Source organism: Mariniflexile sp. (assembly GCF_041583155.1).
GTDB lineage: Bacteria > Bacteroidota > Bacteroidia > Flavobacteriales > Flavobacteriaceae > Mariniflexile.
Genome location: NZ_JBFHGK010000021.1, coordinates 1 through 57,671 on the forward strand (window position 1 = coordinate 1; position 57,671 = coordinate 57,671).

51 protein-coding genes and 1 pseudogene (1 of these 52 running past the window's edge) are annotated in these 57,671 nt (G+C 32.6%); 16 read left to right on the forward strand and 36 right to left on the reverse strand.

The genetic code is table 11. From position 1 onward, the window contains the following. Positions 1 to 187: 50S ribosomal protein L35 (gene rpmI / locus ABYI63_RS09350; RefSeq protein WP_372755791.1), on the forward strand; the 187-nt coding region annotated here is incomplete at its 5' end. Positions 188 to 310: 123 nt separating this feature from the next. Further along, on the forward strand, positions 311 to 655 hold the full coding sequence (gene rplT / locus ABYI63_RS09355; RefSeq protein ID WP_372755793.1) for a 50S ribosomal protein L20: 345 nt from the start codon (positions 311 to 313) through the stop codon (positions 653 to 655). 54 nt (positions 656 to 709) lie between these two features. On the opposite strand, the gene ABYI63_RS09360 is transcribed toward rplT, so the two are convergent. After that, a complete protein-coding gene (locus ABYI63_RS09360; RefSeq protein ID WP_372755795.1) occupies positions 710 to 2,035 on the reverse strand; it encodes a CoF synthetase in 1,326 nt (441 codons plus the stop codon). A gap of 12 nt (positions 2,036 to 2,047) precedes the next feature. Continuing rightward, positions 2,048 to 3,124 carry a sugar-transfer associated ATP-grasp domain-containing protein gene (locus ABYI63_RS09365; protein WP_372755797.1) on the reverse strand — a complete coding sequence of 359 codons (1,077 nt, stop codon included), beginning with the start codon at positions 3,122 to 3,124 and terminating at the stop codon, positions 2,048 to 2,050. Between the two features lie 247 nt (positions 3,125 to 3,371). Here ABYI63_RS09365 and ABYI63_RS09370 point away from each other — a divergent pair, with 247 nt between their 5' ends. After that, positions 3,372 to 4,481 carry a hypothetical protein gene (locus ABYI63_RS09370; RefSeq protein ID WP_372755799.1) on the forward strand — a complete coding sequence of 370 codons (1,110 nt, stop codon included), beginning with the start codon at positions 3,372 to 3,374 and terminating at the stop codon, positions 4,479 to 4,481. Positions 4,482 to 4,532: 51 nt separating this feature from the next. On the opposite strand, the gene ABYI63_RS09375 is transcribed toward ABYI63_RS09370, so the two are convergent. From ABYI63_RS09375 to tgt, 7 genes and pseudogenes are all read right to left on the reverse strand, one after another. After that, positions 4,533 to 4,955 carry a secondary thiamine-phosphate synthase enzyme YjbQ gene (locus ABYI63_RS09375; protein WP_372755801.1) on the reverse strand — a complete coding sequence of 141 codons (423 nt, stop codon included), beginning with the start codon at positions 4,953 to 4,955 and terminating at the stop codon, positions 4,533 to 4,535. A gap of 566 nt (positions 4,956 to 5,521) precedes the next feature. Further along, complete coding sequence (locus ABYI63_RS09380; protein ID WP_372755904.1) at positions 5,522 to 6,706, reverse strand: asparagine synthetase B; 1,185 nt, start codon at positions 6,704 to 6,706, stop codon at positions 5,522 to 5,524. 160 nt (positions 6,707 to 6,866) lie between these two features. After that, positions 6,867 to 8,408 (reverse strand): replicative DNA helicase, encoded by a 1,542-nt coding sequence (gene dnaB, locus ABYI63_RS09385; protein ID WP_372755803.1) that lies wholly within the window; start codon positions 8,406 to 8,408, stop codon positions 6,867 to 6,869. A 256-nt stretch (positions 8,409 to 8,664) separates the two neighbouring features. Continuing rightward, positions 8,665 to 9,618 carry an acetyl-CoA carboxylase carboxyltransferase subunit alpha gene (locus ABYI63_RS09390; protein ID WP_372755805.1) on the reverse strand — a complete coding sequence of 318 codons (954 nt, stop codon included), beginning with the start codon at positions 9,616 to 9,618 and terminating at the stop codon, positions 8,665 to 8,667. 141 nt (positions 9,619 to 9,759) lie between these two features. Beyond that, complete coding sequence (locus ABYI63_RS09395; protein WP_372755807.1) at positions 9,760 to 10,674, reverse strand: DMT family transporter; 915 nt, start codon at positions 10,672 to 10,674, stop codon at positions 9,760 to 9,762. Beyond that, positions 10,661 to 11,743, reverse strand: coding sequence for an LptF/LptG family permease (locus tag ABYI63_RS09400; protein ID WP_372755809.1), 1,083 nt, complete (start codon positions 11,741 to 11,743; stop codon positions 10,661 to 10,663). Before ABYI63_RS09400 ends, ABYI63_RS09395 begins: the two co-directional genes overlap by 14 nt. A 128-nt stretch (positions 11,744 to 11,871) precedes the next feature. Then, positions 11,872 to 13,002 (reverse strand): annotated as a pseudogene (tgt, locus tag ABYI63_RS09405) (tRNA guanosine(34) transglycosylase Tgt). A gap of 178 nt (positions 13,003 to 13,180) precedes the next feature. On the opposite strand from tgt, the gene ABYI63_RS09410 reads away from it, so the two are divergent. Next, positions 13,181 to 13,765: an outer membrane beta-barrel protein gene (locus tag ABYI63_RS09410; protein ID WP_372755811.1), complete on the forward strand. Its 585-nt coding sequence runs from the start codon at positions 13,181 to 13,183 to the stop codon at positions 13,763 to 13,765. Between the two features lie 94 nt (positions 13,766 to 13,859). On the opposite strand, the gene ABYI63_RS09415 is transcribed toward ABYI63_RS09410, so the two are convergent. From ABYI63_RS09415 to ABYI63_RS09445, 7 genes are all read right to left on the reverse strand, one after another. Then, on the reverse strand, positions 13,860 to 16,130 hold the full coding sequence (locus ABYI63_RS09415; protein WP_372755813.1) for an aconitate hydratase: 2,271 nt from the start codon (positions 16,128 to 16,130) through the stop codon (positions 13,860 to 13,862). A 212-nt stretch (positions 16,131 to 16,342) separates the two neighbouring features. Further along, a complete protein-coding gene (locus tag ABYI63_RS09420) occupies positions 16,343 to 19,120 on the reverse strand; it encodes a bifunctional aconitate hydratase 2/2-methylisocitrate dehydratase (RefSeq protein ID WP_372755815.1) in 2,778 nt (925 codons plus the stop codon). A 276-nt stretch (positions 19,121 to 19,396) separates the two neighbouring features. Beyond that, positions 19,397 to 20,533, reverse strand: a complete 1,137-nt coding sequence (locus ABYI63_RS09425; RefSeq protein ID WP_372755817.1) for an acyltransferase family protein — start codon at positions 20,531 to 20,533, stop codon at positions 19,397 to 19,399. 21 nt (positions 20,534 to 20,554) lie between these two features. Then, a complete protein-coding gene (locus ABYI63_RS09430) occupies positions 20,555 to 21,508 on the reverse strand; it encodes an AAA family ATPase (RefSeq protein WP_372755819.1) in 954 nt (317 codons plus the stop codon). A gap of 4 nt (positions 21,509 to 21,512) precedes the next feature. Continuing rightward, the gene (locus tag ABYI63_RS09435; RefSeq protein ID WP_372755821.1) at positions 21,513 to 22,967 is read right to left on the reverse strand and encodes a peptidylprolyl isomerase; all 1,455 of its coding nucleotides are present in this window, start codon (positions 22,965 to 22,967) and stop codon (positions 21,513 to 21,515) included. Then, complete coding sequence (locus ABYI63_RS09440; protein ID WP_372755823.1) at positions 22,930 to 23,784, reverse strand: peptidyl-prolyl cis-trans isomerase; 855 nt, start codon at positions 23,782 to 23,784, stop codon at positions 22,930 to 22,932. The genes ABYI63_RS09435 and ABYI63_RS09440 overlap by 38 nt, the downstream gene beginning before the upstream one ends. After that, the gene (locus ABYI63_RS09445) at positions 23,785 to 25,740 is read right to left on the reverse strand and encodes a peptidylprolyl isomerase (RefSeq protein WP_372755825.1); all 1,956 of its coding nucleotides are present in this window, start codon (positions 25,738 to 25,740) and stop codon (positions 23,785 to 23,787) included. Positions 25,741 to 25,886: 146 nt separating this feature from the next. On the opposite strand from ABYI63_RS09445, the gene ABYI63_RS09450 reads away from it, so the two are divergent. Both ABYI63_RS09450 and ABYI63_RS09455 read left to right on the forward strand, forming a co-directional pair. After that, complete coding sequence (locus tag ABYI63_RS09450) at positions 25,887 to 26,123, forward strand: hypothetical protein (protein ID WP_372755827.1); 237 nt, start codon at positions 25,887 to 25,889, stop codon at positions 26,121 to 26,123. A gap of 25 nt (positions 26,124 to 26,148) precedes the next feature. Next, positions 26,149 to 27,126: a bile acid:sodium symporter family protein gene (locus ABYI63_RS09455; RefSeq protein WP_372755829.1), complete on the forward strand. Its 978-nt coding sequence runs from the start codon at positions 26,149 to 26,151 to the stop codon at positions 27,124 to 27,126. A gap of 86 nt (positions 27,127 to 27,212) precedes the next feature. Here ABYI63_RS09455 and guaB read toward each other — a convergent pair whose 3' ends face one another. The 6 genes from guaB to ABYI63_RS09485 all read right to left on the reverse strand — a co-directional run bounded on the left by guaB (position 27,213) and on the right by ABYI63_RS09485 (position 35,088). After that, complete coding sequence (gene guaB, locus ABYI63_RS09460) at positions 27,213 to 28,685, reverse strand: IMP dehydrogenase (protein WP_372755831.1); 1,473 nt, start codon at positions 28,683 to 28,685, stop codon at positions 27,213 to 27,215. 145 nt (positions 28,686 to 28,830) lie between these two features. Continuing rightward, entirely contained in the window at positions 28,831 to 31,596 is a 2,766-nt protein-coding gene (locus ABYI63_RS09465) for an outer membrane beta-barrel protein (RefSeq protein ID WP_372755833.1), read from the reverse strand. Positions 31,597 to 31,679: 83 nt separating this feature from the next. Continuing rightward, positions 31,680 to 32,171 (reverse strand): hypothetical protein, encoded by a 492-nt coding sequence (locus tag ABYI63_RS09470; protein ID WP_372755835.1) that lies wholly within the window; start codon positions 32,169 to 32,171, stop codon positions 31,680 to 31,682. Further along, positions 32,172 to 32,699 carry an FMN-binding protein gene (locus tag ABYI63_RS09475; RefSeq protein ID WP_372755837.1) on the reverse strand — a complete coding sequence of 176 codons (528 nt, stop codon included), beginning with the start codon at positions 32,697 to 32,699 and terminating at the stop codon, positions 32,172 to 32,174. A 196-nt stretch (positions 32,700 to 32,895) separates the two neighbouring features. Then, a complete protein-coding gene (locus tag ABYI63_RS09480; protein ID WP_372755839.1) occupies positions 32,896 to 34,056 on the reverse strand; it encodes a hypothetical protein in 1,161 nt (386 codons plus the stop codon). Positions 34,057 to 34,224: 168 nt separating this feature from the next. Then, positions 34,225 to 35,088: a hydroxymethylglutaryl-CoA lyase gene (locus ABYI63_RS09485; RefSeq protein ID WP_372755841.1), complete on the reverse strand. Its 864-nt coding sequence runs from the start codon at positions 35,086 to 35,088 to the stop codon at positions 34,225 to 34,227. Between the two features lie 445 nt (positions 35,089 to 35,533). On the opposite strand from ABYI63_RS09485, the gene ABYI63_RS09490 reads away from it, so the two are divergent. Beyond that, positions 35,534 to 37,408, forward strand: coding sequence for a T9SS type A sorting domain-containing protein (locus ABYI63_RS09490; protein WP_372755843.1), 1,875 nt, complete (start codon positions 35,534 to 35,536; stop codon positions 37,406 to 37,408). Between the two features lie 90 nt (positions 37,409 to 37,498). On the opposite strand, the gene ABYI63_RS09495 is transcribed toward ABYI63_RS09490, so the two are convergent. Beyond that, entirely contained in the window at positions 37,499 to 38,533 is a 1,035-nt protein-coding gene (locus ABYI63_RS09495) for a quinone-dependent dihydroorotate dehydrogenase (RefSeq protein WP_372755845.1), read from the reverse strand. Positions 38,534 to 38,695: 162 nt separating this feature from the next. Here ABYI63_RS09495 and pepT point away from each other — a divergent pair, with 162 nt between their 5' ends. Further along, positions 38,696 to 39,940 (forward strand): peptidase T, encoded by a 1,245-nt coding sequence (gene pepT, locus ABYI63_RS09500; RefSeq protein WP_372755847.1) that lies wholly within the window; start codon positions 38,696 to 38,698, stop codon positions 39,938 to 39,940. Between the two features lie 147 nt (positions 39,941 to 40,087). Continuing rightward, on the forward strand, positions 40,088 to 41,389 hold the full coding sequence (gene nhaD, locus ABYI63_RS09505; RefSeq protein ID WP_372755850.1) for a sodium:proton antiporter NhaD: 1,302 nt from the start codon (positions 40,088 to 40,090) through the stop codon (positions 41,387 to 41,389). A 216-nt stretch (positions 41,390 to 41,605) separates the two neighbouring features. On the opposite strand, the gene proB is transcribed toward nhaD, so the two are convergent. The 7 genes from proB to nusB form a co-directional block, all read right to left on the reverse strand. Continuing rightward, positions 41,606 to 42,376 carry a glutamate 5-kinase gene (proB, locus tag ABYI63_RS09510; protein ID WP_372755852.1) on the reverse strand — a complete coding sequence of 257 codons (771 nt, stop codon included), beginning with the start codon at positions 42,374 to 42,376 and terminating at the stop codon, positions 41,606 to 41,608. A gap of 3 nt (positions 42,377 to 42,379) precedes the next feature. After that, the gene (gene proC, locus ABYI63_RS09515; protein ID WP_372755854.1) at positions 42,380 to 43,186 is read right to left on the reverse strand and encodes a pyrroline-5-carboxylate reductase; all 807 of its coding nucleotides are present in this window, start codon (positions 43,184 to 43,186) and stop codon (positions 42,380 to 42,382) included. A 31-nt stretch (positions 43,187 to 43,217) separates the two neighbouring features. Continuing rightward, complete coding sequence (locus tag ABYI63_RS09520; RefSeq protein ID WP_372755856.1) at positions 43,218 to 43,409, reverse strand: hypothetical protein; 192 nt, start codon at positions 43,407 to 43,409, stop codon at positions 43,218 to 43,220. Positions 43,410 to 43,443: 34 nt separating this feature from the next. Further along, on the reverse strand, positions 43,444 to 43,884 hold the full coding sequence (locus ABYI63_RS09525; protein ID WP_372755858.1) for a GNAT family N-acetyltransferase: 441 nt from the start codon (positions 43,882 to 43,884) through the stop codon (positions 43,444 to 43,446). A gap of 379 nt (positions 43,885 to 44,263) precedes the next feature. Continuing rightward, positions 44,264 to 44,545 (reverse strand): preprotein translocase subunit YajC, encoded by a 282-nt coding sequence (gene yajC, locus ABYI63_RS09530; protein WP_372755860.1) that lies wholly within the window; start codon positions 44,543 to 44,545, stop codon positions 44,264 to 44,266. 23 nt (positions 44,546 to 44,568) lie between these two features. Next, a complete protein-coding gene (locus ABYI63_RS09535) occupies positions 44,569 to 45,057 on the reverse strand; it encodes a DUF1573 domain-containing protein (RefSeq protein WP_372755862.1) in 489 nt (162 codons plus the stop codon). Between the two features lie 122 nt (positions 45,058 to 45,179). Beyond that, positions 45,180 to 46,124 (reverse strand): transcription antitermination factor NusB, encoded by a 945-nt coding sequence (gene nusB, locus ABYI63_RS09540; RefSeq protein ID WP_372755864.1) that lies wholly within the window; start codon positions 46,122 to 46,124, stop codon positions 45,180 to 45,182. Between the two features lie 229 nt (positions 46,125 to 46,353). Between nusB and ABYI63_RS09545 the strand changes: the two genes are divergently transcribed. Both ABYI63_RS09545 and ABYI63_RS09550 read left to right on the forward strand, forming a co-directional pair. Continuing rightward, positions 46,354 to 48,117: an ABC transporter ATP-binding protein gene (locus ABYI63_RS09545; protein WP_372755866.1), complete on the forward strand. Its 1,764-nt coding sequence runs from the start codon at positions 46,354 to 46,356 to the stop codon at positions 48,115 to 48,117. A 154-nt stretch (positions 48,118 to 48,271) separates the two neighbouring features. After that, the gene (locus ABYI63_RS09550) at positions 48,272 to 48,658 is read left to right on the forward strand and encodes a PUR family DNA/RNA-binding protein (protein WP_372755868.1); all 387 of its coding nucleotides are present in this window, start codon (positions 48,272 to 48,274) and stop codon (positions 48,656 to 48,658) included. A gap of 54 nt (positions 48,659 to 48,712) precedes the next feature. Here the strand turns inward: ABYI63_RS09550 and ABYI63_RS09555 are convergent, their stop codons facing one another. Then, on the reverse strand, positions 48,713 to 49,048 hold the full coding sequence (locus ABYI63_RS09555) for a tRNA-binding protein (RefSeq protein ID WP_372755870.1): 336 nt from the start codon (positions 49,046 to 49,048) through the stop codon (positions 48,713 to 48,715). A gap of 137 nt (positions 49,049 to 49,185) precedes the next feature. Here ABYI63_RS09555 and ABYI63_RS09560 point away from each other — a divergent pair, with 137 nt between their 5' ends. Continuing rightward, entirely contained in the window at positions 49,186 to 49,743 is a 558-nt protein-coding gene (locus tag ABYI63_RS09560; RefSeq protein ID WP_372755872.1) for a thioredoxin family protein, read from the forward strand. A gap of 63 nt (positions 49,744 to 49,806) precedes the next feature. Here the strand turns inward: ABYI63_RS09560 and ABYI63_RS09565 are convergent, their stop codons facing one another. From ABYI63_RS09565 to ABYI63_RS09585, 5 genes are all read right to left on the reverse strand, one after another. Next, on the reverse strand, positions 49,807 to 50,295 hold the full coding sequence (locus tag ABYI63_RS09565; RefSeq protein ID WP_372755874.1) for an N-acetyltransferase family protein: 489 nt from the start codon (positions 50,293 to 50,295) through the stop codon (positions 49,807 to 49,809). A gap of 9 nt (positions 50,296 to 50,304) precedes the next feature. Beyond that, positions 50,305 to 50,847, reverse strand: a complete 543-nt coding sequence (locus ABYI63_RS09570; protein ID WP_372755876.1) for a YfiT family bacillithiol transferase — start codon at positions 50,845 to 50,847, stop codon at positions 50,305 to 50,307. 21 nt (positions 50,848 to 50,868) lie between these two features. Further along, a complete protein-coding gene (locus ABYI63_RS09575; RefSeq protein ID WP_372755878.1) occupies positions 50,869 to 51,291 on the reverse strand; it encodes a hypothetical protein in 423 nt (140 codons plus the stop codon). A 167-nt stretch (positions 51,292 to 51,458) separates the two neighbouring features. Beyond that, the gene (locus tag ABYI63_RS09580) at positions 51,459 to 52,391 is read right to left on the reverse strand and encodes a peptidylprolyl isomerase (protein WP_372755880.1); all 933 of its coding nucleotides are present in this window, start codon (positions 52,389 to 52,391) and stop codon (positions 51,459 to 51,461) included. 181 nt (positions 52,392 to 52,572) lie between these two features. Beyond that, positions 52,573 to 54,777, reverse strand: coding sequence for a RecQ family ATP-dependent DNA helicase (locus tag ABYI63_RS09585; RefSeq protein ID WP_372755882.1), 2,205 nt, complete (start codon positions 54,775 to 54,777; stop codon positions 52,573 to 52,575). A 208-nt stretch (positions 54,778 to 54,985) separates the two neighbouring features. Between ABYI63_RS09585 and ABYI63_RS09590 the strand changes: the two genes are divergently transcribed. The 4 genes from ABYI63_RS09590 to lptB all read left to right on the forward strand — a co-directional run. Further along, entirely contained in the window at positions 54,986 to 55,951 is a 966-nt protein-coding gene (locus ABYI63_RS09590; RefSeq protein ID WP_372755884.1) for an SIS domain-containing protein, read from the forward strand. After that, positions 55,951 to 56,775, forward strand: a complete 825-nt coding sequence (gene tatC, locus ABYI63_RS09595) for a twin-arginine translocase subunit TatC (RefSeq protein ID WP_372755886.1) — start codon at positions 55,951 to 55,953, stop codon at positions 56,773 to 56,775. Before ABYI63_RS09590 ends, tatC begins: the two co-directional genes overlap by 1 nt. Further along, positions 56,768 to 57,115 (forward strand): carboxymuconolactone decarboxylase family protein, encoded by a 348-nt coding sequence (locus ABYI63_RS09600; RefSeq protein WP_372755888.1) that lies wholly within the window; start codon positions 56,768 to 56,770, stop codon positions 57,113 to 57,115. Before tatC ends, ABYI63_RS09600 begins: the two co-directional genes overlap by 8 nt. A 71-nt stretch (positions 57,116 to 57,186) precedes the next feature. Next, positions 57,187 to 57,671: the 5' portion of an LPS export ABC transporter ATP-binding protein gene (gene lptB, locus ABYI63_RS09605; protein ID WP_372755890.1), read on the forward strand. Its footprint extends 256 nt past the window's final position; only the first 485 of its 741 coding nucleotides appear in the window; it begins with the start codon at positions 57,187 to 57,189; the stop codon falls past the right edge of the window.

Below are 57,671 nucleotides of genomic sequence, written 5' to 3' on the forward strand. Positions count from 1 at the left end.
GAAAACAAAATCTAGTGCCAAAAAACGCTTTAAGCTAACTGGTACTGGTAAGATAAAAAGAAAGCACGCTTTTAAAAGTCACATCTTAACAAAGAAGTCTAAAAAACGTAAGCTCGCTTTGACGCATGATACATTAGTAGACAAGGCGGATGAGAATAATGTTAAAATAATGTTACGTTTAAAGTAACAACTTTTTAACCGGTTAAAACAAATTATAAACCCTGGAGTTAGGCAATAAGAAGAGTTAGAAGTTAAAAGTTTTAAATAACTAAAAACAAAAAGCCGCCTACTACAAAAAACATTTAAAATTATGCCAAGATCAGTAAATTCTGTAGCAAAAAGAGCCAGAAGAAAAAAGGTTCTAAAACAAGCAAAAGGCTATTTCGGACGTCGTAAAAACGTTTGGACGGTAGCAAAAAATGCGGTTGAAATAGCAATGTCTTATTCATACAGAGACCGTAGAGCAAAAAAGAGAACATTTCGTGGATTATGGATTGCGCGTATTAACGCGGGAGCCAGAATACATGGATTGTCATATTCTCAATTCATGGGAAAATTAAAAGCTAATGATATTGAATTAAACCGTAAGGTTTTAGCAGATTTAGCGATGAACAATCCTGAGGCTTTTAAAGCCGTAATCGAGAAAGTAAAATAAGGCGTTTTCGCCTATTGTAAAACATAAATATTTCGCTTAATAAAAGCCTCTAAATTAATTTTTAGAGGCTTTTTCATATAAACTAACCACCTTTTTCCTTTTACCAGATGCCAAACAAGGTATTTCATCAACATATTCAATATTTACAATGGCATCCATTCCAAAGTCTTTTTTTACATCATTTACAAGCTCCTTTTCATAGTTAAATTCACCTTCAGCTATATTTACTTTAATTAGATATTCCTTTTCTGAAAGTTGAATAAATTGATACTGCTTAAGGAGATGGTAAAATTTATAAAACTTAGTGTAGACGACAAAAGAAGATATCATATTACCAGATGTATCAAAAATTATATCCATTTTTCTACCTTCAATATGTTTGAACTTGGGTAATTCTCCCTTTATTGGATTAGTAAAAATACCAACATCTCCAGTATCGAACCTAATAAGTGGCATATAGTAATTATAAAAATCAGTAACAACAATTCTACCAGGCTCTCCATAATTTACTGGTTCATCTGAGTTTAAGTCGAGTAATTCAATATAATAACTCGCCCAGTTAATAACAAAATCATCTCCAGATTCATTTATTTGCTGTGCAATTAGTCCTAATTCCTCATTAGAGTATCTAGAATAAATTGGTGCTTTAAAATGTTTTGCCATTGCTAATTTTGTATATTCATTTAGGTATTCTGAATTTGCTATTATAGACTTTACATTGAAATTCGAATTGGCTTCATCATTAGTCTTATCTAAAAATTGACAAATAGTTTCGTAAGCTGATGAAAAACCTAAAAAGGATTTTTCAGTTTTATCTGATTTAAACACCTTCAATAACTGAATAATATTATCATCTGTAAGTTTAGAAACATCAAATTGATACACATTTTGTAATAGACTTTTTAATTTCCCTTTTTTATTATGTGACCGCCAAACTTCAAACTCATATAGTCTGTCTCCCACCTCAAATCCCGATTTTTTAAAAAAATAAATGACATCGGCTGTGTTCCTTTTTCTCTTATTTTTATCCTGAAAAAGAAAAAAAGGAACTCCTGTAGATCCGCTTGTAGAAACTTTATAATACTTTTTATTTAAAAACTTTTTCGACTTGAAGTCCTCAAAATTATTTTGTACAATACTTTTCTCAATAATAGGGAAATCTTTTAAATCTATAGAACCTCCATACGAACTGTAAAAATTTGTTGTACTTGTTGCATGCCTAAATAAATCTTCTAGTTTCTTTTTAATTTGATTTTGGAAATCTTCAGCAGATGAAAAATTTAAAATTTCATTTATATCTTTAATATGCCTGTTAACCATTCCACCAGAGATAAAATCACTTAAATGAAAAGTCAGGTTTCTAATTCTATTGAATAACATATATTTATTCTTTTATTTATGTAATAAAATTTCTTCTGTGAATCTACCAAATAATGGACCGTTAGCCAACTGATGAATTGTGATATCCTGGTGATATGTATTATACTCAATCAACACTGGAGTTCCTGTTGTATCAATTCCAATATCCCATGAAACAATTCTGAAGTAGGGAATTAATAGATGCATTTCTTTTATTTGTTCCTTTACCAATTCAAAGGATGGCACTTGTGTGTTTTCTAGTTTACAACCGTTATCTGTTGCTGTTCTAACTGTACCATCATTCAAAAAACCATACTTTTTAAGTAAACCAATGTCGCTTAATCCACAAGCAATTCCGCCAGTTGAACAATTATCAGTAAAACTACCTTTTTTTCCAATTCTTAGAATAATAGATAGAATATTTACTCCATCTTGATTTAAATAAGACAGAACCCGCAAGGTATTTAAAGAACTTTCATTTAGTTTTTTTAAATTTTCATGTTGATGTACTAACTTCTGAATAATGAAATCTTTTTTGTAACTGTTCAAAAAATCTTTAATTGATAAACCGTTATAGCTTATGTTTCCAGCGTTGCTTGAAAACACAATAATACCACTACCATTACCAGATTCAATAGATGGTTTAATTATCATTTGGGATTGTTCACTAGCAATTCTCTTAATGGCATCTTCTTTAGATACAATTTTATTTCCAACGTAGAAAAAACTATTTATATTCCTTAGTACTACGTCAGGTTGCTTATAATCTCTAAATAATTCGTAGAGTAAATTTTTATCTAATAATGATGGCCATTGCCTCATTTCATTAAACCTATTACTTATTACGGCATGAAAAATATCTTCCGGTATATATTTAACCGAATAAATTTTATTGCTAGAATAATAAAACTCATGCCATAAAGTGTTAATCTTATTAAAACCAAATTTTGAATAAAATAATTGAATTTCCGATATCTGCCTATTATTCAAAATTTTATCGTTACCTCTAGTTTTTTTAATAATCTCTTTACGATACTGATTGGTTAGCTTATAATAATAAGCTAAATGTTTAAAATAAAGAAAAATTCTGTATAACTTAAATTTCAACATACCGATTCACTTTTAACAACTAATATATAAACTTTTTTATTTTTTGATAAAATAAGTGTATTAATATTTAAAATATAAAAATTAAAGTGGCTTTTTAACAAATAATCGATATTTAAGGTATCACAACAAAAAAATAGTGTTAAACAAAAACTAAAATATAAATTTATATAAGATTAACAACTTACCAGCAAAAGTGAATTGATTAATAGCCAACAAGAAATCAACACTTTAACTAAAATAGACAATTATGAAAACAAAACTATTTGCAACGTATGCCTATCTTTTTAGCATACTTTTATTTTTTGGTATGTATAGCTGCCAAACAGAAACATTAGAAATTGAACCTGATTTAAGCACCACTCTTAGCAAATCATCAAAAAAGAAATCCGCTGAACTCGACTGGTCTTGTGGGACTTCTGCAACCGAAGTAAACCTATTTGCAGGACAAACTATCTTAGTTGGTAAAGTAAAAGTAGAAGTTGTAGGTTCTGATTACAAAATAACTTACAAAATTACAGATAATAACTATTGTATAACATCAACACATTTATCTGTGGTAGAATCTCCAAATTTATTTCCTAATAATAACGGAAATCCTACGAACGGTCATTTTGAATATGGTGATGATGAACTAGAATGTGTTTCCTCTGTTACTTATACTGTACCAACATCTAAAGGTTCCTATGTGGCTGCACATGCTGTTGTAAACTGTAAAGAGAACCCAGGTGAAAGTTTACCTGAAACCATTAACTTTTGCTTAAGAACTGGCCGAGAAATTGAAGATGCCAAGGGCTATTTCAGAGCAGTTATTCCTGATGGACCTCTTGCGGGAACTTATTGGGCATGGTGTGCTGATGTGAACAAATCCATTAATTCGTCTGGACAAGACATTTGTTATGAAAACTTTAATGTTTATAGTCTTAGCGATAATTTATCTGGAATTATTTCTGTGCCAAGTAATATAGATAATGCGCTTTGGTTGTTAAATAATACAGACGCACTGATAGCTAATGGTTATCTATACGGATATATTCAATGGGCTTATTGGAAACTTTTAAATAACCAAGAATGTAATTCATGTAATTTTAATCTTAAACTACCATCTGGAGATATTAAAATTAAAGGAATGGAAATATACAACATGGCCTTAACCAATGGCGAAGGGTTTACTCCTTCTTGTGATGAAAAAACTATGGTAATTCTCGATAATGGCATTTTACAACCAATTATTATTCCTGTACCCGTAACTTGTAATGAGGTTGGAGATTGTGAAGAAACTGCTTGGGGAGCAGGATGTGCATTCCCTGGAAAAAATTGGGCTTCTTATTTTAATTACGGACTAGGCTCTGGTTCATAAATAAAAACTAACTATAAAAAATCCGATTCGATTGAATCGGATTTTTTAGTTTTATATACCAAAAGCAGTAATAACCAACTGCCTTGATCCACCATAGTCTCTGTGCTCACATAAATAAATACCTTGCCAAATTCCTAAATTTAATTTTCCATTCGTAATTGGAATTTGAATGGAGGCTCCTATTAATGATGCTTTAATGTGAGCAGGCATATCGTCAGAACCTTCAAAATTATGCTTATAATAAGGTGCATTCTCAGGTACAAATTTATTAAAATGACTTTCAAAATCCTCTCTTACGGTATAGTCAGCATTCTCATTAATCGTTAAACTAGCCGAGGTATGTTTGATAAAAACCTGTAATTGTCCTATATTTATTTGTTTTAACTCAGGAATTGCCTCTAAGACCTCATTTGTTATTAAATAAAATCCTCTGGAAAATGGTTTCAGTTTTATTTGATTTTGAAAAAACTTCATATTAATTTAAAGTATATATTTAACAATTGCTTTTTAAATTACCCTTATTAGCTTCAATTTCTTGTTGTAATAGCACTTATTTTTGGCTATTAATTCATCCTAAAAACAAAAGATAATACAATTTAAAGATTATGAAAGATTATGAAACACTATGTTTCAATAATATTTTCAACCTTTTTTTACAAACAGGTTTTGCAAAAGAAACCAACTCTATTAGCACGTAACAAGAACATAAAACCTATTGTTTTCACACAAGTATTTGCAATACTGCAAATTAAAAAATCATTTTAATGAGAAAAAATTGTTTAGTCGTTTATTCAAGAAAACAAAGTATTAACAAAAACAAACGCCAAAGAATTTAAGTTGAAAACGGTTTGAATTCTTATACTTACACCTACTCAAGAACATAAAAATAAAAACTTGCATTTTATCCTTTTTATTGATTCTAATAAGTTTTAAATATAACATGGAGAATAACCAGTTAGATACAGACAAAAAAACTACTAATGGTAGTGGTACTAGCAGTTTTAAAAATAGTTTTAAGTTATTTTACGTGATAACTATAATCAGGTTTTCTGTTTTTTCTTTTTTGCAGCTGGAAATAAAACATTATTCAAAATTAATCGATATCCCGGAGATGTTGGATGCAAATCGAGTTCTGTTTTTGAGTCTCCTACCCTATGCTGATAATCCTCAGGATCATGCCCACCATAAAAAGTGAAAAATCCTTTACCTTTAATACCATGAATGTATTTAGCTTCGCCATTGGATTTAGTTTCTCCCATTACTAATACATTTGATTTAATTTCATCTCTGGTAAAAGAGGTAGTTTGTCCCATAAACCCTTTTACCAATGCCGTATGATTCTGGCACAACATACTAGGAATTGGATCCCATTTTGCCGAAAACTCCATTAAAGAAAAATAATCAGAAGTTTGAGAAACCATCCGTTTTTGCGTCATATCAATAGAAGAGAACTCATAAAGCATCGGGTTCCTTTCTAATATAAAATCTGTAAAAGCGAACGTTTTATTGTAATCAATTTTATTTTGATAACCTGGATCACTACCATCTCCGTCAAACATTGGTTCACAAATATCAACACCCTCAGCTGAAAGTGCAATATCAAAACTATCAGTTGCACTACACATAGCAAACATAAATCCGCCACCAACAACATAATCTCTAATTTTTAAGGCTACATCTAATTTTTGCTCTGAAACTTTGCTGTACCCTAACCTCGTTGCCAAAGTTTCGGATTCTTTCTTTTCTTCAAGATACCAAGAGGCTGCTCTATAAGCGCCGTAAAATTTTCCGTATTGACCTGTAAAGTCTTCGTGATGTAGATGCAACCAATCAAACGCTAAAAGACCATCATTTAACACCTCTTCGTCGTAAATGGTTTCATAAGGAATCTCTGCATATTGCAAAACCATTGTTACAGCATCGTCCCAAGGTAATTTTCCTTTAGGTGTATAGACTGCTATTTTAGGTGCTTTTTCCAATACAACAGCTTCCATGTTCTGACTTGGACTAGCGATATCCTCTAAAATACTTTCGGTTTTAGCTTCAGAAAGAACTTCAAACGTAATCCCACGAATTTGACATTCTCGTTGAATCTCTTGTGTATCTGGTAATAAAAATGAACCACCTCTATAGTTAAGCAACCATTTTACTTTTAGTTCTTTTTTGAGTGTCCAATAAGTTATACCGTATGCTTTTAAATGGTTTTTCTGACTATCTGCATCCATAGGAATAAGAATATACGATGCAAATGCACTATAACTACAGATGAAAAATAAGAATATTAAAAAGTGTTTTCTAGAAATCAATGAAAATGTGGTTTTCAGTTATTGCAGAAAGATACTTAAATTTTCTATTTTAAAAATTAGTTTAACAGAAGATTACCTATTAAAATGGCACATCATTGTCATCGTCGTCATTAAATGAACTTCCAAATGCTTGATCCGGACTCGCTTTAAAGTTATCGGTTTTAAATGTATCATCATTTGAAGCAGCATTCATTTTAGAATGAAATTCAAAAGGCGAATCGAAATCATCTAAATTATCAAATTTACCTAGGTGTCCTATGAATTTTAAACGAATGTTTTCCAAACCTCCATTACGGTGTTTTGCAACAATAAACTCACCTTGTCCTTCCGTTGGCGATCGTTCTTCATCATCCCATTCATCAATTTTGTAATATTCCGGACGGTAAATAAAACTAACAATATCCGCATCCTGCTCAATCGCTCCAGATTCACGTAAATCGGAAAGCAAAGGACGTTTACTCCCTCCACGAGTTTCAACGGCACGAGATAATTGAGATAAGGCTATAACTGGAACCATTAATTCCTTTGCCAATGCTTTTAAATTTCGAGAAATCATCGAAATTTCTTGTTCTCGGTTTCCACCATGGTTACTACCACCAGTCATTAACTGTAAATAATCAATCATGATTAGTTTTATACCATGTTGTGATGATAGTCGGCGCGCTTTTGCACGCAAATCGAAAATTGATAATGATGGAGTATCATCAATAAAAAGTGGTGCTTTTTCTAGTCCTTTTACTTTTACGTTTAGTTGCTCCCACTCATGTTTTTCAAGTTTTCCAGTTCTTAATTTTTCAGAAGACAATCCTGTTTCACTCGAAATTAAACGTGTAATTAACTGAACTGATGCCATCTCTAAAGAGAAAAAGGCAACAGGAATATTTTGATCTACGGCAATATTTCGTGCCATAGACAGTGTTAATGCTGTTTTACCCATACCAGGACGTGCAGCGATAATAATTAAATCGGATGGTTGCCAACCAGATGTTAGCTTATCTAATTTATTGAATCCGGTTGGAATTCCACTTAAACCCTCTTTATTAGAAATTTCCTCAATTTTCTTTTTAGCTTGAATAACTAATTCTTGAGCTGTTTCACTAGATTTTTTAATATTTCCTTGAGTAACCTCGTATAATTTAGATTCGGCTTGGTCTAATAAATCAAAAACATCTTTCGTTTCATCATATGAATCTTCAATAATTTCATTTGAAATTTTGATTAAACTCCTTTGAATATATTTTTGCAAAATGATTCGCGCATGAAACTCAATATGTGCTGATGATGATACCTTCTGTGTTAATGAAATAAGGTAAAAACTACCACCGGCCAATTCTAATTTAGCATTCTTTTTTAACTGAGAAGAAACTGTTAATAAATCGACAGGTTCACTATTCTCAAACAACTGAAAAATAGCTTGAAATATATGTTGATGCGCTTCTTTATAGAATGCCTCCGGACTTAAAATATCAATAACTTCATCAACACCCTTTTTATCAATCATCATAGCACCCAATACAACCTCTTCTAAATCAATTGCTTGAGGTGGTATTTTCCCTTTCTCTAAACTAATTAGAGTGCTTTTATCAACTTTGTATCCTTTTACTTGATCTGGTTGTTTCATCTGTTTCTTTTATTTTTTATAAATGTCAGATGGTGTTCGCCATTCATTATTTTAGACATATATGTGGCTCCATTTTGGGCTCGATTCATAACTGCGAAAGTAACTAAAAAGTAGCTCTTATAAATGAAAAAACTACCTTGGATTGTTAACTAGTCGTTAACAATTTAACTGTTAATAACTTATAAATATTGTCAATAACACAAAAAAAATCTGAAACATAGGCTTCAGATTTTAATAAGCTATATGTATTAAACTTCTAATCCTTAAATACGCCCATGTTACAATATTTATCCATGCGTTTTGCTACTAATTCTTTTGGTGATAAGTTTTTTAAATCTCCATAAGATTTTTCAATTGCATTGCTAACTGCCAAAAATGTTTTTGCTCTATCGCGGTGGGCGCCGCCAAGAGGCTCTTTTATAATATCATCAACAAGCTTTTGCTTTTTCATATCAATAGCTGTTAACTTTAAAGCTTCAGCTGCTTGTTCTTTAAATTCCCAACTACGCCATAGAATAGACGAGCAAGACTCTGGTGAAATTACAGAATACCACGTGTTTTCTAGCATTAAAACAACATCTCCAACACCTATTCCTAATGCACCCCCTGAAGCACCTTCACCTACAATAACTGTGATAATAGGCACTTTTAATCTTGTCATTTCTAATATATTTCTAGCAATGGCTTCTCCTTGTCCGCGCTCTTCGGCTTCCAAACCTGGAAATGCACCCGGAGTATCTATAAGCGTTACAACAGGAATACCAAATTTTTCGGCAGATTTCATTAAACGTAACGCCTTTCTATAGCCTTCTGGATTAGCCATACCAAAATTTCTGTATTGGCGGGTTTTGGTATTGAACCCTTTTTGTTGACCAATAAACATAAAACTTTGGTCTCCAATTTTTCCTAAACCACCTATCATAGCTTTATCATCTTTAAAACTTCTGTCTCCATGAAGTTCTAAAAAAGATTCCCCACAAATAGCACGAATATAATCTAAAACATAAGGTCTATCCGGATGACGAGATAATTGTACTCGTTGCCAAGGCGTTAAGTTTTTATAAATTTCTTTTTGAGTAGCTACTAATTTTTTTTCAATATTAGTACATGTTTCGGTAACATCTACTTCACTTTCTTCACCAATTATTTTACATTTCTGTAATTGGTCTTCAAGTTCTTTTATTGGAAGTTCAAATTCTAAATATTCCATGAGAATTTAATTTTGGCTATTAATCATTAGTTAGTCTGCAAACCTACATATTTTTTCATTTTAAATATACAAAAATGTAAAAATGTTGATCTCTTTTGCTTTATTACAAAAATAAGCATTCTATAAGAGAATACGAAAACTTTAATTTTTTAATGAAAAAGATGAGCGCTTTCTTTTAATCAATCTTAAGTTTTTTAACACCGCATTTAGCAATACCGTAATTATAATTACTATAGCCCCATAATAAAAATTAGCACTCATATGTTCCTTATCCGGAAACAACAAAACTGCTAAAATAATACCATAAATAGGCTCCATATTATAACTTAAAACTACGGTATACGGACTAATTACCTTCATAACATGAACAGCGGCAATAAATGCATAGGCTGTACAAATGGAGGCAAGAATAAATAAATAACTAAAATCTGCAGTACTTAAGTTAAAAAATTCTTTTGAAAAACCAGTACCAAACAATGCAATGTAAATTGAAATAAATAACATACCGGCTAAAAACTCATAAAAAGAAATAACAGTTGCCGTGTGTTTCTTTAAAAAAACGCCGTTAAGTACCGCAAAGAGTGACGATAAAAATGCTGAAGTTATTCCTAAAATGATACCAGTTAAATATTTAAATTCACTTTTTGTTATGATAAAAACACCTAAAATGACAACTATTCCGAATAGAATTTCATACCAAATTATGCGGCGTTTATAAAAAATCGGTTCTATTAAGGATGCAAAAAAGGCTCCACAAGAAAATACAGCAAGTGTTATTGATACATTTGAAGCATCAATTGCTCCAAAAAATGTTAACCAATGCAAAGCTATAATAATACCTCCAATACCTAGTCTTAGTAACTCCTTTAAACTAATCTTAATATTAACTTTAGCTATTTTTATGTAAATAAACACTAAAAAAGACGCCATTAACATTCGAAACCACACTAAAGGTATTGCTGTAATACTAATTACTTCACCTAAAATGGCTGTAAAACCTGCAATAAATACTAAAAAATGAAGGTGTAGATGATTTTTTATTTTAACGTTTAGCATTGTGCAGAAGGAAAATGGCTAGAATACCAAAAATAACATTAGGGAACCAAACGGCTATAATAGGTGAAAAATCAGACTGCTCTGCCATAACACCGAAAATCTTATCGAAAAACACAAAAACCATGGCAATACATATACCAACTGCCAAATTAACGCCCATACCACCACGACGTTTTACGGATGAAACTGCAACTGCTATAATGGTTAATATAAATACTGATACAGGTAAGCTCCATTTTCTGTATAATACCAATTTAAAACGCCCGACATTTGAAGAGCCTCTAGCTTCTTCTTTTGCTATAAATCGTTTTAAGTCGCCGTACATTTTAGTTTCAGCTGCGTAAATTACAGGAATTAAATCATCTGCATCAAAAGAAAACAAGGTGTCCTTAGTAGCAAGAATTTCCAATTTATCTTCATTAGGCCCTATTTTTCGTTTCACATAATTCGTTAATCTATAGGTTGTATCTGCATCTATATACCGAATATTACTTGCCGTAATCTTGTGCTTTAATTTATTCTTTTCGAAATGTTCCAAAGTAAAATTACTTCCACTTTTATTGGCTACATCATAATTGCTAACGTAAATGATATCATTATCGTTAATTTGTCTAAATAAGTTCACGTCCGCTTCTTCAAAAGCGGTCCTCCCCTTTTTTAGGTATTTATAGGTAAAATCATTAAAACCTTCACTGGCTTTTGGTGCCAAAAACAAACCTAAAAGAATTGATAAAATGGCCACTATTGTTGCCCCTATCATATAAGGTCGTAAAAATCTATAAAACGATACTCCCGAACTTAAAAAGGCTATAATTTCTGTATTATTGGCTAATTTTGATGTAAACCAAATAACTGACAAAAACAAAAACAAGGGAAAAAGTAAATGAGCAAAATAAATAGTGAAGTCGTAAAAATAGACTAACACAATACCTATAGGAACTTCATTTTCTAATATTTTACCAATTTTTTCGGCAAGATGTACAGTAATTCCAATAGGAATGAACAGTAGTAACATCATAAAAAATGTAAACAAATAGCGTTTTAATATGTACCAGTCTAATATTTTCAAATGTTGTTTGTTTTTTAAGTTGTTTGTTGTTAAGCTGATTGAAACTAAAACTCAACCAACCATATAATGGGATATTGGTTCTTAAAAATTAACTTTTTATTTTTTAACTTTCTACTTTTAACTTAAACCTATAAACGGTTATCCATTTGTTTAACCATCTTGTCTTTCCATGTTCTAAAATCTCCAGCTAATATATGTTTTCTTGCTTCGCGAACCAACCATAAATAGAACCCGAGATTATGAATAGTTGCAATTTGTTTTCCTAACAATTCATTAACAGTGAACAAATGTCTTAAATAGGCTTTGGTATATTCCGTATCTACGAAGGTTATCCCCATCTCGTCCACAGGTGAAAAATCGGCTTCCCATTTTTTATTTTTAATGTTGATGGTACCATACGCAGTAAACAACATACCGTTTCTGGCATTTCGGGTAGGCATCACGCAATCAAACATATCAATACCTAACGCTATATTTTCTAAAATATTGATTGGCGTTCCAACACCCATTAAATATCGAGGCTTATCTTCTGGCAAAATTTCTGTAACAATATCGGTCATGGCATACATTTCCTCTGCTGGTTCACCCACTGAAAGTCCTCCAATGGCATTCCCAACGGCACCTGCATTTGCAATATATTCGGCAGATTGTTTGCGTAAATCCTTATAGGTACTACCCTGAACAATTGGAAAGAATGCCTGACTATAATCGTATTTATATGGTGTTTTTTCTAAATGATTTATACAACGATCTAACCAACGATGCGTCATGTGCATAGAGCGTCTGGCATAATTATAATCGCATGGATATGGTGTACACTCATCAAATGCCATAATAATATCGGCACCTATGGAGCGCTGAATTTCCATCACATTTTCTGGTGTAAAGGTGTGGTAGCTACCATCGATATGCGATTTAAACTTAACCCCTTCCTCTTTTATTTTTCTATTGGCAGATAGAGAATATACTTGATAACCACCTGAATCGGTTAAAATATTTCTGTCCCAATTCATAAATTTATGAAGGCCACCAGCTTTTTCAATAATATCAGTTTGCGGACGTAAATACAAATGATAGGTATTACCTAAAATAATATCTGGATTTATTTCATCCTTAAATTAACGTTGATGTACACCCTTTACCGTCCCCACTGTTCCAACAGGCATAAAAATGGGAGTTTCAATCACCCCATGATCGGTTGTTATTTTACCAGCCCTTGCTCTGCTTTGGGTGTCTTTTGCGTTTAATTCAAATTTCATTTTTCATTCTTTTGTCATCTTTAAATAGAAATTCCTAATGCTTTGTTCTATTTATGAATAACCTTTCAAGTTGGCAAAGATAAATAACTGAAAAATGATATTGATTGTAATGAAAAGAAAATAATTTTGGTTTGGCAGCGTTTTTGATATAATAATTCAAATCTAAAAAAAGTACATTATGAAAAACCTATTTTTAATTTTATTATTAGTTACTGTAATCCCTACCACTGCCTTTGCACAATCGGCTACTGGCTTTGGTTTAAAAGGTGGATTAAATTACAATGCGAATGGCGATTATTTTGAGTCTATTGGGGATAACGCTCAACACCCCGACAGGAATGTGGGCTACCATATTGGTTTGTTTGGAAAAATTGGAAATCAAATCTATTTTAAACCTGAGGTAGTTTACACGAGTACGAAAAGTGATTATAACGACGACAGTTTTGAAATGCAAAAATTAGATGCACCTTTATTGGTTGGTTTAAAAGTATTAGGGCCTATTAGTGTATTTGGAGGTCCTTCGCTTCAATATATTTTAGATACCGAATTTGATGGCATCTCCATTAGTGAGGTAAAGGACGAGTTTTCCGTTGGTCTTAATTTTGGAATAGGACTTAACTTCAACAAAGTTGGAATAGATGTAAGATACGAACGTGGTTTTAGTGATAATGAAGCCACATTTATTGGAAATAATGGTGTTGGCACGAGCAGATTAGATACAAGACCAGAACAGCTAATATTAAGTTTATCTTTGATTTTATAAACACAAATTATTAATATAATTAACTATAAAAGCCATTAAACTTTATGTTTAATGGCTTCTTTTTTTATATTCTTTTCTTAATTAAATATACTTCTTAAGATGCATTTTGCCTTTTAATTAAATTTAAAGCAGAACCAGCGTTATACCATTCTATTTGGGGTTGATTATAAGTATGATTTAATTTGATTAAATCCTTGCTTCCATCTACATGAACAACCTCTAATGTTAATTGTTTATTTGGAGCGAAATCTTTTAAATCAATAAAGTTAAAAGTATCATCTTCTTGTATTAAATCGTAATCTGATTCATTATCGAATGTTAAACCTAACATCCCTTGTTTTTTAAGATTTGTTTCATGAATACGTGCAAACGATTTTACAATAACTGCGGCAACACCTAAAAAACGTGGTTCCATCGCGGCATGTTCTCTAGAAGAACCTTCTCCATAATTATGATCACCCACCACAATTGTTTTTATTCCTTTTGCTTTATACTGACGTTGTACATCTGGCACACCACCGTACTCTCCCGTTAATTGATTTTTAACAAAGTTTGTTTGTTTATTAAAAGCATTTACAGCTCCTATTAAGCAATTGTTCGAAATATTATCTAAATGACCACGGAAACGTAACCAAGGTCCAGCCATACTTATATGATCTGTAGTACATTTACCAAAAGCCTTTATTAATAATTTAGCGCCATTAATGGTATTTCCTATTGGTTGAAAAGGTTCTAGCAATTGTAAACGTTCAGAATTTGGGTCTACTTTTACCTGAACATGACTACCGTCTTCCTCAGGTTCTAAATAACCATTATTTTCAACAGCAAAACCTTTTGGAGGTAATTCCCAGCCTGTTGGCTCTTCAAACATAACCTCTTCTCCTTTCTCATTAATTAATTTATCAGTCATTGGATTAAAATCCAAACGACCTGCAATGGCAATAGCCGCTGTTATTTCTGGAGATGCTACAAAGGCATGCGTATTTGGGTTACCATCAGCTCGCTTTGCAAAATTTCTATTAAAAGAATGTACAATACTATTTTTAGGTGCGTTTTTTGGGTCGCTATAACGTGCCCATTGCCCTATACAAGGCCCACAAGCATTGGTAAATATTTTAGCATCTAATTTTTCGAAAATTTGCAAAATACCATCACGTTCTGCTGTATATCGCACTTGTTCTGAACCTGGATTGATTCCCAATTCCGCTTTCATCTTTAGACCTTTATCAATAGCTTGTTGTGCTATAGATGATGCACGTGATAAATCTTCATATGACGAGTTAGTACAAGACCCAATTAAACCCCATTCTACAACAATAGGCCAATCGTTAGCTTTAGCTTTTTCCGTCATTTCTTTACCAACCGTAGTAGATAAATCTGGTGTAAAAGGACCGTTTAATAAAGGACCTAATTCCGACAAGTTAATTTCTATGACCTGATCAAAGTATTTTTCGGGAGAAGCATACACTTCAGCATCAGCTGTTAAATACGCTTTCACCTTATTGGCTGCATCAGCAACATCAGCTCTTTCTGTTGAGCGTAAATAACGTTCCATAGACTCGTCGTAACCAAACGTAGATGTTGTTGCTCCTATTTCAGCGCCCATATTACAGATCGTTCCTTTTCCTGTACATGACATAGCTGTAGCTCCCGGTCCAAAATATTCAACAATTGCACCAGTTCCACCTTTAACCGTTAAGATTTCAGCAACTTTCAAAATAACATCTTTAGGTGCGGTCCAACCTGATAATTTACCTGTTAACTTCACTCCTATCAATTTAGGGAATTTAAGTTCCCAGGCCATACCTGCCATAACATCCACTGCATCGGCTCCGCCTACACCAATAGCAACCATACCTAATCCTCCAGCATTAACAGTATGAGAATCGGTACCAATCATCATCCCTCCTGGGAATGCATAATTTTCTAAAACTACTTGATGAATAATTCCTGCACCCGGTTTCCAAAAACCAATACCATATTTATTAGAAACAGATTCCAAGAAGTTAAAAACTTCGCTACTTACACTATTTGCGTGTTTTAAATCGGCTGCTGCTCCATCCTTTGCTTGAATTAAATGATCGCAGTGTACCGTGGTTGGTACTGCTACTTTATTTTTACCTGCTTGCATAAATTGCAGCAAGGCCATTTGCGCGGTTGCGTCTTGACATGCGATTCTATCTGGGGCAAAATCCACATAATCTTTACCTCTTTCAAAGGCTGTTGTTGCGACTCCGTCCCAAAGGTGATTATATAATATTTTTTCGGATAATGTTAGTGGTTTACCAACAATTTCTCGGGCAGCATCTACGTGTTCCTGCATTCTTGCATACACCCCTTTTATCATATCAATATCAAATGCCATAAATTTTTATTTTTTAATTTTATTAATTTGAATAACACAATATACGAAATATCTCAAGGCTGTAAAAATTGATTGTCAGTTTTAATGTTTTTTAACAATGGTGGATTTTTGTTATTTACTTTTACTTAAATAGAAACTAACTCTTCATAAGGTATAAAAAAAGCCTAGGTTTAAACCTAGGCTTTTCAATTATGTTTATGTAAACTAGTCTATTACTTCACTAATAACTTACTTGAAGGTTTAAACTTAGTTAAATTAATACCTACTACAGCAGATTGATATTCAGCTAAATTTGGCGTTCTTCCTAATACTGTTGATAAAACTACCACTGGAGTTGAAGATAATAAAGATTCTCCTTTTTTCTCGTTTGAATCTTTAACAACACGCCCTTGGAACAAGCGCGTTGAAGTTGCCATTACCGTATCACCTGGTTCTGCTTTTTCTTGGTTACCCATACAAAGGTTACAACCTGGGCGTTCTAAATATAACATGTTTTCATATTTAGTTCGTGCCGCTGCTTTGGGATCGTTATCATCAAACTCAAAACCTGAGTATTTCTGTAACACTTCCCAATCGCCTTCTGCTTTTAACTCATCAACGATATTGTATGTAGGAGGTGCCACTACTAGAGGAGCTTTAAACTCAACTTTACCTTGTTGGGCTTCTATGTTTTTCAACATTTGAGCTAAAATTTTCATATCACCTTTGTGTACCATACACGATCCTACAAAGCCTAAATCTACTTTTTTAGTACCACCATAAAAAGATAACGGTCTGATAGTATCGTGAGTATATCGTTTTGAAACATCGGCATTATTTACATCCGGATCTGCTATCATCGGCTCTTCAATCTTATCAAGATCAATAACAACTTCTGCATAATATTTGGCATTTGCATCTGGCCTTAGCGCAGGTTTTTCTCCAGATTTAATTTCAGCTATACGTTTATCAGCTATAGCAATTAAACCTTTAAGAACTTCCAATTTATTATCCATGCCTTTATCTATCATGATTTGGATTCTTTCCTTTGCAATCTCTAAAGACTCAATTAAAGTAGCATCTTCCGAAATACAGATAGAGGCTTTAGCTTTCATTTCAGCAGTCCAATCCGTAAATGTAAAGGCTTGATCGGCAGTAAGTGTACCTAAATGAACTTCAATTATTCTTCCTTGGAACACATTATCTCCACCAAATTGAGAAAGCATTTGAGATTGTGTAGCATGAACCACATCGCGGAAATCCATATATTCCTTCATGGTGCCTTTAAAGGTCACTTTTACTGATTGTGGAATTGGCATTGTAGCCTCACCTGTAGCAAGAGCTAACGCAACAGTTCCTGAATCTGCACCAAATGCAACCCCCTTGGACATACGTGTATGTGAATCCCCTCCAATTATGATTGCCCAATCATCAACCGTAATATCATTTAACACTTTGTGAATTACATCGGTCATTGCGTGATATTCACCCTTAGGATCGCGGGCTGTAATTAATCCAAAATCATTCATAAACTTCATTAATTTTGGAATATTAGCCTTAGACTTGTTATCCCAAACTGAAGCTGTATGACAACCCGATTGGTATGCTCCATCAACAATAGGAGAAATAACTGTAGCAGCCATCATTTCCAATTCCTGAGCCGTCATTAATCCGGTAGTATCCTGAGAACCTACAATGTTAACTTCAACACGAACATCAGAACCGGCATGCAATATCTTGCCTGGTGTAGTTCCTACCGCATTTTTATTAAATATTTTTTCGACTGCAGTTAATCCTTGACCTTCAATAGAAATTTCTTTTGAAGTAGCGTATACTTGAGGAATTTCAATTCCTAAGACTTTGGCTGCAAAGGTTTGTAATTTTTTACCAAAAACAACCGCATAAGATCCTCCCGCTTTAATAAACTCCACTTTTTGCGGTGTTAATGACGCTGAAATATCTATTAACTCTTTACCGTCTTTGTATAATTTTTTAGTTTTTGTATTAATGGTTAAAACAGTTCCTGTTTCTACAGAATACACTTGTTCTAAAACTGGTTCACCATCTGCATTTACAATAACATTACCTTCAGCATCTTTTTGCTTAACCCAGTTTTTAAGATCTATTCCAATACCTCCTGTTACACCAACCGTGGTTAAGAATATTGGCGATATTCCATTCGTTCCGGCAATAATTGGTGCTATGTTAATGTAAGGAACATATGGACTAGCTTGAACCCCTGTCCATAACGCCACATTATTTACACCAGACATTCTTGAAGAACCTACCCCCATGGTACCTTTTTCTGCAATTAACATCACACGTTTATCTGGATGTTTTTCTTTAAGAGCTAAAAGTTCATTTTGCATGTCTTTATTATGCTCAAAAATACACTGACCGTGTAATTCACGATCTGATCTAGAATGCGCATCAGCACCTGGTGATAATAAATCTGTTGAAATATCACCTTCACCAGCGATAAACGTAACTATTTCAATTTCCTCTTCAATGTCAGGGAGTTTTGTGAAAAATTCTGCTTTAGCATAACTTTCAATAATTTCCTTAACAACTGGATTTCCCGCTTTGTAAGCTTCTTCTAAACGCTTTGTATCGGCATCGTATAAAAACACTTGGGTTTTTAATACTTTTGCGGCTTCTTCTGTAATGGCAGCATCATCTCCTAAAAGTAAATCTAAAAGCACTTCTATTGAAGGCCCTCCTTTCATATGAGATAATTGCTCGAATGCAAAAGCAGGTGTGATTTCTTCAACAACTGATTCACCAAGTATAATTTCTTTTAAAAATTTAGCTTTTACACCTGCAGCACTAGTTGTTCCAGGTAATGTGTTGTAAATAAAAAAGTTTAAAGAATCTTTTCTGTATGGATTTTCTAAATCTTTAATTTGTGCAATTATTGCACTTGTTAATTCAGCTCCATCAATAGGCTTAGGGTGTAACCCTTGAGCTTTTCTTTCTTCAATCTCCTTGATGTAATCATTGTAAATGTTCATATTAGAAAGTCTTTTTCGTTTTTTAGCTTGCTATAAACACCCTGTTCGTAGATTCAGTAAACTGATTACAAACTTTAATATTCATATCAAAAGCCCTTGTATAGTTATTATTTTTTTAAAAGTGTTGCAAAATACTAAATTAATCTAAGCTTCAAAAAATAAACTTTCAATACGATTCGATGCCATAGCGAATTTATTATTGTCACATTTTAAATTAATCTGGTTATGTTTTTTTCATTAATTTCAGATTATTAATGATTATTCAATAAAATTAAATCAATAAAATTGACTTCTAATGAAATTGGAATCCCTTAATTTGGTGAGTGGTGATTCAAAATAAATAAAAAGTAAGTAACTAAGTAGGTAGGTTGCTGCCCAATAAAAAAGCAATACTATTAGTTTAGATAACAAGTTAATCTCAGAAACATCTATGAAATAGGTAATACTTAATAAAACAATAGAATAATTAACCAAATACATAGCGTAAGACAATATACTGATTTCTGTAATTTGCCTCTTGAACAAAGGTTTAATTTCATTTGAAACTGCCAAGGGAAACAACAAAAGCAAACTAATTGAAACAATGGGTAGGTAAAATATATTATAAAATAGCGATGCATTTTCTGGAAGCCAATTAAAAACAAAAATACCAACATGTAAACCAAAAAATACAGTTAGTCCAAAGTAAAACAAGCTTGTTCTGTAACGCTCCCAACATGGTTTTAAATAAACGGCGATATAAGCTGCAATAAACCCATAATAAATACTGTCTATTCTATAAATAGTCACTTTACGCAATTGACGACTCCATTCTTGTCCGTTGCTTATAATATTATTGCTATGAAACTTCAACCTAAGCAAAGTAACACAAGCTATGAGCAAAAGAGTAGCTGCTAAGTATAAGTATTGTTTAGGAAACACTTTAAAAAAAGAAATTAGCAGATATAGAAATAAAGGTCCTAAAATATACGCAAACTCTTCGATAGTTAAACTCCAAGATTCTGTAAAGAAATCGGGTTGGCTAGAAGAAAAATTCTGTAAGAACACAAAATATTTACTAATGCCCTTTACTATTTCACCATAAAAAAAAAGACCTAAAATGATGTTTATGGTAAGAATTAGAAAATAGTTAGGTAAGGTTCGGAACCAACGGCGTATCCAGAAATATGTAAAATCTTTGAACGCTAACTTACCTTGCTTTAATTGTTTTAAAATAATACCTCCAATTAAAAAACCACTTAAAACAAAAAACAAATCCACACCAATAGTCCCAAAAAACTGAATGATTGTTAATAACGTGTGCTCCTCATCTGGGAACAATAATAAGGTAGAGTGTGAAAATAAAACTAGTAGAATTTCTATAGTACGGATGATATCCAATCCAAAAATCCTATGTTTATAATCTATATCCATAGTGATTTTAAATCAATACTTTTAAAACAAGCTATTGATTATTTGTGCTTCTGAAACACCTTCCGCCTCAGCTTTATAGTTTTTAATTATGCGATGTCTTAAAATACTATGCGCTACCGCTTGAACATTTTCCATATCTGGAGAAAACTTTCCATTAATAGCTGCATGCGTTTTAGCTGCTAGTATTAAATTTTGAGATGCTCTAGGTCCCGCACCCCAATCAATGTAATTTTTCACCAATTCATTAGCTGTATCACCATTCGGTCGTGTTTTACCAACCATGGCTACAGCATATTCTATAACATTATCAGCTACAGGAATACGACGAATTAAATGTTGAAATTCTAAAATATCTTTAGACGAAAACAAGGCGTTTATTTTCACTTTAACATCAGAAGTTGTTGCTTTAACAACTTCCACTTCTTCTTTAAAAGTTGGATATTCTAAGTTTATAGCAAACATAAAACGATCCAATTGTGCTTCTGGTAAGGGATAGGTACCTTCTTGCTCGATTGGATTTTGAGTAGCAAGAACGAAATAAGGCAATTCTAATTTATAATTATGACCAGCTACCGTTACAGAACGCTCCTGCATCGCTTCTAATAAAGCTGCTTGCGTTTTTGGAGGTGTTCTATTAATCTCATCAGCTAAAATGATATTTGAAAAAATAGGGCCTTTTATGAATTTAAAATGACGGTCTTCATCTAAAATTTCACTACCTAAGATATCACTTGGCATTAAATCTGGTGTGAACTGTATGCGTTTAAAATTAAGTCCTAAAGCTTGAGCTATGGTATTAACCATTAAGGTTTTTGCCAAACCAGGAACACCGATTAATAGCGAATGTCCACCCGAAAAAATAGAAATTAATATTTGATTTACTACCTCATCTTGCCCAACAATAACTTTGGCAATTTCAGTTCTTAAATCTTTATATCGTTTTACAAATTGTTCGATAGCAGCTACATCAGACATACGTTTACTTTTTTAACCAGTTGCTAGAAAATTCACAATTTTTAAAATCTCCACTAACTTTAATGTAAGTATCAAGAATTTTTCTTTCTTGCCATTTTGAAATCGCATTTATCTTTTTCTCGTCTTCTGCTAGTTTCTTAATTTTCAAATAATCTCTTGCATAATCAGCCTTATGTTCATCGATTCTATCGGTAACCATCAAAATTTTAAACTTAGTCTTTCCAGTTCTATCTTCCTCTTTTAAAACAAGGCTTACTTCATTATCCTTTAAATTTTGAATTTGTGAATACAATTCGGGCTCCATTCTAGTTAATTCAAAATTATAATCTTGTGTAGTAGGATTAATTAACTGTCCACCGTCACCTCTTGTTTCTTTTTCGTCACTCGCTTCTCTAGCAGCATCAGCAAAGGAAATTTTCCCTTCTACAATACGTTCTCTTATTTTTTCTAAGCGCTCTTTTGCTTCCTTTACAGCTTCCGATGAAACTTTAGGAGTTAATAAAATATGAGCAACGTCGTATTCTTGTCCTCTTATTTTATCGCATTGAATAATATGGTATCCAAAATCGGTTTCAAATGGTTCTGAAATTTCACCTTCTTGTAGTGAGAATGCTACTTGCCTAAACTCTTTAACCATTCGGGGTTGTTTTCTATTTAATGTATATTTCCCTCCTTTACTTGCAGAACCAGGGTCTTCAGAATATAAAACGGCTTTTGAGCGGAAACTGGCTCCGTTTTCAATAATGTCAGCTTTAAATTCTTTTAATCGGTTAATAATACGTTGCTTTTCCTCTTCTGCTATTTTAGGTTCTGTAACAATTTGTGCAACTTTAAGTTCTGTTCCAAAAGTTGGAAGCTCATCTTTAGGTATTCTATCAAAAAATGCACGAACCTCTTCTGGGGTTACTTCTACTTCTTCAACAATTTTAGCTTGCATTTTTTGAGCTAGCTGATTGCTTTTATTAATTTCGAACATCTCATCTCTGAAAGATTTTTCGTCGTCCTTATTATAAAACTTCAATAATTCAGCCATAGATTTTCCAGATTGTTCCAAAAATTGTTCAACTTGATAATCTACATTTCTTCTTATTTCAGCATCAGAAACTTGAATACTATCTTGTATGGCCCAATGTGCGTATAATTTATCTTCCAACAATTTTCCGAACAATTCGCAATCCGAAATGTCTTTAGAATCGTAACCACCCGCTTCTAATTGTAATCTGTTTTTTGGAATATCTGAATCTAGAATAATATAATCACCAATTACGGCAGCTACACCATCAACTTTTTTAGCATTTTTGCTTTTGGTAGAATCTACTTTTTTTGTTGTTTGTTTTACAACTTCGTCATTTATAATTTCTTGAGCAAATGTGTTATTAATAAATACAAAGGCAATTGATAATATAATGAGTTGTTTCAAGTTATTTATAGATTTCAAATTGTTTATTGTTAATGGCATCTTTAGTAATATCTTTTTCTAGTTCTCTAATCAGTTCAAGCTTTCTTTGATTAACGATTATTTGGTCTATCGTTGGCTTAACGTACTCCAATGGAGCCGTATCATTTCGTAACAAGACATCGTTAATTTGCATCAAATATACTCCTAATGAATCTTTGAGTTGTACAAAATTAGATTTTTTTAACAGTTGATTTTTATTTTCCACCGTTATAGCAGGGATTTTATTAATTACCTGAGTGACCTTTACCCAAATAGTGTCGTTTAGTGAATAAGATTTAAACTGAATGGATATATCGTTTAAATCATTTTTGTCTTTAGCATTAAAGCGTCTAAATTTATCTACTATTGTTTTGTAATTGCTAATATTTTCATCTAAATGAATATAACGAAGTTTTAGTAATTCCTCATTTAATCTAAAAATATCTTTGTTTTGATTATAAAAGGTTTCGGCTTCTGATTTTGTAACCGTTGTATTCATATCTCGGTTTACAATAGCCTCTATATAAGCTTTTGTGTATAAATCGGTCTTGTATTGCTCTACCAACCTATCAAATTCTTGTTGTTTGGTTTCACTTAAATTCACTTTTGCCCCATCCAAGAATAGCTGTTGGGTTGCCCAACGGTTAATAAAGTTTTGTACGAGAAGAATACTATCTTCTTTTGATGCGTCTTCAGAAACTAAATCCTTAACATCGTCATAATACAAATACGTGTCATTCACTCTGGCAACAGGTACCCTATCGTCCGTCTTTTTAAAAAAATTACAAGACGTAACAGCCATTAAAAGTAATACTCCGATTATAATTTTTTTACGCACCTACTGGTTTTTTATTTGATTTTTCACCTGCTTTAAAGCTTCCTCATTTACAACCACCTTGTATTTGTTAGCCAATTCTTGAAGCCAAAGTTCCTCTTTATGGGTTTGATAATCACTTATAACCAAACCTTTAGCTTCCTCTAAAGTTTTGATAGTTTCTGGTAATACTTCTTTAACTTGTACTATTACAAAAGCGCCATTATGACTTTGTATTTTGGAAACTCCAGTTTTAAAAATAAAGTTTTTTGGCAATGCCTGGTGTTCGCTATCCATGATGTCCTTTGTAAAGATAACATCTATTTTATCATTACTATTAATTAGTGCCTTAATTTGTTCCAAAGCCATGCCTTTTTCTAACAATTTTGCTACTTTTTTAAGTGTTTTTTGACTGTTAGAAGATGCAACAATAGCATCAACTCGCTGTGGTGTAATATACTTGCTTTTATGTAAATTATAGTAATTTTCAATTTGTAACGAATCAGATTTAGCCGAATTCCAAATGGTATTCTCCATTAAATCAAAAAGTAACAAGCCATCTCTATACTCAGAAACAATATTCGCATAATCCTCATTTTCATCTTCCAAATTATCTTCTTGATATTGCACAACACTTGTGTTTAAAAATGATGTGTAATTATTAGAAACTAGAATACTAAAATCTATTTTATTTAAAGTATTACGTTGGTTTCCTAATAAATAATTACCAAAATCCTGATACGTAAATTGCTGGTTTCCTATTTTAACCAAAGGCTTATTGCCTTTAAAATCTTTAGGAAGTTCCCATGTTCCTTTAAAGTAATTATCATTTACAATAGATGCAAAATAGCTCAAAGCCGGTTGCTCATCACTTACTTTATACTTAGCTTTAAGATTACTAAAAAGGGCATCATCTATTAGTTTTGAACGTTCATCTTTCTTCACCTTTTGCTCTAATTCCAGTTTCATAGTTTCAAAAGATTCCACTGGTTTTTTACCTAGCAATTTCATGATATGCCAGCCATAAGCCGTTTTGAAAGGTTCAGACACATCTCCAATTTCCTTTAAGCTAAAAGCCGTATCTTCAAATTCAACAGAGTTAATTTGACCAGCAGTAAAAGGTGCCAATTTACCGCCATTTTGGGCAGAATTACCATCATCGGAAAACTGCTTGGCTAATGCTTCAAAAGCTTCACCCTGATTTAGTTTTTTATAAATATCTTGAATTCTCACATCTGGTTTTTCTGCTAAAGAATCATTTTGTTTTTCAACCACCATAATATGTGCCACAGTACGTTCTCCCCTTGAAGCCCGCTTATCTTGAACATTTACAATATGATAACCAAATTGAGTTCTAAACGGTTGTGAAATATCTCCAACCTTCGTATTAAAAGCAGCGTTCTCAAACTTATAAACCATTTTAAAACCGCCAAAGTAACCAAGGTCTTCACCATAAACGGTTTGCCCGTTGTGCACTTCTTTTCTAACAGTTTCAAATCCTTCTTTTAATGCTCTATTTCTTAGTTTTATTATTTCGTTATATGCTTTTAAGGTGTCCTGAGGACTTGCATTACTGGGAATTTTCACTAAAATGTGAGCTGCTTTAACTTCGTTGGCAACTCTATCATAAGCTTCTCTTATTAATACATCAGTTACCTTAGCATCCGCCATATAACTTTTGGCTAACTGACTTTTATAACTTGCCAATTCTCTTTTATAAGATTCTTTCTCCTGAAGTTCTAAAGCTTTTGCTTCCTTTAATTTTAATTTGTAATTAGTAAAAAGTGTTAAATACTCATCTACACCTTTTTGAGATTCATCTTGAACTAAATCTAAATTTTTATTATAAACTCTTAAAAATTCCGATATATAAACAGGTTCATCATCTACTGAAAAAAGAATGTCTTTATTGTCAGATTGCCCATAACCACAGAAAATTGAAATTGAAAAAAATAAAATAAATAAATATTTGTAGTTCATTTTTTAATGATTTTATTGCTAGCACAAAAATAGCAATATAAACCTTTTATGCAAGTTGCTTTAACAAACGATTAAAAAGCTAAAATATTACTGTATTAGATGATATATTTTTACCTTTCGCACATTATTCACTTTTGAAAAAACACATGCGAAAACTAAAATTAATTTGGGATTTTTACGGTCCAGATGCCAGTAAAATTGCTAAACATCATGAAATTCATTTAAAGGAATACCTTGCATTAGAAAATTCGAATATTACAATTACTGGATTTGAAAATATAACCGATAGTCATGCTATTGCTTTTCTGGTTGTTGAAGAGGCAGCCATGAGACCTTTAAGAGATGCATTAAAACCACACAGAGGCCAAGTTTATTCAAATTAGGTTTTAAAAATTAAAGTATTAAAAAATGAAACCAAAAATTGATAAATTTGTTTTAGCTATAATCTGTATTGTAATTTTAGCTTACTTTTTTCCATTTTGGGGAAGCCAGAATAGTCCAGTCCCATTAAATCTTATTGGAAGTATAGGCGTGTCTTTAATCTTCTTTTTCTACGGATTGAAATTAAGTCCAGAAAAAATTAAATCCGGTTTAAAAAACTGGAAATTACATCTATTAGTTCAAGCCTCGAGTTTTGTTCTATTTCCTTTAATTGTTATCGCTATATATCCCTTTATAAGTTCTGAAAGTAATCTTACAATATGGTTAGGATTTATGTTTTTAGCTGCATTACCTTCAACAGTATCATCATCGGTGGTTATGGTTTCTATTGCAAAAGGTAATATTCCAGCTGCTATTTTTAATGCCAGTATTTCTGGACTAATTGGAATTGTTATTACTCCTTTATGGATGAGTTTATTTTTAAAACAAGCCTCAAATGATTTTGATTTGGGCAGCATTTACCTAAAACTAATTACCGAAATATTGTTACCAGTTATATTAGGTATTGCATTACAGCGCTATTTTGGAGATTTTGCAAGGAAACATCTTCGATTATTAACCTTATTTGACAAATCAATAATCCTCTTAATTATTTATAAAAGTTTCGCACAGTCCTTTGAAGAAAATGTTTTTAATTCGGTAAACATGGTTGATTTATTACTAATATTAACGGCCGTTATTATTCTTTTCAGCGTTGTGTATTTTATTATTGGCAAATTCGCGACCAAATTAGGATTTGATTTAGAAGACCGAATAACAGCACAATTTTGTGGCACAAAAAAATCGTTAGTACATGGTACCGTTTTTTCGAAAATTCTATTTAAAAACACTGCATCTGTTGGAGTAATTTTGTTACCCCTTATGCTTTTTCACTTCATTCAAATATTCATTATTAGTATTATTGCTTCAAAACTAGAAAGGCAAGCTGTTATTTCTGAAGTTTAATTGAGTTACTCTAGTATTTATTCATAAAAAAAAGGCTTTAATATTTCAATTAAAGCCTTTTCTATTTATATTATTTCAATTATTATCTATCTAGAATAATTAGGAGATTCCTTTGTAATTGTTACATCATGCGGATGACTTTCGTTAATACCACTTGCTGTAATTTTCACGAAGCGACCGTTTTCTTTTAATGCTTCTATATCTTTAGCACCACAATAGCCCATGCCTGCACGTAAACCGCCTATAAACTGATGAATACTTTCATATAAATCACCCTTATAAGGTACACGTCCTACAATACCTTCTGGAACTAACTTTTTAATATCGTCTTCTACATCTTGGAAATAGCGGTCTTTACTACCTTCTTTCATTGCTTCTACAGACCCCATACCACGGTAAGATTTAAACTTTCTACCTTCGTAAATAATGGTTTCTCCTGGAGATTCTTTTGTTCCTGCTAAAAGCGAACCTAGCATCACCGTATCAGCACCGGCTGCGATGGCTTTTGGAATATCCCCTGTATAACGAATACCACCATCTGCAATTACAGGAACACCACTGCCTTTAATAGCAGCCGCAACTTCTAGTACCGCAGAAAATTGTGGAAATCCAACTCCAGCAACAACACGTGTTGTACAGATAGAACCAGGTCCTATCCCCACTTTAACTGCATCTGCTCCGGCTTCAACCAAATATTTGGCAGCTTCACCAGTTGCAATGTTACCTACAATAACATCTAAGTTTGGGAATTTTGCTTTTATCTCTTTTAAAACACCCACTACACCTTTGGTATGTCCGTGTGCGGTATCAATTACTACAGCATCAACTCCTGCATTTACCAAAGCCTCTGCTCTATCAACGGCATCACCAGTAACACCAATAGCAGCTGCAACGCGTAATCGACCAAATTGGTCTTTATTAGCCATTGGCTTCTGACTTAATTTTGTAATATCTCGAAATGTAATTAAACCAGACAATTTATAATTATCATCAACAATAAGCAGTTTTTCAATTTTATGTTGTTGAAGAATAATTTCTGCATCTTTTAATGAAGTTCCAACGGCTGCAGTTACAAGGTTTTCACTAGTCATTACCTCAACAATTGGGCGCTTTTTGTCGTGTTCAAAACGCAAATCACGATTGGTAACAATTCCTTTTAATGTACCATCTTCTGCTACGATAGGAATTCCTCCAATGCCATATTCCGCCATACATTGCTTCGCATCTTTTACAACAGCTGTAAGAGGCAATGTAACGGGATCTATAATCATGCCACTCTCTGCACGTTTCACCTTTCTAACTTTTAAAGCTTGCGCTTCAATTGTCATATTTTTATGCAACACCCCAATGCCACCTTCTTGCGCCATGGCAATAGCCATTTTACTTTCGGTTACAGTATCCATGGCAGCCGAAATAATTGGCACGTTAATGGTAATGTTTTTCGTAAATTTTGTTTGAATATTTACTTCGCGAGGAAGTATTTCTGAGTATGCTGGTACTAAAAGAACATCATCATAGGTTAATCCTTCTCCTAGTATTTTATTTACATGTGCAATCATGGTGCAATTAAATTATAATTGCGTGCAAATATACACATTTTTTCTGTTTTGAATCATTAAATTTCAACTAATAAAAATGGTTTGTTTATCTATAATACAAATAAGCAAACCATTCCACTAAATTTATTAAAAAGAAAAAGGAATTTTACCTTCTTCTTGATCCGCCTCCGCCGCCATAGCCGCCTCCACGTCTTGAATTGCCATCGCCTACATTCATGTTTTGTCCTGCAAAACGACCAAACTTATAAACAAAGGTTAACATAAAATATTGTTCCAGGATTTTATTTTCCACATCTTGAATAGATGTTTCACTAACAGTTCTGTTATATCCATTATTTTTTGCTAAAATATCATAACCTACAGCTGTTAATGTTGCTTTATTATCCCATAATTGAACACCTAAACCAGCGTTCCAAAAAACAGCGGCACCATCAAATTCGTCTCCAACTCTACTGTTATATCTATACGATACTTTGTTTGTAAAAAAAGCATTTTTTAAGAAAAACATGTTGGTTTCTAATCTTAAATTCTGAACAAAATAATCGTTATCATCATAAATATCTGCATCATATTTTGTTTGCGTTAAGGCATAGCTATAGGAAGAATTGATTTCTATTTTTTTATTATATGAATAACTAAAAGACAACGATGGCCTTATGGTGCTTGTTTCGGTGGTAAACCTAACTGCATTTTGTATGGAACGAATGTTTTTAAAATCGCCATTAATCCTTAAGTTAATATTGTAACTCGTATTTTTACTAAAATATGATTTTGAAATAGCTGTATTCCCTGATAATGAATAATCACCATTTATATTTTCATAGGTTGTATATTTTATTAAATCGGCATCGGTAATTACAGAATTAATAATTTTATCTTGAACAAATGCTGCTTTAGCATTCGCTGAAATATTGATATTGTTGAACGCTATATTATTTTGATATCTAAAATTAATATCATGATTAATGGCGGGCTCTAAAAAGGGATTACCCGTTTTAATATTTGTAATATTACTAACATCAGCAATTGGCTGTAGCTGATTCATTGATGGCAAACTTACATTCTGATCGTAAGACAAATTAATGTTCTTATACCCTTTATCATCACGATAGCGCACTGAACCGGAATAGGTTAAATACTGAAATTCATTTCTAAAATCGCGAGCTTCAATAATATTATCTTCATAGCTTCTATAAGTATTTGTATAAGCGCTTTCTACCTCAAATCTAAAATCTTTATAATCATAACGCAGGGCTAAGGATGGCTTAATTGTAGTGTTTACATACCTACTATCTATACTAATCTGATTATTAAAAATAGTGTAATCATCGGTGGTCTCATCGTAATCATAAATCGATTTTTCGTCCTTTTGAGAGTTTATCGATGCAGTATACCTTGGAATCATTACAAAATTTGTGAACAATTCTTTATTCCATCTGGCATTGAAGTTTACTTTAGATCCTGAATTATCTGTTGTTGAAATTTGATCCTGAACAATCTCTGTGTTTTTAGATATTAATTCATTTCTTGAATAACTAGAACTCTCTGCGTCTTCACTATCAAAGGCTGTTGTAAGTCCTAGATAGAAATAATCGCGTCCTTTACCTGTTCTTGATATTACACTAAACTCATTACTAAAATCATAATTGGTGGTAAATGAGTTGCTTTCAGAAAAATAATTACTTACCTCTTCTCCATCCGCATACTGCGAATCTCGTGTTACTGTAGAAAAGGCATCGTTATTGGAAGTGCTAAAATTAGTTTTGTTTGCAATTTGAACATTACTTCTGCCAATCTCATTCTTAGGTTTTACTAAATATCTTATATCTGAACCAGCATTATGACTATCGGAATCTGTAAAGCCACTACTCTCGGCATTTGTTATATAATTTAAATTAGGTAAGAAATTTTCTGTATAACTTTTTTGAGCTCTATCGTTATTTTGGCTACTGTAGCGGTAATTAGCATTTACTTGGGTTTCATCCCACTTTCCTTTTGAAAAATTGGCACCAACAAAATCGGATTCTATGTATCCATTACTGGAATCGGCATCGGGTAAAGCGTTGAATCCTCTGGACATATTTATATTGTTTGTACCCATAATAATCCCTAATTGCTTACCTTCAATTAGCTGAAAGAGGTTGGCATTAGCTTGGTATTTTTCATCGGTACCATAACCTAAATTAACATCACCAAAGTAGGCTTTATTTTGTCCTTTTTTAATTTTTAAGTTAATTTCTTTGGTACCAGAATCGGAGTCTTCACCAGTAAATTTTTGCATATCCGACTTATAGTCTGTTACTTGCACCTTACTTACCGCATTACTAGGAATGTTTTTCAAGGCGATCTCACCATTTTTCTCACCAAAAAAACGCATACCATCTACATTAATAGCTTCTACAGCCACACCATTTACGGTTATAGCCCCGTCGATATCTATTTCAACACCAGGAAGTTTTTTTAGCAAATCTTCCACCTTATCATTCGGCAAGGTTTTAAAACTATCGGCATTGTACTCAATAGTATCTTTTTTAATTAAAATAGGTGGTGCCTTCGCTATAATGGAAACAACATTTAACTCCTCAACCAAGTCTTCCAAGGTTAAATCTCCTAAATTTAATTGTTTTCCAGCGGGTACATCCAAGTTTCTTTTATACGGTTTATACCCCATATAGGCCACATTAAAAATGGTTTTTGAATCATTATCTGCATTAACTTGAATAGAAAATTGGCCGTTCTTGTTGGTAATCCCATAAGCAATGGGAACACTATCTTTTATACTTTGAAGATATACTGTTGCACCTTCTAAAGCATTTGAAGCTTGGTCTTTAACAGCTCCTTCAAGTGTAAATCTCTGCGCAAATAAAGACGTAGAAAAAAGTAAAAATAGTAATAGTTGAAGTTTATTCACGATAATTGGTTATTAAGTCTGCTGTTTTGACTCTCGAACCAAATAAAGGTTTAAAGTATAAATGTTAAAAAAAACTTAATATACTAAGGATTCTTTTGAAGCAATTGTTTAAGAATAACTAGTACTGAAATGCTGAAGGTAAGAGTCATTAATAATCCAGAAACCATAACAATATACTTAACCCAAAGTACACCGCACCATAACAAATAAATACCCCCAAAGGTAAGTACAACAGATAGAAAAGGCTCTATCATTAAAAACAACTTTAGTTTTCTATTTAATTTGGTAATGGCAACAATTATTCCAGTTAAAAAGAAAATAATAGACATGGATAAAATGTGGTTATGAACTAAGGTAAGCATTTCTTTAGCACTTTTTTTAAAGCGCATAACCTCGGCATCTTCATCAGACTCGTTGCCTAAATACTGTAATTCTATGCCATTAGGATTTGCGGTAGATGTTTCTTTTACAAATAATAAACCTGTATAAAAACCAATACTTAAAACGATTATAAATATACCTATTAATAATTTTAACTCTTTAGGTAAGGTAAGTATTAATCCGTTTAGTTGCATTTACAATATTTTTTTTGAGTGAAGTATTTTTAAAGATTGTAAAAGATCGTTCATGGCATTAGTCATGGAACGCACTGATATTGTAGCACCAGAAATGGCCATAATATTATCGCCATATTTTAGTTCGTCGCTACTTTTTTTGCCCTCAAACTGTTTTAACCATCGTTTACTTCCTATTTCGCCGCCGTATTCTTCTCTATACATTAGCACTCTTGTTGTTATCACAATTAAATCTTTATCTAGAAGCACGAAATAGTCGAACTGAGCGGTTTTACTTGGGGCTTGAGCTACGTATGCATATCCTAATAATTTTTTATCTTTTTCTATTTTGAAAAGATTGTCTTGTTCAAATTTTGATGGCAGATTTTTTTTAATATCTGAAGCAATGGATACGCTTGTTAAACTAAAATCATCTATGTTGTAATGTTCTTTAATTTCTTTATCTACCTTTTTTTGAATGTTCTTTGGGAGTCCAAAAGCCATTAAAATAAAGGTTATTATTAAAAAAGTTAGTTGTTTTAGTTTCATGGTGCAAAAATATTGAATTATTTTTTCATTGAACAGTTAATATATCAAATAGCTAAAGCAAAACGATTTTTACTTTAGCTATTTGCTTGGTTGCGTTAGGGATAGTAGTGGAAAGCCCACAGCTAGTCGCGATAAAATCGCGACTAGCGAGGACTTGTAACATATAGCCCGACCCTTGCGGTAACGCCAAATTTAATTAGAACCAAACCCCAATACCGAAGTTTAGTCTATTTGCTACATCAGAACCAGCTTGCGCATTATTTCTGATTTGATAATCGCCTTTTAAAACAACTCCAGGTGCAATATGGTAGCTTAAACCCGTGGTTAAGTCGTTTCTATTATATGAATCATTTCTTACTAAAGCACCTTCAGTATCGGCATGTGTATCGTATTGCTCGTATCTAGCAAATGCAAATAATCGCTGCTCTTTTTCTTGTGGTAATAAGTTAAAAGCACCTTCTAAATACCAACCTTGTAATTCACTACCTAAATTAGCATTATTTAATGTATTATAAGCTTCTGAATCGCTGATGTTTGCATGAATAAACTGTCCACGTGCAGTAAAACGTTGGTAGGCATAACGGGCATCTAAGCCTATCATGGAGATACCTACATCGGAGCCATCAAGCATATCTACAGCATCCAGAGCTTGTGTACGACCAAAGTAACCAGATAAACCTAAACGCAATCCTGGAATACCATAATGATCTAATTTTACTGATAAATTTGGTTTATTAATTGTAGATTGAATCCCCTTTTGTCTTCCATTACGTAACCCATTGCTGCCACCTAAAGTGCTCGTACCGTTTAAGGATTGAAAACCATTAAAAACATAGGCTTGGTAGCCTAAAGAAATTTCGTTAAATCTACCTGTAACACCTACACCTATTTCCCTCCAAGTTGAAGGTACTATAACGTTATCCACTTGTGGGCGTTCTACACCATTAAATGTTGTTGGCTCGTGATATTCGTTAATAATACCCATAGGCACTAACATTAAACCACCTCGTAAGCTTACATTCGGAGCTATGTTATAATTAACAAATGCTTGCTCAATATATACTTCGTAAACGTGCTCAAACTCTACCTCTGTTACAAATTGTGTTTTTTCATTGAATTGATAACCAAAAAGAAGAACCAAACGTTGAACATCTAACTCGCCATTAGAAGCCTCTGGTTGGTTATAAGTTAACTCACCATAAGCACCCACGGTAACTGATTTTCCATAGTTACCAGATAATATGCGTTGTGCTGCGTTTAATTGCTTTTGAGGATCGAATGTTATAGAATCCTGAATAGTTTGTGCATATGCTAAAGACACAAATAAAATTGAAATTAGTAAAGTTAGTTTTTTCATTTAAAATTAAATTGCTGTTTTTATTTAGACTTGTTATAGATAACATATTAATTATGCCGCAAAAGTAGCAGACAAAATGAAATCTACAAAGTTTATTTAGATTAATTTTAAATAAATTTTAACAATTTATTAGTAAAGTTTTAAGCTTGTAATATTTCCCTCTAAAAATTAAAAAAAAGTTTTAAAAATCTTAGTAGCCTCATTATGCGCACTCTCAAAACTCAGTGCGTTTAAAGGATTATTTTTTTGTGTAGTAAAATAAGATAACAACTTTTCGGTAGGCATATTACCAATTAATTCATCTTTAGCCATTGGACAGCCACCATAACCTTGAATGGCTCCATCAAAACGCGTACACCCTGCATTATAAGCTGCATCTACTTTTTCAAACCAAGTTTTAGGAGAGGTGTGCAAATGGGCACCAAACTCAATATTTGAATATTGTGGTATTAAATTAGAGAACAGATAACTGATACTTTCTGGAGTTGAAGTTCCTACCGTATCGCTTAAAGATATTATTTTAACACCCATAGCGCTTAATCGTTCGGTCCATGTCCCTACTACATCCACATCCCAAGGGTCTCCATAAGGATTTCCAAACCCCATTGATATGTATACAACAACTTCCTTACTGTGTTTGTTTGCAATTTCTAAAATTTCTGAAAGCGTAATTACCGATTCCGCTATAGTTTTATGCGTATTACGCATTTGGAAATTCTCAGATATTGAAAATGGATAACCTAAGTAATTAATTTCAGAATATTTACTAGCATCTTCAGCTCCCCTGGTATTTGCTATGATAGCAAGTAGCTTACTTGTGGTTTTACTTAAATCTAATTGTGATAACACCTCAGCTGTATCAACCATTTGAGGAATGGCCTTGGGCGATACAAAACTGCCAAAATCAATTGTATCAAACCCCACTCGCAACAACGATTGGATATACTGTACTTTTCTTGAAGTGGGTATAAAATCTCGAATGCCTTGCATGGCATCTCGAGGACATTCAATAATTTTAATTGGACTTGGCATTCTATATTTTAAATATGCCGATAAAAATACTATAATTTTTATAAAAGACGAATCAAAAAAAAATAGCTGAAAATATTGTTGTAATTAACTTAAAAATTATGGTCCTAAAATTCTGTTACAATGAAATTTCCATTATTTAAAATATCAATTTAAAAACCACCAAATCCTAAAATATTCTAGAAGGGTTAATGATAACCACCACAGTTATCAAACAGACCATTAAATTGTACATAAATTTAGGCAATTTTAGTAAGGCAATTTATACTAAAATACTAAAAACGGATACTAAAAACAGTGATATTCGCAATATAATGATCAAATAGTCGACATTTCTCACGGTTCAACGTTTTTATTATTACATGGCAACAATTAAAGATATATTTGATAAAAATGTTTTCCCCAAATGAATATTTTTAGACCTACATATTCTTTTTTAATCATACTGATGTTAGTATCGTTTGTAGCTAAGGCGCAAATCGAATCTGCTTCTTGTGGTACCGTTTCTACCGAAAAATCGCAAGAATACCTCAACAGCATCAAACCTCAATTAAAAATATACGAACAGGCATTTATTAAGCAACAGTTTTCGAAAAATTCGGCAATAATTGGGAATGCTAACGCCATTCCTATAAAAGCACATATCATAAGAAATTCTAACGGAACGGGTGGTTTATGCGTTGAAGATTTAAATAATGCTATTACAAGTTTAAATGCTATCTATGCGAGTGCATTTATGGAATTCTTTTTGTGCGACAATATCAATTATATTAATGAAGATACACTTTGCCATTTCAAAAAAGGAGATGAAAAATCACTTGTTGAGGCTAATAATGTTGCAGGACTTATTAATATCTATTTTACCGAATATATAGAAAACAACTCGGATGAAAGTATTTGTGGCTACACCGATAATGAAGGTAGAAATGATGTAATTGTTATGAAAAACAGTTGCGCTATAAATGAGTCTTCTTTAGCTCACGAAATAGGACACTTTTTCTCATTAGTGCACACCCATGGGCCTGACGACACTAAATCTACAGAACTTGTTGATGGCAGTAATTGTGATACGGATGGTGATGGTATTTGTGATACGCCAGCCGATCCAAAATTAACTTCTAAAAACGTTAATAACTATTGTCAGTATATAGGAACAACTACTGATGCCCACGGACACACTTATTCGCCAAAGGTTAACAACATCATGTCTTATGCCTATAAAGCTTGTAGAACTGAGTTTACACAACAACAATTGGCGCGGATGTATGCTTATTATTTAACAGCAAAAAGCTATTTATCATGTCCTGATTTTAATGCCAATATTACTGTTGATGTTAGCGAAACATGCAACGAATCATTAACCGTAAATTTTGATAGTAGTTGTAAAAACATTACAAAATGGGAATGGGATATGAATAGTGATGGTGTTATTGATTACACTACTAAGAACCCATCCCATACATTTACAAGTGGCATTTACGATATAACATTAACCGTATCTAATAAATCAAAATCAATTAAGAAAACACATTCTAAATTTATTAAAGTTGGTAATACAGAAGTGCTCTTCGATGAAAATTTTGAATCTACATCCTTATTAAACGATCTTAATTGGACTATTAAAGATGTTACTGAAAATGGATATAATTGGTTGCTAAATAGAGGTGAGACGACTTCAATAAATACTGGACCAATCTTAAATAAGTCATCGAATAACCAATACCACACGTATATGTATGCGGAAGCTTCGGGGGCGAAAATTGGAGATGTAGCAGAATTCATTTCTCCATGTATAGACGTTGTATATGACAATACTGAGCTAGAATTTTCGTATCACATGTTTGGTAAAGGCATTGGCGAATTACATGTAGATATTAAGACGGATAGTGTTTATATAAGTGATGTAATTCCAGCTCTAATAGGTAGCCAACAATTAGCACAAGATGATGATTTTTTAATTTCTAATATTGATTTATCTGAATATGTAAATCAAACTATAAAAGTTGTTTTCAGAGCTGTAAGAGGCAGTAGTTGGGAAGGAGATATAGCTATTGATAATATACTTATAAAAACCATTGGGGTTCAAATTTCTGATAATGGCATCAACGTTTACCCAAATCCGATGCAAGGGGATATACTATATGTAAACGGAATAGATCCAGACGATAATTCCAATTACCAAATTTCTAATTTAACTGGAAAAGTTATTACAAGTGGTATATTAACTAACGAACAAATAAACCTTAGTAATTTACGTTCTGGGATGTATTTACTAACCCTAAGTAATAGCAAATCGGTTATCACGAAAAAGATCATCAGATAAACTCTTCAGCCAAGAAGAATAATACGCTTAAGATAAAAAAGGGCTGTCTATTACTCGATAAAACGGTTCTTCTTTAACCCCATACTGCAGTTATTTTTTTGCTAAAATGGCCTTGTTGATAGATTTTACAAGACTTGGACCTTCATAGATAAAACCAGTGTACACTTGAATTAAATCGGCTCCGGCATTTATTTTTTCTAATGCGTCCTCAGCAGAATGAACACCACCTACTCCAATAATCGGGAATGCTTTATTACTTTTATCTGCTAAATATTTTATAACTCTGGTACTCTTACCTTTTATTGGTTGTCCACTTAATCCTCCATTACCAATAGCTTCTAATAGTGCATCGGACGCTTTTAATCCACTTCTATCAGTTGAAGTGTTACTGGCAATTACTCCATCTAATTTTGTAGTTTCAACAAGCTCAATAATTTCATTTAACTGATCATTATTTAAATCTGGTGCAATCTTTAAAAGAATAGGTTTTGAAACTTCAAACGTTTTATTGGCTTTTTGTACAGCACCAATTAATTCTTCCAAATAATCTTTATCATTCAATTTGGCATGACTACCTACATTCGGGCAGCTTACATTCAGCACGAAATAATCAACATAAGGATGTAATGCAAAAAAACATTCTAAATAATCCTTGGTATAATCTTCTGGTTTCGTATTGGTGTTTTTTCCAATATTTCCTCCAATAATAAGTTTCTTTTTATTGTTTTTCAATTGTAAAATAGCTGCTTCCAAACCCTCATTATTAAAACCCATACGGTTAATAATCCCTTGGTCATCCTTCAAACGAAATAAGCGTTTTTTAGGGTTTCCAACTTGTGCTCTAGGCGTAACAGTACCAATTTCAATAAAACCAAAACCAAAATTTGCCAACTCATTATACAAAACCGCATTTTTATCAAAACCAGCAGCCAATCCCACCGGATTTTTAAAAGTAATACCGAATAATTGGCGTTCTAAACGCTTATCTTCAATTACATACAAACTTCTGAAAACAGCAGGAAATCCTGGTATTTTAGAAGTTATTTTTATTAATGAAAAAGTAAAATGGTGAATTTTTTCTGGGTCGAACAAGAAAAATAACGGGCGAAGTAATAGTTTGTACATCAGTATTATTTCTGCAAAAGTACTTCTAAAATTTGTAAATAAAAAATACAGGAATTCAAAAGACAAAAAAAATAGTAATCACACTTTGATATTTAAAAGGTTATTTGATTAACATAGGTGAACACTAAAATTTCTTACTTTTACACTATAAAATTTATCAAAATGATTTCAAAAGAACATATTATAAAACGCTTTATTAGTTACGTTACTGTTGATACGGAATCCGATCCGACTTCCAATACCACACCAAGCACAGCTAAACAATGGGATTTAGCAAATCGGTTGGTTGAAGAATTAAATACAATTGGGTTAGAAGATGTCTCAATTGATGAAAACGCTTATATCATGGCTACATTGCCTAGTAATGTGCCTTATGAAGTACCTACTATTGGTTTTATCGCTCACTTTGACACTTCACCCGATTTTACTGGTACGAACGTAAAACCTCAAATTATTGAAAAATATAATGGGAAAGACATTATTCTAAATGACATTGAGAATATTGTTTTGTCTCCAGATTATTTTGATGACTTACTTCAGTATAAAGGTCAAACCCTTATTACAACGGATGGTACCACCCTTTTAGGTGCTGATGATAAAGCAGGAATTACAGAAATAGTATCTGCTATGGAATATCTAATAAATCATCCTGAAATAAAACATGGCAAAATTCGTATTGGTTTTACTCCCGATGAAGAAATTGGTAGAGGTGCACACAAATTTGATGTTGAAAAATTTGGTGCCGAATGGGCTTATACCATGGATGGTAGCCAAATAGGCGAATTAGAATTCGAAAACTTTAACGCTGCTAGTGCCGTTGTAAAAGTAAAAGGAAAAATTGTACATCCTGGTTATGCTAAGGGAAAAATGATAAACTCAATGTACATTGCTCAAGAATTTATTAATTCATTACCTCGACTAGAAACACCAGAACACACCGAGGAATACCAAGGTTTTTTTCATTTATCGTCTATTAAAGGTGAAGTTGAAGAAACTATTTTACAATATATTATTCGCGATCATGATTTTGGACATTTTGAAGCCCGTAAAGAAATGATGGAAAAATTAACCAACGAATTAAACGAGCAATATGGCTGGGAAGTTATAAGCGTAGAAATTAAAGACCAATATTATAATATGCGCGAAAAAATAGAACCTGTAATGCATATTGTGGATATTGCTGAAGAAGCCATGAAGCAATTGAATATAACACCGTTAATAAAAGCAATTCGAGGTGGTACAGATGGGTCTCAATTAAGTTATATGGGATTACCTTGCCCCAATATTTTCGCTGGTGGACACAATTTTCATGGTCGGTATGAATATGTACCAGTTGAAAGTATGATAAAAGCAACGGAGGTTATTTGTAAAATTGCTGAAATCACAGCCAAAAACAACTTAAAATAAGGCATTTAAAATATGAAAAATAATTTTTAGGCTCGTTACATTTTCAATTGATATAAATATTACATTAGCTTAACATTTTTACATACACCCCAGTACAACTTCAACAAGTACCAGTGCCTGTAACTGTGATAAGCTAATCTAATTATTATGTATCTTCTACTAGCTATTGCATTTATTATCGGCTACATTTTCATAGCCCTTGAACATCCTTTAAAAATTGACAAAGCTGCTTCAGCCATCTTAACCGGAGTCTTATGTTGGGTTATTTTGGTGCTTGGGGAAAGCACAATTTTTGAAACTCCGAAAGATGCTCATTTTATTGATGAATCTATTTTACACCATCTAGGCGAAATTTCACAAATTTTATTTTTCCTATTGGGTGCTATGACTATTGTAGAATTGATTGATACCCATGGCGGTTTTCACATTATAACCTCCAAAATAAAAACCACCAATCGGGTTAAACTTTTATGGATTATTGGTCTGGTAACATTTGTATTATCATCCGTTTTAGATAACCTTACCACAACAATCGTAATGGCTGCCTTACTTAAAAAACTAATGAAAGACCAGGAAGATATCTGGTTTTTTGGTGGCATTGTTGTAATCGCTGCAAATGCCGGTGGGGCTTGGTCTCCCATTGGTGATGTCACCACCATCATGTTATGGATTGGCGGGCAAATAACCGCTGTAAACATTATAAAAGAAGTACTAATACCTAGTATCGTTTGTTTATCGGTACCACTTTTAGCTTTATCCTTTTTGAAAAAAGGAAATATTATTCAAAATACTAATACTACAACTGCCGGGGCAGAGCACCAACCCACTGCAAGTTCTTTTGAAGCCTCTTTAATACTTTGGTTGGGTGTTGCTGGTTTATTATTTGTTCCAGTTTTTAAAACCATTACTCATCTACCTCCATTTATGGGTATACTATTCAGTTTAGGAATATTATGGGTTGTAACCGAAGTAATTCACAAAAACAAACCAGTAGCACAGCGCCAAAGCCTTTCGGTGGCAAGTGTTATTAGAAAGGTTGACACTCCGAGTGTTCTTTTCTTTTTAGGAATCCTTTTGGCAGTAGCAAGTTTACAAACTGGAGGTCATTTAATTCAAGTTGCAACTTGGTTAAACGACACCTTTGGCAATATTTACATAATTAATATTATTATAGGATTAATTTCATCCATTGTGGATAACGTGCCACTAGTTGCAGGCGCTATGGGTATGTATCCTCTGTCTTTATATCCACAAGATCATGAATTTTGGGAACTATTGGCCTATTGTGCCGGTACAGGTGGTAGCTCATTAATTATTGGCTCTGCAGCTGGTGTTGCCATTATGGGGATTTTAAAAATAGACTTTATTTGGTACCTAAAAAAAATTAGTTGGCTCGCTATTCTTGGATATTTATCAGGTGTTATAACATATTATATTATGAATTTATAAGTAGCTTAAATTCTAATATCTTTAACCAATGAATATATTTAGAATAATTTAAATTTTTGGGGTTTAATTTTGTATTGCCTTTTTAATTTTTTTAGGAGCCTCAACAAGTTGCTCTTTTGGTTTTAATTGGAGAACGTTTTTCAATAAAAAAACACATTAACTACAAAACAAAAAGCTTCCAAATTGGAAGCTTTTTGTTGTTATAACACATAGATTTTACAAAGATACTTTGGTTCCTACTGGTTTACCATCAATAATATCAATAATAACATTTTTACTATTCCCATTTACAATATAGGTTGGAATATTATTAGCAGCTGCTTGCTGTGCATAGTCTAATTTAGACCCCATGCCGCCTCTACCTTCAGCTTCTCCTTTGTTACTATCCTTTATATATTTATCTAAATTCTCTTTAGGGTTTACATGCTGGATTAAATTACTATTCGCGGCCTCAGGATGCCCTGTGTAAAGACCATCAATATCCGTTAAAATAATAAGTTTATCGGCATTAATTAGTTGTGCAATTAAACTTGCTAACTCATCATTATCAGAAAACATAGACATTGTTACCGAAACTGCATCATCTTCATTTGCAATTGGAATGACACCTTCATCTAATAAACCTTCACAGCAATTAATCATGTTTTGACGGTGAACACCTGGACTAAAATCTCGTTTTGTAGGAAGTACCTGAGCACATTTCATGCCATATTCATGAAAAATATCATAATAAAGGCGCATCATCCTTGGTTGTCCTATAGCTGAATATACCTGACGACGTTGTGTTTTGTCTTTAATTTTAGACTTACCCAATACTTCTTTACCCGCAATCACAGAACCTGAAGATACGAGTATACAAATGATATCGCGTTCATAAAGTTCAGCAATTTGTTTAACCAATTTCCTTAAAACGGGTCTAACAATTCTATTGTCTCTGTTGGTCATTACATTGGTACCAACCTTAATAACTACTCTTTCTTTATACATTTTTTAGTATTCTTTTCCTAGTTCTACGGCACGATTAAATGCAGCAAATGCAGCCTCTTTTATTAATTCTCCAACATTGTTATCTTGCATAGAATCCAATGCAGCCCGTGTAGTACCTCCTTTTGAAGCCACTTTATCCATCCAAGAGTTTGGTGATAAATTGGATTGATTAAACAACTCTACAGCTCCTGTGAATGTTTGACTTACCAAGACAGTAGAATCGTTTTTTGAAAAGCCCATTTGTAAAGCAGCATCCATCATGCTTTGCATGAAATAAAAGACATAAGCGGGCCCACTTCCTGATATACCTGTAGAGGCATCAATAAAGTTTTCGTTGGATACACGCATGGATTTACCCGTGGTATTTAGCAAGCTTTCTATGGTTAGCATCTCAATTCTTGACACCTCAGGGGACGTAACGTATGAAGTTAATCCTTTACCTATCTGTGCCGGTAAATTTGGCATTGCTCTTACAATTTTGTTTAATCCTGTTAGTTCTTTTATAGAAGGTATGGATACCCCTGCCATTATAGATACTAATATTTGCTGTGGTTGCACAAGGGTTCTTATTGCTTTAAATACACCTTCAGCATGATATGGTTTAACCGCCACAAATATGATGTCTGCTTGTGGTACACAATCTTGCAAATCACTAAAAGCATCGAAGTGCTCTAACTGATTTAATTCCTCAAGCTTCTCTTCAGATTTATCTAAAACCATAATGTTTCGTTTATTCAACAATTTTGATTTAGACATGCCTTCTGCATAGGTTAACCCCATATTGCCAGCTCCTATTACTAGTACTTTCATTTATTTTAATTTAGTTTTTATATATGTGACATTAAACGAATAGCATACAATCATTACAATCTTTCACCTCACCATAATAGGTTTCTCTATACTTATGAAGTGTTTTAATAGGTAAACCAAACAAATACTTTTTAATATATGTTACTTTAGTTGTTAGTTCCCCCATTTTTATGCTATGTCGCTTTTCGTATTTTGTTTCTCTTTTTATATGTATAATTCTCATGTGTGTTTTGTTTTTTTACTTAATATTAATCTAATTAATCTCTAATCAATCGCATTTCTATATTTCGAGGTTTAAACCCCTGTTTTTCAAATAATGCAATTGCAGGATTATCTTTATTTACATGTATTGAAATGTCGCCATCACAATACATTTTTGTGTGCTTAATTAAGGCTTTTCCAATCCCGTTTTCCCTAAATTCATTCTTAACAGCGATGTAAACCAAAATATTTTCCGGTATATACTCATTCATGCCTGTTCTATTTACTACTAAAGCACCTACAATTTTATTCTCATGTTCCATAACAAAAACGTATCCGCCCAATCCTGGGATTTCTTTTGCGGCATATAACAGCGATTTTCTTATGGCACTTTTTGTATCTCTAGTCTCGCCAGAATATTTATATAAAAAATTAGTAATTCGGTTAATATCCATAATGGATAGCCTTGAAAAAGCATCGAAGGTTTTAATTGTCATTAAATTCGTATTTTTTTAATCGCTTTACTTAAAGCAATCTAAAAATTTTAAAAAAAAGAAAAGGGAAAATTAACGCTTTAGTTAACGTTAACTTAAAATAATTTAAGAGGGCATTGTTTTAAAAAATCCTCTTGTCAAGCTGTTAATGGAGGGATAAATTTATTGGATTGATTCCTGAAAACTAAAAAGTTAAAATTGAATATTCTGCAGTTTCTTTGTTCATGGAATCTTTTAATCATGCTGCAAAAGTACGAAAATTGAGAACCAATAGCAAATTTGGTTTGTTAAGTTAATGATAAGTATCGCATTTTCAGACTTTTATTAAATAAAAAAGCTTCCTAAACTAGGAAGCTTTTGTAATATAAAAACAAAAATTTTATTATTCTTGTGAACCTGCTTTTACGCTTAATTCCATAGAAATAGCTGAACGCTCAAACTTTACTTTTCCAGACATGGTTTCAATAATACATGTTTGGTCTTTATCGTTTAGTTCTAAAATTTTACCGTGCAATCCACTTTTGGTAATTACTTTATCGCCTTTTTTTAATTCTGCATTAAATTTTTTCTCTTTCTTAGCACGTTTCATTTGTGGTGCAATCATAAAGAAATACACAACCACAAACATTAGTATAAACGGTAAAAATTGACCGATTCCTTCCATTGTTGTTTAGTTATTAAAGTTATTTAGTTAACTGCGTTTGCAGCTGGATTCATATTTGTAGCAGCATTAGGATCTTTTACAAATGCTGTTATTTTTACAACCTCCGAGCCCGATTCTGTATTAGCAGACACGGTGATGGTTTTTGTTATTTTGTTTGGTCCTGCACCATTATAGTTAACAGTAAATTTACCTGTTTCTCCTGGAGCTAAAGGTTCTTTACTCCAATCTTGTGGCACAGTACAACCGCATGAACTTTTAATATTGGTAATTACTAATGGCGCATTTCCAGTATTTTTGTAGGTAAAAGTAGTTTCTACTGCTGTTCCTTTTGTAATCTCACCAAAATCGTGCTCTGTTTTATTAAACTCAATTTTCGGAAACTTTGTAGCATTTGCATCTCTTTCAGCTGCAGCTGTTACATTGGCCTCTTCTATTTTATCGCTTGCATTTTTTTTACAAGAAGTAAAAGCCACTAAGGCAACTGTGCTTAAAACCAATAGTATTTTTTTCATTTGTTTGTTTATTTTTGTTTGTAAAAATGGAATATCTTAATAATAAGTTATTCTTCCTTATGGCCGTAAAAATAGGAATTATTTAATCTTCCTAAAACTTTTTGTAGCTTCTTAACACAATTTTACATCAAACCTCGACCCACTTTTTTTAGTGTGCCTCCATCTTCATATTCTTTAACCAATTTATCCAAAATTCCGTTTATAAAAATGCTGCTTTTTGGGGTTGAGTATTCTTTAGCTATCTCTAAATACTCGTTTAAAGTAACCTTTACTGGAATTGAAGAAAAGCTTTTCAATTCACAAATTGCCATTTGAAGCAACACATAATCTACATTCGCAATACGATCGGAATCCCAGTTTTGGGTTTTTTGCTCTATTTCTTTGTTTAAAGCTGTTCTGTTTAATAGTGTTTTTCTAAACAAATCGATAGCATATTGCTTATCATCTAAATCTTTATACAATTTAGGAGTAAAAAAACCTTCTGGAGATGATGGTTTTGCTTTTCTAAGCAGTTTTAAAATGGTAGTGTTTACGGCTGGCAAATCATCTAACCAAGTTAAATTTTTATCCTCTAAATAATCGTATAATTTTTCGTTTGGAGCTATTATATCTTTAAAAACATCAACAATAAAATCTTTGTCCTCCTTGAAATCAGAAACACGTGTTTTCATGTATTCTTTGTACATATCACTAGATGTGATTGCTTTAAAAATAACATCAACATACTCGTTATCCAATTCCCAATTGGTAATTCCACTTATTTCTAGTTGATTTTTTAATTGAAAATTTTCCGATAAAAGTTTAAGCAATTCGTTATTTACGAACTTACGATTTGGATCTTTATCTTCTTTGGTAGCTAAATGCTTTTTTTGCTTTTTTTGGATATCGTCCTCAGCTCTTTTTTGAACTTCTATTAATAACGATAATAGCAACAAGTACAGGTTGTACATATTGTCTATACTAAACAGTAAAAATTTCTGGTCTTTACTAAAATCATCACTTTCACTCCCTTTAAACGCATACAAGGTTTGCATTACTTTTACACGAATATGTCTTCTGTTTAGCATAATTACAATGAACTTAAATTTATAAAGTCGAAATTTTTTTTGGTTTCGCGCTGCAAAAATAATACTATTTCTAAAAAATGGCACCCTCTTTTTGGTTTTTATTATTCACTAGATACTTTATACTATTTTTAACAATTACAAAACAGCAATTAAAAACATAAAATGATTTTAATACTTTATATTTGCTAACTCAATTTACTACTCAAATTTCTATACTGAAACACTTTAAATGAAGGAATTACAGCACTTAAATAAATACTTTTTAAAATACAAAAAACAACTTTTAATAGGTACTGCAATTACGATAATAGCTCGCATATTTTTGTTATTTACCCCACGATATGTACGAGAAATTTTTGTAGTTATTGAAAATTACATGAAAGGAGGCGTTTCTGAACAGGCCGTAAAAGCGCAGTTAACGGAAGTAATCATCTATATTATTGGTGCTGCAATTATTGCCGCTATATTCACTTTTTTTATGCGTCAATACATAATAAATGTTTCGCGATATGTAGAATTTGATTTGAAGAACGAAATTTACAATCAATACCAAAAACTATCATTAAACTTTTATAAGAAAAACCGAACCGGCGATTTAATGAATCGTATTAGTGAAGATGTTGGAAATGTGCGCATGTATGCAGGTCCTGCTATAATGTATAGTATAAATACCATTACGCTTTTCATAATTGCGCTTATATATATGTTTAATGAAGCTCCAAAATTAGCTCTTTATACTGTTTTACCTTTGCCTATCTTATCTATTGTTATTTATAAATTAAGTAGAGAAATACACACTAGAAGTACCATAGTTCAGCAATTTTTATCAAAACTTTCAACCTATACACAAGAATCATTTAGTGGTATTTCTGTAATTAAGGCCTATGGAATTGAGCCACAAACTTCGGTTAATTTTGAATCATTAGCAGCTGAAAGTAAAGAAAAACAAATTAATTTGGCTAAAGTGCAAGCCTGGTTTTTCCCCATGATGATTTTACTAATTGGAGCCAGTAACTTACTTGTTATTTATATTGGTGGTATGCAGTATATAAATGGTGAAATTGAAAGTTTAGGTACAATTGCTGAATTTATTATTTACGTTAACATGCTTACATGGCCAGTAGCAACCGTGGGTTGGGTTACTTCTATTGTGCAACAAGCCGAAGCTTCTCAAAAACGTATTAACGAGTTTTTAAAGTTAGAACCGGAAATACAAAATAACGTACAAACTCATACTGAAGTTAAAGGTAATATTTCTTTTAAAAATGTCTCCTTTACCTATGATGACACAAATATACAAGCACTGAACAACGTCAGTTTTAGCATAAAAGCAGGTGAGACATTAGCTATTTTGGGAAAAACAGGATCTGGAAAATCGACTATTTTAGATTTAATAGGAAGGCTCTATGATATCGACAAAGGCACTATTACTATAAATAATCTACCTATAAAAGAGCATAACTTAACCGATTTAAGAAACAGTATTGGTTATGTTCCTCAGGATGCCTTTTTATTTTCCGACACAATAAAAAACAATATAAAATTTGGGAAAGAAGATGCAACCGACGAAGATGTTGTGGAAGCGGCCAAAAATGCCCAGGTTCATAAAAATATCATCAAGTTTAATAAAGGCTATGATACTGTTTTAGGTGAACGTGGAATCACCCTGTCGGGTGGACAGAAGCAACGTGTTTCCATAGCTCGTGCCATTATCAAATCTCCTGAAATTTTATTATTTGATGATTGTCTCTCTGCAGTTGATACCGAAACTGAGGAAAAGATATTAAAAAATTTATCCAAAATAACGCAAGGAAAAACAGCTATAATTGTAAGTCATCGTGTGTCTTCAGCTAAAAATGCCGATAAAATCATCGTTATGGATAACGGAAGCATTGTACAAGAAGGAACTCACGAATCCTTAATAAATAAGGAAGGTTATTACCAGCATTTATACCTAAAACAACTAAGTGAAACCGTTGATAAAAAGGATTAAACTTTTGTTTTTTAGATAGATAGCATAAAACTAATATTCCATTAATTGCAACGATTGTTGCTATTTGAAAAAGAAATAGCACAAAATGTTGGTTAGTAACTGATTTTTTTAGATTTTTGATATAAATTGACAACTTAATAAATTTCTATTTAATATGAATAACAATGACATGATGGAGAAAGAGGAGATTTTTTCTAAAGTATTAAGAGCAGGAAGACGTACATATTTTTTTGATGTTAGATCTACAAAAGCGGATGATTATTACCTAACAATTACAGAAAGTAAAAAATTCACAAATGACGATGGTTCGTTTCATTATAAAAAACATAAAATTTATATCTATAAAGAAGATTTTAGTGAGTTTAAAGAAATTTTAACTGAAATGACGGATTATATCATTGATGAAAAAGGCGATGAAGTAATTAGTGAGCGTCATCAAAAAGATTTCAAAAAGGATTACGAAATTGAAAATTCACCAGTTGAAACCAATTCTAACAAATCTTTAGAAAGTTTTACAGATATTGAATTTGATGATATTTAATATAAAATAACCTCAATACATATAGAAACCGTTACTTTTTAGTAACGGTTTTTTTTAGCTTACAACACTGCCATTTTTCACTTTAGTTTCTGGATTTAAAAGAATTACATCCTTTCCATTTACAGCACCCATAACCAAGCATTCACTCATAAATTTGGCAATTTGCTTTTTAGGAAAGTTTACGTTAGCAATTATTTGCCTGTTTAGTAATTCTTCCTTTGTATAACGTGTGGTAATTTGAGCAGACGATTTTTTAATCCCCAAATCTCCAAAATCAATAGTTAACTGGTAGGCTGGATTTCTTGCTTCAGGAAAATCGTTTACTTCTAAAATAGTTCCTACGCGCAAGTCTATTTTACAAAAATCCGCAAAAGTTATTATGTCCTTCATATGTATTAAATTATGCTATTAAAAATCCAATGCTATTCCTTACAGAAAGCTTTAATAAATGGTTAAAATTGTTAAATCATACAAATTTGATTTTTCAAAAATATAAATTATACCGAACTTTGAGAAAACATTATAACATGGCAGATACAGCTTCAAATATGTTGCCTTTAGGCACAAAAGCTCCCTTTTTCGATTTACCAGACACCATTAGTGATTCCTGTGTTAGTTTAGAAAGCATAAAAGGAACTAGTGGAACTGTGATTATGTTTATATGTAACCATTGTCCGTTTGTGATTCATTTAAATTCAGAAATCGTTTCCATTGCTAACCAATATTTAAAGAAAGGGATTGGTTTTGTTGCCATTTCTAGTAATGACGCTAATAAATTTCCGCAAGATGGGCCAGATAAAATGAAACTTCATGCCATAAATGAGGAATATCCTTTTCCCTATTTATATGATGAAAGTCAGGCAACCGCAAAAGCATATAACGCCGCTTGTACGCCTGATTTTTATGTATTCGACAAAGATTTAAAACTAAGTTACCGAGGCCAATTAGATGATTCCAGACCCAGAAATAGCCTACCTATTACGGGCCGGGATTTACGCCACGCCCTGGATTGTTTAATTGAAAATAAAGAAAATAATTCCATACAAAAACCAAGTATTGGCTGTAGTATTAAGTGGAAACAATAAAATTAGATTTTTTATACCTTTTAGATTCTTAGAAAGTTTAACAATTTTTGGTTTGTAGAACCTCTATTTGTTAAAGGTTAATTGCCAAAAACCTACATCCAGCCACTTATCAAACTTTAAACCGACTTCTTTAAAGTGCGCCACTTGTTTGAAGCCGAATTTCTCATGAAGCTTAACACTAGCATCATTTGGCAAAGTAAGTCCACCCACAACCACATGATAATTTTGAATTTTTAATTGATTTAGAAGATCTGTATAAAGCTTAGAGCCTATTTGCTTCCCTTGCGCTTCATGATGTAAATACACGGTACTTTCAACTGAATATTTGTAAGCTGGCTTTTCTCGCCATTTGTTGGCGTAGGCATATCCCAGAATTTTTCCTTCTTCTTCAAAAACTATGAAAGGGAATGTTTTATAAATCGAGTCTATCTTTTCTTTAAAAGCTTCAACCGAAAATGGTACATCATCAAAAGTAACAATTGTATTTAAAACATAGTGGTTATAAATAGAAACCAATTGTTCAGCATCCTCAATGGTAACAGGTCTAATCATAACAAAACATTACCAATTATTACGTTTTATTAACTCCTCTATATGTGAGTAATGATGGTTACTATGCCACGCATACATACCTACATTATAATTCAGAAAAATTTCCTTTTGAGTTTCGGGATGAATAAAACTTCTACTATAATCCTCGGCTTGCAATCCTTTTAACAAATACACTAATTTAGCATGAACTGCTTTTAAATGTTGTATGGACATTTCAATTGGTGCAGATTTTGAATCAAATAAATTAGCCCATTTATCTTCAAAATATGCTTTTATAACAGGTTTATCTTCTGTTAGCGCCCATTTAAAACGTGCATAGCTGTGATGATGGCTATCTGCTAAATGATGAATAACCTGCCTAACCGTCCATCCATCTGGCCTATAAACAGTGTTCAATTGATTTTCAGATAAATGAATAACTAAATTTTCTAATCGATTAGGAAAATGTTCCAAAATGGATAACCAACCTTCAATATGATGGGGGAAAATAGTACTTGGACATTCAAATTGCCCAATAGGATATTTTAGTTTTTGTAATTCTGAATCTGTCATATCAACAAATATAGAACATTACTATGTAATTCCAAGCAGTCCAATTTTTATTGAATTTACAGCCGTATTAAGATCATTAAATCGCTTAATATTTTTATTGAAAAACAAGCTTTCGATATATGAATTAAGGGTTCTATGTTTCATTTCGGAAACTATAAAATAGCCTTTAAGTTGGTAGCTGCATTTAAAAAACTGTAACCAGTCGTATGGAATTACCGAATAAGAATGAATCCGGTGAGAGATATAAATTAAATCACTTCCATCGGTACCTAAAAAACAAGATACATCTTCAGTAATTACTTTAGCATGATTTTCCCAATTTAATGTTATACCTCTATTAATTTCAGAGATTACAAAACCGTGAAAAATAAATACATTTCCAAAAGAATAATTTAATTCTTTTAAAACCTCGCTGTATAAATTAGTTTCTTTTACGCTTACCACGGTGCGAAATTATATTGATAATACTTACTGATAAAAAATAATCGATTAAATATTATAATACATAGATATAACAAATTTGTTTACTTGAATACAGCTGTTTCTTACCATAAAAACTAAAAAAGCACCTTTAAAATAGGTGCTTTTTACTAATATTTTATGAAACCTGATTATTTAACTTTCATCAACTCTACATCAAAAATCAAAGTTGCATTTGGAGGAATAACACCACCAGCACCACGACTGCCATATCCTAAATGACTAGGAATTACAAAACGTGCTTTATCTCCAACATTTAATAAAAGTATGCCTTCGTCCCAACCAGAAATAACCTGACCAACACCTACCGGAAATTCAATTGGTTGGTTGCGTTTGTATGAAGAATCGAAAACAGTTCCATCTGCTAATTGTCCTTTGTAGTGTACGGATACATTTTTACCTTTTTCCGCTTTCGCACCAGTTCCTTTTTGAATAATTTGGTAACGTAAACCACTTTCAGTTTTATTAAAGCCTGTAGCTAATTTATCTAATTCATCTTCTGCAGCTTTTTTAGCTTCAGCAATTCTTTTTTCTCTTGAACCTTCAAAAGTTCTGAAAGCTTCAACTGCATTATAAGCTTCTGCTTCTGCACCAACTCTAACTATTTCTAAAGTTTCAATTTTATCACCTTGAGCAACCGCATCAACTACATCTTGACCTTCAACCACCTTACCAAATACAGTATGATTATTATCTAACCAAGGAGTCGCCACATGTGTAATAAAAAACTGACTTCCGTTAGTGCCTGGTCCTGCATTCGCCATAGATAAAATACCCGGAGCATCATGTTTTAATTCTGGATGAAACTCATCATCAAATTTGTAACCAGCATCTCCGGTTCCTGTACCTAGAGGACAGCCACCTTGAATCATAAAATCTGGAATAACTCTATGGAATTTTAAACCATCGTAGTAAGGTGTTCCCTGTGGTTTTACTTTGTTTTCTAAGTTTCCTTCAGCTAAAGCTACGAAGTTACCAACTGTACCTGGTGTTTTTTTAAATTCTAAAGCAACCAGTATTTCTCCTTTAGTTGTATTAAATTTTGCGTATAATCCGTCTTGCATTGTTCTATTTTTTAAGAAAGTGCAAATATATGAAATGATTAACGATTGTTAATTAATGAATTGCGTTTTTTGAATGATTATTAAACTTTGATGGTTTAAAGTTACTAAGCTACAAAGTTGCTGAGAAGCATAGTTCATGCATTAACCAACTTTGACACTTTGATACTTTGATGCTTTAAAACTAATTCGCTACTTCACTGATAAACTTAATGCGGTACAAACGTAGTTCCTCGTCATCATAATCACCATCAAATTCTTTTATAGCGGCATCTATACTATCCGTTTTGGACTCCATAAAATAATCATGCAATTCTTCTTGTTGGTCTTCATCTAAAATGTCATCAATCCAATAATTGATATTCAATTTAGTACCAGAATACACTATGGCTTCCATTTCCTTTATGAACTCTTCCATAGCCATTCCTTTAGACGATGCAATATCATCAAGTGGTAGTTTTCTATCTATGTTTTGGATAATATATAGTTTATTTGCTGAATTGGTTCCAGTAGATTTAACAACCAAGTCATCTGGACGAATGATATCATGTTCTTCAACATATTTTTCTATAAGTTCGATGAAATCTTTACCATATTTTTTGGCTTTACCATCGGCAACTCCATGTACATTAGCAAGTTCTGCCATTGTAATCGGATATTTCAAGGCCATATCTTCAAGCGAAGGATCCTGAAAAATAACAAATGGTGGTACACCTAATTTTTTTGCATTCTTTTTACGTAAATCTTTAAGCAGATTCATTAAAAGTTCATCGGCCACAGCCCCTTCGCCTTTTGCAGCTGTTACAATACTTCCATCCTCTTGCTCACCATCAAATATATGATCTTCGGTCATCATAAAAGACACCGGATTTTTTATAAACTCCCTGCCAGATGCTTCTAATTTTATAACACCATATGTTTCAATGTCCTTTCTTAAAAAGCCAGACACCAAAACTTGCCTTAATAAGGCCATCCAATATTTTTTATCCTTATCTTTTCCTTTCCCAAAAAAAGCTTGTTCATTAGTTTTATGCGAGTTAATTAAGGCATTTTCTTTGCCCGTAATAACATTAACTAAATCTTTAGACTTATACTTTTCGTTGGTGTTATTAATTGTTTCCAAGAGCAATTTGACATCGTCTTGTGCCTCGTGCTTCTTTTTTGGATGCCTAACATTATCATCCATATCACCACCTTCACCAGTTTCATTATCAAACTCTTCACCGAAATAATGTAGAATAAATTTTCGTCTAGAAATGGAGGTTTCCGCGAAAGCGACAACTTCCTGTAATAAGGCCTGGCCAATTTCTTGTTCCGCAACTGGTTTTCCGGACATGAACTTTTCTAATTTTTCAATGTCTTTATACGAATAATATGCCAAACAATGACCTTCGCCCCCATCGCGCCCCGCTCTACCAGTTTCTTGGTAATAACTTTCTATACTTTTAGGAATATCATGATGAATTACAAAGCGTACATCCGGCTTGTCTATACCCATACCAAAGGCAATAGTAGCCACAACCACATCTACATCTTCCATAAGAAACTGATCTTGATAGCTGGAACGTGATTTAGCATCTAAACCAGCATGATACGGTACTGCCTTAATACCATTAACTTGTAAAACCTGTGCTAGCTCTTCAACACGCTTTCTACTCAAACAATAAACGATACCGGATTTGCCTGGGTGCTGTTTTATAAAACGAATAATATCGGCATCAACAGTCTTTGTTTTAGGACGCACTTCGTAATATAGATTAGGTCTATTAAATGATGCTTTAAAAGTTTTAGCACCACTGATACCCAAATTTTTAATAATATCTTCTTGTACTTTTGGGGTTGCTGTAGCCGTTAATCCAATAATAGGAATATTATCACCAATACGACCAATAATATGCTTTAGGTTGCGATATTCTGGTCTGAAATCGTGCCCCCACTCACTAATACAATGCGCTTCATCAATCGCCATAAAAGAAACTTTTACCGAACGCAAAAACTCAACGTTTTCCTCCTTTGTTAGCGATTCTGGCGCTACATACAGCAATTTAGTTACACCGTTTACAATGTCCTCTTTAACACGTTTTATTTCCGTCTTATTTAAAGAAGAATTTAATACATGAGCAACACCTTCTTCATTTGAAACACCTCTAATCGCGTCTACTTGATTTTTCATTAAAGCAATTAAAGGAGATACTACAATAGCCGTTCCCTCTTGCATGAGAGCTGGTAACTGATAACACAGTGATTTACCACCACCCGTTGGCATGATTACGAACGTATTATTTCCCGACAAAATACTGTCTACCACATCTTCTTGAAGTCCTTTGAATTTACCAAATCCAAAATATTTTTTTAATGCAGAATGCAAGTCACTTTTTGTTATTGACATGAATGATTTTAAAATTTATTTTACTTGTTAAAAAAACACATTAAATGTTCAAAAATTGTATTGACTATTTAATAATGTATTAAGAAATCCCTCGTGTTTTTTCGTTAGTTTTGTAACCGAAATCGAAATTACAACAAAATTTTTGATTTTGATTTATATTTAAAGATAACAAAATCTTTAAAAGCATCAACTAAAAAAATAATAAATTTTGAATAGTAAAAGTTCAATTATTAAAATCGCAAAGCAAACTATTGAAACTGAAAGCAAAGCCATATTAAATTTATCTAATTTAGTAAATGATGATTTTGCAAGTGCGGTAGAACTTATTTATAAATCGAAAGGACGCGTTATTATTACAGGAATTGGAAAAAGTGCCATTATAGCCAGTAAAATAGTAGCCACTTTAAATTCCACCGGAACACCTTCCATTTTCATGCATGCCGCTGATGCAATTCATGGTGATTTAGGTCTAATTTTAGAAGATGATGTAGTTATATGCATTTCTAAAAGCGGTAATACTCCTGAAATTAAAGTACTCGTTCCGCTAATAAAAAGGTCTAAAAACAAAATGATTGCTATTACAGGAAATACCGAATCATTTTTAGGGCAGCATGCAGATTTTATTTTAAATGCTTTTGTTGAAAAAGAAGCCTGCCCAAATAACTTGGCCCCTACTACTAGCACCACGGCACAGTTAGTTGTTGGTGATGCCTTGGCTGTTTGCCTTTTAAACTTACGTGGTTTTTCTAGCAATGATTTTGCAAAATACCATCCCGGAGGTGCATTGGGTAAAAAATTATACTTACGCGTTGAAGACATTTCTTCTGTAAACCAAAAACCACAAGTGTTGGCTTCAACCAATATTAAAGATATAATTATAGAAATTTCAGAAAAAATGCTTGGGGTTACAGCTGTAGTTGAAGACGGAAAAATTATTGGAATTATAACGGATGGTGATTTACGTAGAATGCTTTCTAAAGTAGATGATTTCTCAAAACTTACAGCAAAAGATATTATGGGATATAACCCTAAACGAATTAATTCAGAAGCCATGGCAATTGATGCCTTGGAACTTATGGAAGCCAATGGTATTTCACAACTATTGGTTGAAGAAAACGGGAATTATGCAGGTGTTGTTCACCTACACGATTTAATAAAAGAAGGCATTATATAATGGCAAAGAAAAATATAAATGAGATGTCTTTTTTAGACCATCTAGAAGATTTACGTTGGCACCTAATAAAAATAACGTTAGCAATTGTAATTGTTGCTACGCTAGCATTTGTTTTTAGCAGATTCATTTTTGAAGACATTATATTTGCCCCATTGGATATGAGCTTTCCAACTTACAAATATTTATGCGATGTTGCTACTTATTTGAGCGTGGACACCAGTTTTTGTAGCGACAAAATTCCTCTTATTTTACAAAATAGAACCATGGCTGGACAATTTTCAGCAGATATTTGGACTGCTATTTTAGCTGGTTTCGTCATTTCATTTCCCTATGTTGTATATCAATTATGGAAATTTGTTAGCCCGGGTTTACATTCCAACGAACGTAAACATTCCAGAGGTTTTATAGTTATTTCATCACTATTATTCTTCATGGGTGCCTTGTTTGGCTATTACGTAATTACACCACTATCAATAAACTTTTTAGCCAATTACAGTATTTCTTCACGTGTAGATAATCAAATTGATATAAGTTCATTCATTGGTTTAGTAAGATCTTCTGTTTTGGCATCAGGTATCGTTTTCGAATTACCGATAATCATTTATTTTTTAACAAAAATCGGTATTGTAACCCCAGAATTTTTAAAAAAATACCGCAAATATTCCCTAGTGGTAGTTCTAATACTTTCGGCAATTATAACACCTCCAGATATTGCGAGTCAGGTAATTGTAGCAATTCCTATTTTAGTATTATATGAAGTAAGTATTATAATTTCAAAAGTGGTAGTAAGAAATCAAAAACGAAAAGAAAAAAAGCATGTCTGATATAGTTACAGAATTTAACGATTACCGTTCTAAAATGAACGAAAAAATTTTAGCCGACAACAATAAGGTTATAAAACGTATTTTTAATTTAGACACGAATGCGTATGCTGAAGGTGCTTTGGATGTAAAAACCAAAGAACTTTTGGGTCTTGTTGCTTCAGCCGTTTTAAGATGTGATGATTGCGTAAAATATCATCTTGAAACCAGCTACAAAATAGGCTTAACTAAAGATGAAGTGGTAGAAGCTTTAAGTATTGCCACACTAGTTGGCGGTACCATTGTTATCCCACATCTACGTCGTGCTTACGAATTTTGGGACGCATTAGAACAACACAGTTAATTTAATTAAAATCCATTGGCTACGATAGTGTATATGTTTTTACTATTTTTAGCGTTTAGTTACTAAAAAATATGATTTTACGAGCTCAAAATTTAATGAAGTCCTATGGTGGACGCAAAGTAGTAAAAGATGTGTCTTTACAAGTTGAACAAGGAGAAATTGTTGGACTTTTAGGACCAAATGGTGCTGGAAAAACCACTTCGTTCTACATGACTGTAGGTTTGATAAAACCCAATAGTGGTCATATTTTTTTAGATAATACCGATATCACCCAATACCCTATGTACAAACGTGCGCAAAATGGCATTGGTTATTTAGCACAGGAAGCGTCTGTTTTTAGAAAACTAAGTATTGAAGATAATATTTTAAGTGTGTTACAGCTTACCAAACTAAGCCAAAAGGAACAACACTTAAAAATGGAATCGCTTATTGAAGAATTCGGTTTAGGCCATATTCGTAAAAGTAGAGGTGATTTATTATCTGGTGGTGAACGTAGACGTACTGAGATTGCACGTGCGTTGGCTACCGACCCAAAATTTATTTTGTTAGATGAACC

Excerpts from the sequence above, each read along its gene's own strand:
- ABYI63_RS09450 (WP_372755827.1), top strand. The coding sequence starts at position 25,887 with ATGCGAAAACTAAAATTAATTTGGGATTTTTACGGTCCAGATGCCAGT.
- ABYI63_RS09550 (WP_372755868.1), top strand. The coding sequence starts at position 48,272 with ATGAATAACAATGACATGATGGAGAAAGAGGAGATTTTTTCTAAAGTA.
- ABYI63_RS09390 (WP_372755805.1), bottom strand. The coding sequence starts at position 9,618 with ATGGAATATTTAGAATTTGAACTTCCAATAAAAGAACTTGAAGACCAA.
- ABYI63_RS09585 (WP_372755882.1), bottom strand. The coding sequence starts at position 54,777 with ATGTCAATAACAAAAAGTGACTTGCATTCTGCATTAAAAAAATATTTT.
- ABYI63_RS09445 (WP_372755825.1), bottom strand. The coding sequence starts at position 25,740 with ATGAACTACAAATATTTATTTATTTTATTTTTTTCAATTTCAATTTTC.
- ABYI63_RS09490 (WP_372755843.1), top strand. The coding sequence starts at position 35,534 with ATGTTAGTATCGTTTGTAGCTAAGGCGCAAATCGAATCTGCTTCTTGT.
- rplT (WP_372755793.1), top strand. The coding sequence starts at position 311 with ATGCCAAGATCAGTAAATTCTGTAGCAAAAAGAGCCAGAAGAAAAAAG.
- ABYI63_RS09570 (WP_372755876.1), bottom strand. The coding sequence starts at position 50,847 with ATGACAGATTCAGAATTACAAAAACTAAAATATCCTATTGGGCAATTT.
- ABYI63_RS09475 (WP_372755837.1), bottom strand. The coding sequence starts at position 32,699 with ATGAAACTAAAACAACTAACTTTTTTAATAATAACCTTTATTTTAATG.
- ABYI63_RS09480 (WP_372755839.1), bottom strand. The coding sequence starts at position 34,056 with ATGAAAAAACTAACTTTACTAATTTCAATTTTATTTGTGTCTTTAGCA.
- ABYI63_RS09600 (WP_372755888.1), top strand. The coding sequence starts at position 56,768 with ATGTCTGATATAGTTACAGAATTTAACGATTACCGTTCTAAAATGAAC.
- ABYI63_RS09420 (WP_372755815.1), bottom strand. The coding sequence starts at position 19,120 with ATGAACATTTACAATGATTACATCAAGGAGATTGAAGAAAGAAAAGCT.
- ABYI63_RS09360 (WP_372755795.1), bottom strand. The coding sequence starts at position 2,035 with ATGTTATTCAATAGAATTAGAAACCTGACTTTTCATTTAAGTGATTTT.
- ABYI63_RS09485 (WP_372755841.1), bottom strand. The coding sequence starts at position 35,088 with ATGCCAAGTCCAATTAAAATTATTGAATGTCCTCGAGATGCCATGCAA.
- ABYI63_RS09545 (WP_372755866.1), top strand. The coding sequence starts at position 46,354 with ATGAAGGAATTACAGCACTTAAATAAATACTTTTTAAAATACAAAAAA.
- ABYI63_RS09580 (WP_372755880.1), bottom strand. The coding sequence starts at position 52,391 with ATGCAAGACGGATTATACGCAAAATTTAATACAACTAAAGGAGAAATA.
- ABYI63_RS09370 (WP_372755799.1), top strand. The coding sequence starts at position 3,372 with ATGAAAACAAAACTATTTGCAACGTATGCCTATCTTTTTAGCATACTT.
- ABYI63_RS09375 (WP_372755801.1), bottom strand. The coding sequence starts at position 4,955 with ATGAAGTTTTTTCAAAATCAAATAAAACTGAAACCATTTTCCAGAGGA.
- nhaD (WP_372755850.1), top strand. The coding sequence starts at position 40,088 with ATGTATCTTCTACTAGCTATTGCATTTATTATCGGCTACATTTTCATA.
- nusB (WP_372755864.1), bottom strand. The coding sequence starts at position 46,124 with ATGCTAAACAGAAGACATATTCGTGTAAAAGTAATGCAAACCTTGTAT.
- ABYI63_RS09380 (WP_372755904.1), bottom strand. The coding sequence starts at position 6,706 with ATGGATGCAGATAGTCAGAAAAACCATTTAAAAGCATACGGTATAACT.
- ABYI63_RS09395 (WP_372755807.1), bottom strand. The coding sequence starts at position 10,674 with ATGCTAAACGTTAAAATAAAAAATCATCTACACCTTCATTTTTTAGTA.
- ABYI63_RS09495 (WP_372755845.1), bottom strand. The coding sequence starts at position 38,533 with ATGTACAAACTATTACTTCGCCCGTTATTTTTCTTGTTCGACCCAGAA.
- ABYI63_RS09430 (WP_372755819.1), bottom strand. The coding sequence starts at position 21,508 with ATGTCTGATGTAGCTGCTATCGAACAATTTGTAAAACGATATAAAGAT.
- ABYI63_RS09565 (WP_372755874.1), bottom strand. The coding sequence starts at position 50,295 with ATGATTAGACCTGTTACCATTGAGGATGCTGAACAATTGGTTTCTATT.
- ABYI63_RS09425 (WP_372755817.1), bottom strand. The coding sequence starts at position 20,533 with ATGGATATAGATTATAAACATAGGATTTTTGGATTGGATATCATCCGT.
- ABYI63_RS09470 (WP_372755835.1), bottom strand. The coding sequence starts at position 32,171 with ATGCAACTAAACGGATTAATACTTACCTTACCTAAAGAGTTAAAATTA.
- ABYI63_RS09520 (WP_372755856.1), bottom strand. The coding sequence starts at position 43,409 with ATGAGAATTATACATATAAAAAGAGAAACAAAATACGAAAAGCGACAT.
- ABYI63_RS09365 (WP_372755797.1), bottom strand. The coding sequence starts at position 3,124 with ATGTTGAAATTTAAGTTATACAGAATTTTTCTTTATTTTAAACATTTA.
- tatC (WP_372755886.1), top strand. The coding sequence starts at position 55,951 with ATGGCAAAGAAAAATATAAATGAGATGTCTTTTTTAGACCATCTAGAA.
- yajC (WP_372755860.1), bottom strand. The coding sequence starts at position 44,545 with ATGGAAGGAATCGGTCAATTTTTACCGTTTATACTAATGTTTGTGGTT.
- ABYI63_RS09555 (WP_372755870.1), bottom strand. The coding sequence starts at position 49,048 with ATGAAGGACATAATAACTTTTGCGGATTTTTGTAAAATAGACTTGCGC.
- ABYI63_RS09435 (WP_372755821.1), bottom strand. The coding sequence starts at position 22,967 with ATGCCATTAACAATAAACAATTTGAAATCTATAAATAACTTGAAACAA.
- dnaB (WP_372755803.1), bottom strand. The coding sequence starts at position 8,408 with ATGAAACAACCAGATCAAGTAAAAGGATACAAAGTTGATAAAAGCACT.
- ABYI63_RS09535 (WP_372755862.1), bottom strand. The coding sequence starts at position 45,057 with ATGAAAAAAATACTATTGGTTTTAAGCACAGTTGCCTTAGTGGCTTTT.
- ABYI63_RS09415 (WP_372755813.1), bottom strand. The coding sequence starts at position 16,130 with ATGGCATTTGATATTGATATGATAAAAGGGGTGTATGCAAGAATGCAG.
- proB (WP_372755852.1), bottom strand. The coding sequence starts at position 42,376 with ATGTATAAAGAAAGAGTAGTTATTAAGGTTGGTACCAATGTAATGACC.
- ABYI63_RS09455 (WP_372755829.1), top strand. The coding sequence starts at position 26,149 with ATGAAACCAAAAATTGATAAATTTGTTTTAGCTATAATCTGTATTGTA.
- pepT (WP_372755847.1), top strand. The coding sequence starts at position 38,696 with ATGATTTCAAAAGAACATATTATAAAACGCTTTATTAGTTACGTTACT.
- ABYI63_RS09410 (WP_372755811.1), top strand. The coding sequence starts at position 13,181 with ATGAAAAACCTATTTTTAATTTTATTATTAGTTACTGTAATCCCTACC.
- guaB (WP_372755831.1), bottom strand. The coding sequence starts at position 28,685 with ATGATTGCACATGTAAATAAAATACTAGGAGAAGGATTAACCTATGAT.
- proC (WP_372755854.1), bottom strand. The coding sequence starts at position 43,186 with ATGAAAGTACTAGTAATAGGAGCTGGCAATATGGGGTTAACCTATGCA.
- ABYI63_RS09560 (WP_372755872.1), top strand. The coding sequence starts at position 49,186 with ATGGCAGATACAGCTTCAAATATGTTGCCTTTAGGCACAAAAGCTCCC.
- ABYI63_RS09525 (WP_372755858.1), bottom strand. The coding sequence starts at position 43,884 with ATGACAATTAAAACCTTCGATGCTTTTTCAAGGCTATCCATTATGGAT.